Annotated in this window: 57 protein-coding genes and 1 tRNA gene (2 of these 58 only partly in view); 34 read left to right on the forward strand and 24 right to left on the reverse strand. The window is 33.5% G+C overall.

Features of this window, described 5'->3' with window-relative positions; all coding sequences use genetic code 11:
- The 4 genes from BKM63_RS18185 to BKM63_RS18200 form a co-directional block, all read left to right on the forward strand.
- Positions 1-787, forward strand: partial view of a substrate-binding domain-containing protein gene (locus BKM63_RS18185; RefSeq protein WP_071637978.1) — the 3' portion only. The gene continues 65 nt to the left of window position 1, outside the view; the window shows 787 of its 852 coding nt (coding positions 66-852); its start codon lies beyond the left edge, outside the window; it ends in the stop codon at positions 785-787.
- An 18-nt stretch (positions 788-805) separates the two neighbouring features.
- Positions 806-1,738 (forward strand): transglutaminase, encoded by a 933-nt coding sequence (locus BKM63_RS18190; RefSeq protein WP_071637979.1) that lies wholly within the window; start codon positions 806-808, stop codon positions 1,736-1,738.
- A 140-nt stretch (positions 1,739-1,878) separates the two neighbouring features.
- Positions 1,879-2,247: a hypothetical protein gene (locus BKM63_RS18195; protein ID WP_071637980.1), complete on the forward strand. Its 369-nt coding sequence runs from the start codon at positions 1,879-1,881 to the stop codon at positions 2,245-2,247.
- A gap of 97 nt (positions 2,248-2,344) precedes the next feature.
- Positions 2,345-3,400: a linear amide C-N hydrolase gene (locus tag BKM63_RS18200; protein ID WP_071637981.1), complete on the forward strand. Its 1,056-nt coding sequence runs from the start codon at positions 2,345-2,347 to the stop codon at positions 3,398-3,400.
- A 46-nt stretch (positions 3,401-3,446) separates the two neighbouring features.
- Here the strand turns inward: BKM63_RS18200 and BKM63_RS18205 are convergent, their stop codons facing one another.
- Positions 3,447-3,797, reverse strand: coding sequence for a DUF2200 domain-containing protein (locus tag BKM63_RS18205; protein ID WP_071637982.1), 351 nt, complete (start codon positions 3,795-3,797; stop codon positions 3,447-3,449).
- 223 nt (positions 3,798-4,020) lie between these two features.
- Here BKM63_RS18205 and BKM63_RS18210 point away from each other — a divergent pair, with 223 nt between their 5' ends.
- Genes BKM63_RS18210 through BKM63_RS18220 form a run of 3 tightly spaced genes read left to right on the forward strand, consistent with a single transcriptional unit; the run spans position 4,021 to position 5,195 of the window.
- A complete protein-coding gene (locus tag BKM63_RS18210; RefSeq protein ID WP_071637983.1) occupies positions 4,021-4,344 on the forward strand; it encodes an ArsR/SmtB family transcription factor in 324 nt (107 codons plus the stop codon).
- Positions 4,345-4,349: 5 nt separating this feature from the next.
- On the forward strand, positions 4,350-4,817 hold the full coding sequence (locus BKM63_RS18215; protein WP_071637984.1) for an SRPBCC domain-containing protein: 468 nt from the start codon (positions 4,350-4,352) through the stop codon (positions 4,815-4,817).
- A gap of 6 nt (positions 4,818-4,823) precedes the next feature.
- Positions 4,824-5,195 (forward strand): DoxX family protein, encoded by a 372-nt coding sequence (locus BKM63_RS18220; RefSeq protein WP_071637985.1) that lies wholly within the window; start codon positions 4,824-4,826, stop codon positions 5,193-5,195.
- Between the two features lie 82 nt (positions 5,196-5,277).
- Here BKM63_RS18220 and BKM63_RS18225 read toward each other — a convergent pair whose 3' ends face one another.
- Positions 5,278-6,450, reverse strand: coding sequence for an FAD-dependent oxidoreductase (locus BKM63_RS18225; protein WP_071637986.1), 1,173 nt, complete (start codon positions 6,448-6,450; stop codon positions 5,278-5,280).
- Positions 6,451-6,534: 84 nt separating this feature from the next.
- On the opposite strand from BKM63_RS18225, the gene BKM63_RS18230 reads away from it, so the two are divergent.
- The 8 genes from BKM63_RS18230 to BKM63_RS18265 all read left to right on the forward strand — a co-directional run bounded on the left by BKM63_RS18230 (position 6,535) and on the right by BKM63_RS18265 (position 14,102).
- Positions 6,535-7,497 (forward strand): helix-turn-helix transcriptional regulator, encoded by a 963-nt coding sequence (locus BKM63_RS18230; protein WP_071637987.1) that lies wholly within the window; start codon positions 6,535-6,537, stop codon positions 7,495-7,497.
- Between the two features lie 130 nt (positions 7,498-7,627).
- Positions 7,628-8,920, forward strand: coding sequence for a hypothetical protein (locus tag BKM63_RS18235; protein ID WP_123907093.1), 1,293 nt, complete (start codon positions 7,628-7,630; stop codon positions 8,918-8,920).
- A 41-nt stretch (positions 8,921-8,961) separates the two neighbouring features.
- A complete protein-coding gene (locus BKM63_RS18240) occupies positions 8,962-9,726 on the forward strand; it encodes a helix-turn-helix domain-containing protein (RefSeq protein ID WP_071637988.1) in 765 nt (254 codons plus the stop codon).
- Between the two features lie 61 nt (positions 9,727-9,787).
- The gene (locus BKM63_RS18245) at positions 9,788-10,906 is read left to right on the forward strand and encodes an FAD-dependent oxidoreductase (protein WP_071637989.1); all 1,119 of its coding nucleotides are present in this window, start codon (positions 9,788-9,790) and stop codon (positions 10,904-10,906) included.
- 76 nt (positions 10,907-10,982) lie between these two features.
- On the forward strand, positions 10,983-11,381 hold the full coding sequence (locus BKM63_RS18250) for a VOC family protein (RefSeq protein ID WP_071637990.1): 399 nt from the start codon (positions 10,983-10,985) through the stop codon (positions 11,379-11,381).
- A gap of 131 nt (positions 11,382-11,512) precedes the next feature.
- Complete coding sequence (locus BKM63_RS18255) at positions 11,513-12,112, forward strand: DUF6624 domain-containing protein (RefSeq protein ID WP_071637991.1); 600 nt, start codon at positions 11,513-11,515, stop codon at positions 12,110-12,112.
- Between the two features lie 30 nt (positions 12,113-12,142).
- Positions 12,143-12,901 (forward strand): helix-turn-helix domain-containing protein, encoded by a 759-nt coding sequence (locus tag BKM63_RS18260; protein ID WP_071637992.1) that lies wholly within the window; start codon positions 12,143-12,145, stop codon positions 12,899-12,901.
- Between the two features lie 31 nt (positions 12,902-12,932).
- Complete coding sequence (locus tag BKM63_RS18265) at positions 12,933-14,102, forward strand: FAD-dependent oxidoreductase (RefSeq protein ID WP_071637993.1); 1,170 nt, start codon at positions 12,933-12,935, stop codon at positions 14,100-14,102.
- A 42-nt stretch (positions 14,103-14,144) separates the two neighbouring features.
- Here the strand turns inward: BKM63_RS18265 and BKM63_RS18270 are convergent, their stop codons facing one another.
- The 3 genes from BKM63_RS18270 to BKM63_RS18280 all read right to left on the reverse strand — a co-directional run bounded on the left by BKM63_RS18270 (position 14,145) and on the right by BKM63_RS18280 (position 16,306).
- A complete protein-coding gene (locus BKM63_RS18270; protein ID WP_071637994.1) occupies positions 14,145-15,110 on the reverse strand; it encodes a ketopantoate reductase family protein in 966 nt (321 codons plus the stop codon).
- A gap of 173 nt (positions 15,111-15,283) precedes the next feature.
- Complete coding sequence (locus BKM63_RS18275) at positions 15,284-15,679, reverse strand: VOC family protein (RefSeq protein WP_071637995.1); 396 nt, start codon at positions 15,677-15,679, stop codon at positions 15,284-15,286.
- A gap of 96 nt (positions 15,680-15,775) precedes the next feature.
- Positions 15,776-16,306, reverse strand: a complete 531-nt coding sequence (locus tag BKM63_RS18280) for an NAD(P)H-dependent oxidoreductase (RefSeq protein ID WP_071637996.1) — start codon at positions 16,304-16,306, stop codon at positions 15,776-15,778.
- Positions 16,307-16,405: 99 nt separating this feature from the next.
- On the opposite strand from BKM63_RS18280, the gene BKM63_RS18285 reads away from it, so the two are divergent.
- Entirely contained in the window at positions 16,406-16,777 is a 372-nt protein-coding gene (locus tag BKM63_RS18285) for a winged helix-turn-helix transcriptional regulator (RefSeq protein WP_071637997.1), read from the forward strand.
- A 26-nt stretch (positions 16,778-16,803) separates the two neighbouring features.
- Here the strand turns inward: BKM63_RS18285 and BKM63_RS18290 are convergent, their stop codons facing one another.
- On the reverse strand, positions 16,804-17,598 hold the full coding sequence (locus tag BKM63_RS18290) for a hypothetical protein (RefSeq protein WP_071637998.1): 795 nt from the start codon (positions 17,596-17,598) through the stop codon (positions 16,804-16,806).
- A 204-nt stretch (positions 17,599-17,802) separates the two neighbouring features.
- On the opposite strand from BKM63_RS18290, the gene BKM63_RS18295 reads away from it, so the two are divergent.
- Complete coding sequence (locus tag BKM63_RS18295) at positions 17,803-19,554, forward strand: hypothetical protein (RefSeq protein WP_071637999.1); 1,752 nt, start codon at positions 17,803-17,805, stop codon at positions 19,552-19,554.
- Positions 19,555-19,629: 75 nt separating this feature from the next.
- Here BKM63_RS18295 and BKM63_RS18300 read toward each other — a convergent pair.
- Positions 19,630-19,707, reverse strand: a tRNA-Val gene (locus BKM63_RS18300).
- A 266-nt stretch (positions 19,708-19,973) separates the two neighbouring features.
- On the opposite strand from BKM63_RS18300, the gene BKM63_RS18305 reads away from it, so the two are divergent.
- A complete protein-coding gene (locus BKM63_RS18305) occupies positions 19,974-21,758 on the forward strand; it encodes an ABC transporter ATP-binding protein (RefSeq protein ID WP_071638000.1) in 1,785 nt (594 codons plus the stop codon).
- Positions 21,759-21,871: 113 nt separating this feature from the next.
- Here the strand turns inward: BKM63_RS18305 and BKM63_RS18310 are convergent, their stop codons facing one another.
- A complete protein-coding gene (locus BKM63_RS18310) occupies positions 21,872-23,041 on the reverse strand; it encodes a proline dehydrogenase family protein (protein WP_071638001.1) in 1,170 nt (389 codons plus the stop codon).
- Between the two features lie 275 nt (positions 23,042-23,316).
- Between BKM63_RS18310 and aroB the strand changes: the two genes are divergently transcribed.
- The 5 genes from aroB to recQ all read left to right on the forward strand — a co-directional run bounded on the left by aroB (position 23,317) and on the right by recQ (position 29,844).
- On the forward strand, positions 23,317-24,384 hold the full coding sequence (gene aroB, locus BKM63_RS18315) for a 3-dehydroquinate synthase (RefSeq protein WP_071638002.1): 1,068 nt from the start codon (positions 23,317-23,319) through the stop codon (positions 24,382-24,384).
- Positions 24,385-24,690: 306 nt separating this feature from the next.
- Positions 24,691-26,094, forward strand: a complete 1,404-nt coding sequence (locus tag BKM63_RS18325; protein WP_071638003.1) for an arginine decarboxylase — start codon at positions 24,691-24,693, stop codon at positions 26,092-26,094.
- Between the two features lie 108 nt (positions 26,095-26,202).
- On the forward strand, positions 26,203-27,171 hold the full coding sequence (locus tag BKM63_RS18330; RefSeq protein ID WP_071638004.1) for a deoxyhypusine synthase family protein: 969 nt from the start codon (positions 26,203-26,205) through the stop codon (positions 27,169-27,171).
- Positions 27,172-27,180: 9 nt separating this feature from the next.
- Positions 27,181-27,588 carry a DNA primase gene (locus BKM63_RS18335; RefSeq protein ID WP_071638005.1) on the forward strand — a complete coding sequence of 136 codons (408 nt, stop codon included), beginning with the start codon at positions 27,181-27,183 and terminating at the stop codon, positions 27,586-27,588.
- Positions 27,589-27,726: 138 nt separating this feature from the next.
- Positions 27,727-29,844 (forward strand): DNA helicase RecQ, encoded by a 2,118-nt coding sequence (recQ, locus tag BKM63_RS18340; RefSeq protein WP_071638006.1) that lies wholly within the window; start codon positions 27,727-27,729, stop codon positions 29,842-29,844.
- A gap of 114 nt (positions 29,845-29,958) precedes the next feature.
- Here recQ and BKM63_RS18345 read toward each other — a convergent pair whose 3' ends face one another.
- The 4 genes from BKM63_RS18345 to BKM63_RS18360 all read right to left on the reverse strand — a co-directional run bounded on the left by BKM63_RS18345 (position 29,959) and on the right by BKM63_RS18360 (position 34,896).
- Positions 29,959-30,474: a DinB family protein gene (locus tag BKM63_RS18345; RefSeq protein ID WP_071638007.1), complete on the reverse strand. Its 516-nt coding sequence runs from the start codon at positions 30,472-30,474 to the stop codon at positions 29,959-29,961.
- A gap of 32 nt (positions 30,475-30,506) precedes the next feature.
- Positions 30,507-33,092 (reverse strand): phosphoenolpyruvate carboxylase, encoded by a 2,586-nt coding sequence (locus BKM63_RS18350; protein WP_071638008.1) that lies wholly within the window; start codon positions 33,090-33,092, stop codon positions 30,507-30,509.
- 92 nt (positions 33,093-33,184) lie between these two features.
- The gene (locus tag BKM63_RS18355; RefSeq protein WP_008468989.1) at positions 33,185-33,664 is read right to left on the reverse strand and encodes an Lrp/AsnC family transcriptional regulator; all 480 of its coding nucleotides are present in this window, start codon (positions 33,662-33,664) and stop codon (positions 33,185-33,187) included.
- Positions 33,665-33,741: 77 nt separating this feature from the next.
- Entirely contained in the window at positions 33,742-34,896 is a 1,155-nt protein-coding gene (locus tag BKM63_RS18360) for a M14 family metallopeptidase (protein WP_071638009.1), read from the reverse strand.
- Between the two features lie 312 nt (positions 34,897-35,208).
- Between BKM63_RS18360 and BKM63_RS18365 the strand changes: the two genes are divergently transcribed.
- Positions 35,209-35,661 carry a helix-turn-helix domain-containing protein gene (locus BKM63_RS18365; protein ID WP_071638010.1) on the forward strand — a complete coding sequence of 151 codons (453 nt, stop codon included), beginning with the start codon at positions 35,209-35,211 and terminating at the stop codon, positions 35,659-35,661.
- Between the two features lie 82 nt (positions 35,662-35,743).
- On the opposite strand, the gene BKM63_RS18370 is transcribed toward BKM63_RS18365, so the two are convergent.
- Positions 35,744-36,295: a 1-acyl-sn-glycerol-3-phosphate acyltransferase gene (locus BKM63_RS18370; protein ID WP_071638169.1), complete on the reverse strand. Its 552-nt coding sequence runs from the start codon at positions 36,293-36,295 to the stop codon at positions 35,744-35,746.
- Between the two features lie 66 nt (positions 36,296-36,361).
- Between BKM63_RS18370 and BKM63_RS18375 the strand changes: the two genes are divergently transcribed.
- From BKM63_RS18375 to BKM63_RS18400, 6 genes are all read left to right on the forward strand, one after another.
- Entirely contained in the window at positions 36,362-37,033 is a 672-nt protein-coding gene (locus tag BKM63_RS18375) for a spermidine synthase (RefSeq protein WP_071638011.1), read from the forward strand.
- 4 nt (positions 37,034-37,037) lie between these two features.
- Positions 37,038-37,715 (forward strand): peptidoglycan DD-metalloendopeptidase family protein, encoded by a 678-nt coding sequence (locus tag BKM63_RS18380; protein ID WP_071638012.1) that lies wholly within the window; start codon positions 37,038-37,040, stop codon positions 37,713-37,715.
- Between the two features lie 6 nt (positions 37,716-37,721).
- Entirely contained in the window at positions 37,722-38,201 is a 480-nt protein-coding gene (locus tag BKM63_RS18385; RefSeq protein ID WP_071638170.1) for a hypothetical protein, read from the forward strand.
- Between the two features lie 11 nt (positions 38,202-38,212).
- Positions 38,213-38,737: a hypothetical protein gene (locus tag BKM63_RS18390; RefSeq protein ID WP_071638013.1), complete on the forward strand. Its 525-nt coding sequence runs from the start codon at positions 38,213-38,215 to the stop codon at positions 38,735-38,737.
- Positions 38,738-38,791: 54 nt separating this feature from the next.
- Positions 38,792-39,262 carry a nuclear transport factor 2 family protein gene (locus BKM63_RS18395; protein ID WP_071638014.1) on the forward strand — a complete coding sequence of 157 codons (471 nt, stop codon included), beginning with the start codon at positions 38,792-38,794 and terminating at the stop codon, positions 39,260-39,262.
- 129 nt (positions 39,263-39,391) lie between these two features.
- Positions 39,392-41,134, forward strand: coding sequence for an APC family permease (locus tag BKM63_RS18400; RefSeq protein WP_071638015.1), 1,743 nt, complete (start codon positions 39,392-39,394; stop codon positions 41,132-41,134).
- 328 nt (positions 41,135-41,462) lie between these two features.
- On the opposite strand, the gene BKM63_RS18405 is transcribed toward BKM63_RS18400, so the two are convergent.
- Positions 41,463-42,950 carry an aminotransferase class V-fold PLP-dependent enzyme gene (locus BKM63_RS18405; protein ID WP_071638016.1) on the reverse strand — a complete coding sequence of 496 codons (1,488 nt, stop codon included), beginning with the start codon at positions 42,948-42,950 and terminating at the stop codon, positions 41,463-41,465.
- Between the two features lie 181 nt (positions 42,951-43,131).
- Here BKM63_RS18405 and msrA point away from each other — a divergent pair, with 181 nt between their 5' ends.
- The gene (msrA, locus tag BKM63_RS18410) at positions 43,132-43,665 is read left to right on the forward strand and encodes a peptide-methionine (S)-S-oxide reductase MsrA (protein ID WP_071638017.1); all 534 of its coding nucleotides are present in this window, start codon (positions 43,132-43,134) and stop codon (positions 43,663-43,665) included.
- Positions 43,666-43,778: 113 nt separating this feature from the next.
- Positions 43,779-45,347, forward strand: a complete 1,569-nt coding sequence (locus BKM63_RS18415; protein ID WP_071638018.1) for a protein adenylyltransferase SelO — start codon at positions 43,779-43,781, stop codon at positions 45,345-45,347.
- Positions 45,348-45,610: 263 nt separating this feature from the next.
- On the opposite strand, the gene BKM63_RS18420 is transcribed toward BKM63_RS18415, so the two are convergent.
- Positions 45,611-46,582 carry a YpdA family putative bacillithiol disulfide reductase gene (locus tag BKM63_RS18420; RefSeq protein WP_071638019.1) on the reverse strand — a complete coding sequence of 324 codons (972 nt, stop codon included), beginning with the start codon at positions 46,580-46,582 and terminating at the stop codon, positions 45,611-45,613.
- A gap of 4 nt (positions 46,583-46,586) precedes the next feature.
- Positions 46,587-47,063, reverse strand: coding sequence for a CYTH domain-containing protein (locus BKM63_RS18425; protein WP_071638020.1), 477 nt, complete (start codon positions 47,061-47,063; stop codon positions 46,587-46,589).
- A gap of 195 nt (positions 47,064-47,258) precedes the next feature.
- Between BKM63_RS18425 and BKM63_RS18430 the strand changes: the two genes are divergently transcribed.
- Positions 47,259-48,170: an OmpA family protein gene (locus BKM63_RS18430; RefSeq protein ID WP_071638021.1), complete on the forward strand. Its 912-nt coding sequence runs from the start codon at positions 47,259-47,261 to the stop codon at positions 48,168-48,170.
- Between the two features lie 16 nt (positions 48,171-48,186).
- Positions 48,187-48,747 carry a hypothetical protein gene (locus tag BKM63_RS18435; RefSeq protein ID WP_071638022.1) on the forward strand — a complete coding sequence of 187 codons (561 nt, stop codon included), beginning with the start codon at positions 48,187-48,189 and terminating at the stop codon, positions 48,745-48,747.
- A gap of 119 nt (positions 48,748-48,866) precedes the next feature.
- On the opposite strand, the gene BKM63_RS18440 is transcribed toward BKM63_RS18435, so the two are convergent.
- From BKM63_RS18440 to menD, 8 genes are all read right to left on the reverse strand, one after another.
- A complete protein-coding gene (locus tag BKM63_RS18440; protein ID WP_071638023.1) occupies positions 48,867-49,907 on the reverse strand; it encodes an o-succinylbenzoate synthase in 1,041 nt (346 codons plus the stop codon).
- A 70-nt stretch (positions 49,908-49,977) separates the two neighbouring features.
- The gene (locus tag BKM63_RS18445; protein WP_071638024.1) at positions 49,978-51,180 is read right to left on the reverse strand and encodes a tetratricopeptide repeat protein; all 1,203 of its coding nucleotides are present in this window, start codon (positions 51,178-51,180) and stop codon (positions 49,978-49,980) included.
- Positions 51,181-51,388: 208 nt separating this feature from the next.
- Positions 51,389-52,066 carry a metal-dependent hydrolase gene (locus tag BKM63_RS18450; RefSeq protein WP_071638025.1) on the reverse strand — a complete coding sequence of 226 codons (678 nt, stop codon included), beginning with the start codon at positions 52,064-52,066 and terminating at the stop codon, positions 51,389-51,391.
- Between the two features lie 28 nt (positions 52,067-52,094).
- Positions 52,095-53,057: a 1,4-dihydroxy-2-naphthoate octaprenyltransferase gene (gene menA, locus BKM63_RS18455; protein ID WP_071638171.1), complete on the reverse strand. Its 963-nt coding sequence runs from the start codon at positions 53,055-53,057 to the stop codon at positions 52,095-52,097.
- A gap of 100 nt (positions 53,058-53,157) precedes the next feature.
- The gene (locus BKM63_RS18460) at positions 53,158-53,991 is read right to left on the reverse strand and encodes a 1,4-dihydroxy-2-naphthoyl-CoA synthase (RefSeq protein ID WP_071638026.1); all 834 of its coding nucleotides are present in this window, start codon (positions 53,989-53,991) and stop codon (positions 53,158-53,160) included.
- Between the two features lie 728 nt (positions 53,992-54,719).
- On the reverse strand, positions 54,720-55,574 hold the full coding sequence (locus tag BKM63_RS18465) for a CvfB family protein (protein WP_071638027.1): 855 nt from the start codon (positions 55,572-55,574) through the stop codon (positions 54,720-54,722).
- A 140-nt stretch (positions 55,575-55,714) separates the two neighbouring features.
- Positions 55,715-56,059: a DUF2853 family protein gene (locus BKM63_RS18470; RefSeq protein WP_071638028.1), complete on the reverse strand. Its 345-nt coding sequence runs from the start codon at positions 56,057-56,059 to the stop codon at positions 55,715-55,717.
- Between the two features lie 94 nt (positions 56,060-56,153).
- Positions 56,154-57,671, reverse strand: the 3' portion of a protein-coding gene (gene menD / locus BKM63_RS18475; protein ID WP_071638029.1) for a 2-succinyl-5-enolpyruvyl-6-hydroxy-3-cyclohexene-1-carboxylic-acid synthase. 147 nt of this gene lie beyond the right edge of the window; the window shows 1,518 of its 1,665 coding nt (coding positions 148-1,665); its start codon lies beyond the right edge, outside the window; it ends in the stop codon at positions 56,154-56,156.

Below are 57,671 nucleotides of genomic sequence, written 5' to 3' on the forward strand. Positions count from 1 at the left end.
AAATGGCGAATTTGAAGCGGAAAATATTGATTTACAATGGAAAAATGTTCCTGAGGGTACCGGAAAAATGTGTCAGATGCTTCGCGACGGCGAAACTGATATGGCGGTAATTTTAACTGAAGGAATTGTAAAAGATATTGTAGCAGGAAATCCAAGTAAAATTGTGCAGATTTATGTGCAGTCTCCTTTAATTTGGGGTATTCACGTGGCGGCAAAATCAGATTTTCAGACTATTAAAGATTTAGAAAACAAAAAGGCAGCGATTTCCAGAATTGGTTCCGGTTCTCAGTTAATGGCTTATGTAAATGCAAATGAACAGGGCTGGAACAGTGATAATTTACAATTTGAAATTATAAATACAATTGACGGTGCGGTTGAAGCATTAACAAACGGAACTGCAGATTATTTTATGTGGGAGCGTTTTATGACAAAACCTCTTGTAGATCAAGGAGTTTTCAGACGTGTTGGTGACTGCCCTACTCCATGGCCGTCGTTTGTGATTACGGTTCGCGATGAATTCTTAAAAAAGAACCCAAAAGTGGTCGAAAAAGTTTTGGAAGTAATCAATAAAACAACGCACGATTTTGCGCAGATTCCTGATATTGATAAGACTTTGGCTGAATTATTTAATCAAAAAGCTGAAGACATTCAGGAATGGCTTAAATTGACGCAGTGGTCACAAAAACATTTAACCGAAAAAGCATTTATCAAAATTCAGAATCAATTATTTGATCTGGGAATTATTGATAAAAAAAGTACTTTTGTTGAAACCGTAAAAGCGCTGTAAAAACTGCTTTTGATACTTATGATAAATTTTCCAAAAATTGACCTTCCTCAGTTAAAATCCAAATTACAGGTGAAATCACCTTGGGATAGGATTATTATTTCGGTGTTGAGTCTTTTGATTACGATTCCGATATTTATCATTCTGCATCAAAATCTTATCGATTTAGAGTGGTCGTTCAATCTTGATCGTGTTTTTATTTTCATATTTGTTTTTACTGCTATTTTCTTTCTTTTAATGTATCTGCGAACCATTATTATTTTATGTGTCGCAGTATATTTATTGGTTTTGTTTTACGGATCGGTTATTGGAAATTATGGTTTCAGTGAGATTTCGGAAGATTATAATTCAATGATTTATACCATGTCTGATAATCCGTATCCGCAGGATATAATTGTAGCAAAACTGCTTCCGTTTCCTAATAAATCAAAAATTTTAAATGCGATAGAATATCAAAATCCGAAAGTGCGGAATTTTGCTATTATGGCCACAACAAAGCATTTTAAAGGGATAAAAGGCTATTCTGATTACAGAACTATTATACAATGCTTTGCCGTATTTAAAGAAATAAACGGCCGTTGGAATTATGTTAACGACCCAAAGGAAGGCGATTATATTGCTACTGCCAGTGAATCGCTGCAATATTTCTCCGGAGACTGCGACGATCATTCGATATTAATGGCCGCTGCGATTCGTTCTATTGGAGGTACTCCCCGACTGATTCATACCAAAGGTCATATTTATCCGGAAATTTTAATAGGTTCTTTAATCGATTTGGAAAAAGTTAATTATCTGATTAAAAATGTGCTTTTTCAGAAAGAAAGCTACGGTAAAAAACTGCACTATCATATTGATGAACGCGGCCAGGTCTGGATGAATCTGGATTATACTGCAACCTATCCGGGCGGACCATTTATGTACGAAGAAATTCTGGGAGCTTTGACCTTAAATTGATCTTTTTTTACTGACAAAACTTCTGTCTAATCCTTAAAATATTAGTAATCAGATAATTTAATTCTGCTTTTTGTTAATTAAATGTTAGGAGTAATACTTTTTTTTGTAACTTTTCCTATCTAATTTTTAATCGCAAAATCATGAAAAAATCTAAATTATTTATCTTCGGAATTGCAATGGCGGCAGTATTATTGATTTCATGCTCTAAGGGTAGAAGTAAATTAGTAAACTCCTGGAAAATTACTGCCGTAGAAGCTAAAATGCCTCTCTCGGATTCTTTAAAATCCGTTATTTTAAGTGATGGAACTCTTACATTTACAAATGATGGTCATGTTACCGGATTTTTAACAAGTGAGATAACAAACGGTACTTATGCATTGACAAAAGGTGGAAAAAGTTTAGTAATTAAAGATGAAGTTGGTACCCCATACCCATGCGAAAGTACTATTACAGACGATGAGTTGATATTGGACAGTAAAGAAATGAAAATTACACTCAAAAAAATATAACCTGAAAAAACATTGAAAAAGCCACTTTTATTAAGTGGTTTTTTTATATTTAATTTCTTAAATTATCCAGACTTAAATAATTAATAATCAAAAAACTATGAAATTTAAAAATAGATTATCAGCGTTATTGGTTTTAGTATGTGTATTGATCTTTACCGAAAAAACTTTTTCATGTACCCGAATTGTTTACGAAGGTTTAAATGGAACAATTTTGACAGCCCGCTCAATGGACTGGAAAGGTGAAATTCCGGCCAATTTGTGGCTTTTTCCCAGAGGAATTGAGCGATTTGGCGAAGTAGGAACCAGCTCGATCAAATGGAAATCAAAATACGGAAGCGTTATAACCAGTTCCTGGGACATTGCCTCGTCTGACGGAATGAACGAAAAAGGCTTAGCAGGCAATTTACTTTGGCTGGTAGAATCTACTTATCCTCCTTTTGAAAAAAATGGAAAAACCAAAGGACTTGCGGTTTCGCTATGGCTGCAATATGTTCTGGACAATTTTTCGACAGTTTCTGAAGCAGTAACGGCATTAGAAAAGAAAGATTTTGTTATAACTTCTTCTCACATTCCGGGTACTAATATTTTTGCAACGGTACATTTATCAATTTCTGATGCCTCTGGAGATAATGCTATTTTTGAATATATAAACGGAAACTTAGTTATTCATCATGACAGGAAATATGTTGCCATGACCAACTCTCCTATTTTTGAGCAGCAACTGGCTATAAATACGTACTGGAAAGGAATTCCCGGAACGATTATGATGCCGGGAACTAATCGTGCGGCAGATCGATTTGTAAGAGCCTCATATTATATCGATGCAATTCCTAAAACTGATAATATTAGAACGGCGCTTGCCAGTGTTTTTGGTGTTATTAGAAATTGCTCTGTTCCGCTTGGGATTTCATCTGAAACTGAGCCTAATATATCTTCTACAAGATGGAGAACTGTTGCAGATCATAAAAATCTTGTTTATTATTTTGATAATGTGCTGAATCCAAATGTAGTCTGGGTAGAATTTAGTAAACTTGATTTTAGCGAAAAAGGAAAAATTAAGAAACTAAGTCTGGCTAATAATGAAAATTATTCAGGTGAATCATCTATGAATTTTAAACCGGCGCCATCGTTTATATTTGCCGGATTAGATTAAATATAAATTTAAAAACCCTCTAACAGAAATTCTTTAGAGGGTTGCTCTATTCACGTAATATCTTTTCCATCTTTTTTCCCTTGGCCAGCTCATCGACCAGTTTATCCATATAGCGAATCTTTTGCATAAGCGGATCTTCAATTTCTTCAATTCGGTATCCGCAGATCATTCCCGTAATTTTTGAAGCGTTTGGATTTATTTTCGGAGCTTCGGCAAAAAAAGTTTCCAAATCTGCCTTCTTTTCAATCTGATTTCTAAATTGTGTTTCACTATAGCCGGTTAACCACAAAATAACGTTATCTACTTCTTCTGCAGTTCTTCCCTTCTTTTCAGCTTTTTGAATGTATAATGGATATACACTCGAAAATAGGATTTTATATACTCTTGTGTTATTCATTTTTTTTGATTTAAAATTATGAAAAAATTGAATAAATCAGGCAAAATTATAGTTCTGTAAGTGTTTTGTTTATCTACGATATTTTTTTTAACAGATCAAAACCCCTTATGATAGGTTGTAAAACGTGGTATTTTTTAGAAAAACTCAAAAAAAAATAAAAAATCTTAAAAAAATATTGCGCAGTCAAATAACTGCATTATATTTGCAGTCAAATAACTGCACAATGGAAATACGTAGAGATGTTTTTCAGGCAATTGCCGACCCAACCCGCAGAGCGATTTTAAGCTTAGTGGCATTACAAGCTATGACACCCGGTACAATAGCTGAAAATTTTGAGTCATCAAGACAAACCATTTCAAAACACATTAAGATATTAACTGAATGTGAATTATTAGAACAACAGCAAAATGGAAGAGAAATTTACTATCATATAAATGCTAAGAAGATTAAAGAAGTAGCAGATTTTATTGAGCCTTTCCGCAAAATGTGGGATGATCGTTTTAATAAACTGGAAGATATTATGAAAAACTATAAACCAAAAAACTAAATGTTATGGAAAAGAAAACAAAAATTAGTGCCGAAAACGGTCAGCAGGAAATTCTAATTACAAGAGAATTTGATCTTCCGTTGGAATTACTGTTTAAAGCTTACGCCGAAGCAGAAATTGTAGAACAATGGATGGGAACAAAAGTTTTAAAATTAGAAAACAAAAAATTCGGCGGCTGGAAATTTGAAACCAGAGATCCTAACGGAAATGTAGTGTTTAGTGCCAATGGCGTTATTCATGATTTTGTTCCAGAAAAGAGAATTATCAGAACATTTGAAATGGAAAATGCCAATTTTGCTCCTCAATTGGAATTTATCGAATTTGAAAAATTGACAGAAGAAACAAGCAAATTAACCATTCAGACTATCTACAAATCGGTTGAGCATAGAGATTATCAATTGAAACTTCCATTTGCGCAAGGTCTTAATATGGCGCACAATCGTTTACAGGAAATCGTTAACCAACTTAAATAAATTATTATGAGCAAGAGCAATAGAATTATATACTGGATTGCTACACTTTGGCTGGCATTGGGAATGACTGCAACAGGAATTGTACAACTGTTAAAAATGAAAGAAGAAGCCGTTATGATGGCGCATTTAGGTTATCCGATTTATTTTTTAACCATTCTTGGTATCTGGAAAATTCTTGGTGTAATTGCCGTTTTAATTCCGAAATTTCCATTATTAAAAGAATGGGCTTATGCTGGTTTCTTTTTTGCAATGAGCGGTGCTATTTTTTCTCATTTTGCAAGCGGAGATTCAGGCACTGAATATTTTGGTCCGGCTTTATTATTAGTTTTAACTGTAACATCCTGGTATTTCAGACCCTCTGAAAGAAAGTGTATTTAGTTTTCAGTTTGCAGTTTCAGTATTATAATTTTTGCACTGAAAACTAAAAACTGAAACTGCAAACCGAGATTGAAAACTGAGACTAAAAACCCTTCACGGCTTCGTTAAAAAAGTCTAATAAAAGCTGTAAATTATTTTCATCGTGCATTGCTTCTGTCTGCTGTAATGTTATTTCAGTAATTTCAGAAGCTCTGGCACACATTTTTTTCTCAAAGAAACCAATTGCATTTTTCAGGTCTGTAAACAAATTAGAGGTTAATACTTCATACAGCTCTAAGGCATCTGCCAGGGCCTGATTTGCCCCTTCTCCTGCGTACGGTGGCATGCGATGTGCTGCATCACCAATCATAGTAAGATTTGGAAGAGGATTCCAATACTGATCTAATGGAAAATGATACATTGGACGGGGCATTATCCAAATTTCATCATTATTAAAAATTTCCTGCCATTCAGGACTCCAGTCACTAAATTCCTTTTTAAACCATTCTCCTACTTCAATTTTGTTCTTAAAATCAATTCCTGATTTTGCCAGCCAGTCATAAGTTGTTTTTATTCCAATTAAAACCGAAAGTGTTCCATCGGCTTTTGCACTGAATAAAAGGGTTTTTCCGTTCTCTAAGGCAAATACTTTCCCGCCGTTTACCAGCTGCCAAAGTCTAGGCGCATTATTTTCGGCATTATAAACATTAATTTCAATTGCCGTAATGCCAGAGAAAACAGGTTGAATATTGGTAATATATTTTCTAACACGTGAATTTGCGCCGTCAGAGGCGATCACAATATCGGCATAAGCACTCGAACCATTTTCAAAAAAAACTTCCCAGCCCTGCCCTGAAGGCTTCATTTCTGTGAATTTAGAATTCCAAATAATATTATCTTCCTTAAGAGACGCAATCAATAAATCACGTAAAGGACCGCGGTCAATTTCGGGACGAAAATGCTCATTCTCAAAATCTTCTTCCGGCTTTTCTTGATGATCATCGTATACAATGGTCATATTTCGATTTATTATTTTCATTTTATCGGCACCAGGTCGATAGTATTTTTTAAATTCATCCATTAATCCCGCTTCAATCATGGCTTTTAAGCCCGTATCTGCATGCAGATCAAGTGTAGAACCTTGCTGGCGGATATCTTTGTTCTCGTCTCTTTCATAAACTTTTACATCTGCTCCTTTTTGCTGTAATAATCTGGCAAGAGTTAAACCTCCTGGGCCTCCGCCGATAATGGCAATTCTTTTATTATCTAATAACATATTTTTCTTTCTTTTAATTTCATTACAAAATTATCTGTATATTTAGGGATAAAATACCTTATTTTGATATTAAAATAGTCGTAAATGAAAATTGAAGTAGTTGATGAAAATGGTTCTGGAATATTGCACAAATTTGCTGATGCAATTGGGGCTTCGGTTCGCGGACGTTTTATTGATATTCCCGAAAGATTGGGTGAAGGTTTTATGACCGGATTCAATTGGGGAAGTGATTTAAGAATGATGATCCGGAATTATTATCTGAAAGAAGAAATTGTACTCGAACGCAAAAATGAACTGCCGGACGGACTAGGAAATGTGATTTTCTTTTTGAACGGTATTTTTGATTCTTCTGTATATCAAGACAAACAATTATTGCCGGAACAATCCAACGTTTTTATAGCAATGCAGGCTGTTTCTTCTGTAGTAGCCATGCCTCAGAATACATTTTTTAGAAGCGTAACCATTGCAGCTTCGCGAGAATATCTGCAGGAAAGATTTGGCGGGTTGCATCACCCAATTGTTACAACAATACTGGACGGAAAAGAAAATTTTGCATTTGAAATTGGAATTACGCCAGCTATGATTACAACTGCCAGTGAAATGCTGTATCAATCTGTTCCCGAAAGTTTAGAAAAGCATTATAATAAACTAAAATGTGAAGAATTGTTATGCCATATTTTTGCTATGTTGCTGCAACGCGAAGAAATGCCAGCAAGCGGTATTCATATTAAGGATATAAAGGCTGTCTATGCCATTAAATTTCATTTGCAGTCTAATTTGGATAAGGCCCCGGATATTGCTTCATTGGCTAAAGAAGCCGGGATGAGTGAGCCAAAACTTCGAAAATTATTCAAACAGACTTTTGGCAAAGGTGTTTTTGAATATTACCAGTTTATGCGAATGCAGGAAGCGGCCAGATTATTAAAAGAAAATCACCTCTCAGTTTCGGAAGTCGGTTACCAGCTCGGATTTACGAATCTTAGTCATTTTTCGAGGGTTTTTGAACAGCATATTGGATTAAAGCCAAAGAAGTATTCGCTAACATAATCAATGTTTTATGTGTTAAAATAATGAATTTGGTTTTCAAAATAATTATATATTAGCTGCATCAAAATTAAAGAAAGAATCTTGTTAATTTAAACTCCTGATCTAAAGAATTATTAAAGAGAAAATAAAAATGATGACAAAAAACTTGATCAAAATCTTTATTTTTTTCTTTTTCATAACTGCCTCTATTCAATTAAAGGCTCAGGAATCAGACAATTCTTCAGGCCAGTTTTTAATAAATGTAGAACTTCGGCCAAGAGTAGAATATACTTCGAACTATTTTCTCCCTCCAAACGATTCAATTGATCCTTATTTTTATACCACACAGAGAAACAGAATTTCAATGTCGTATACCAGGGAAAAATGGCTGATAAAATCAGACGTGCAGGAAATTCATGTATGGGAAGAACAAAATCTGAAATCTAAAGTTGGAAGTATTAACTTTTATCAGTTGTTTTTTGAAGCCAAAATTAAATCATTCCACATTCGTTTAGGAAGACAAAGTATTTTATTAGATAACGGAAGGCTTTTTTCTGATGCTCCGTGGGCACAGCAAGGCAGAGCACATGAAGGTATCCGATTAATGAACTATGGGAAGCATTTTGCAAACGACTTTTTCTTTTTGTTTACCCGAAAATATGGAAACGAATTCGATCCAGTCTATTCTCCCGTAGCAGCAAATCGATATAAATACTTAGTTGTAAATAATTTCAGTTACAATTTTGATAATGGTTTTTCATTTAATTCATTGAATGCTGTTGATTTATTTGAAGATGCAAACTCCGCAACTGCCTATGTCCGTGCCACTACAGGAGGAAGAATTGAGCTCAAAAGAAAGCAATGGTATTACACCTTAAATTCTTATTTGCAATTTGGCCGTACGCCTCAGGGCAAAAGATTATCTGCCTATTATTTACAGCCCGAAATCCGATTGTCATTAAAAAGTTCGGTCTGGCGTTTAGGTGCAGAAATAATCAGCGGAAACAGTTCTCAACTACCTTTAAAAGAGTCTGAAAGTTTTGATGTACTGTATGGCGTTACCTGGAAGTTTAATGGGAATATGAATGTCTTTACCCGTTTTCCAACGGATGTTGGCGGGAAAGGTTTGATAAATCCGTATTTATTTATTACGGTTCCTTTAAATAGCAAACTTTCTGTCCGCTCTGATTTTCATCTGTTTTACAACCAGTTTCCCTTAAAAAATTCTGCTGGTCAAAATGCAAAAAAATACCTGGGTTTTGAGAGTGATCTTTCTCTAAAATATCTGCCTATAAAGCAGTTAGAAATTAATTATGCTTTATCCTGCTATAGTTCTTCAGATACGATGCAGTATCTTCCTAAAATTCAAAATGAAAATAAACTCGCCTTTTGGAGCTATTTAATGATTTCTTATTCTTTTAACGCCTTAAAAACAAAGCATTAAAGAAGTAAATAGTACTTTTGAATTAAATTTTTGATTAACTAATGAGCTTAATAATTCAGTCTGCTTTACCGGATTCTTTGATTTCGCATTTTGTACACAGTTTTTGGATGCTTGAAAACAAAAACGGAAAAGATATTCCGTCAACCATCTTACCAAATGGAATGGTTGATCTGGCTGTTATGAAAATGAATTCTGATGTCTGGCAAAAATCAATTAGAGGTTTAGACACAATTCCCAGCCAGGTTATGATTCCGGCCAATGCAAAGATGTTTTCGATAGGATTTAAATTATTGGCGGTAGAATATTTATTTGGCGATTCGATTAAAGATGTCTTAAACGGCGGAAAAAATATTTCAGATGAAATATGGCAGTTTGAAGAAAGCGATTTAGGCAGTCTTGAAAATTTTAGCCGTAAATCAACTCAAATAATAAAAGGCATTTTAATAGATAATATGGACAGTCGGAAAAAGAAATTGTTCGAACTTATTTATGCTTCAGAAGGATCTGTAATGGTAAAGGAACTATCTGAAAATGTGTTTTGGAGCAGTCGTCAAATTAACCGTTACTTTAATCAGCAATTTGGTATTTCGCTTAAAGCTTATTGCAATATTCTTCGTTTTGGATCTTCGTTTAAAACAATCAGCGAAGGAAATCTTTTTCCGGAACAAAACTTCACAGACCAGAATCATTTTATCAAAGAGATTAAAAAATACTCCGGCGTGACGCCAAAAGAATTAAGTAAAAATACCGGCAATCGTTTTATGGATATTGTAGCAATTAAAAAATCAAATTCAAAAAACGGCTGATTTTTACTATTTCATCTAATGCTTCTTTTTCAACTTTGTAGCCTAATTAATACGACAAATTATGTTACTAGAGAATAAAAAAATAGCCATTATTGGCGCAGGCCCTGTTGGTTTAACTATGGCAAGATTGCTGCAGCAAAACGGAGCTGATGTAACCGTTTACGAAAGAGACAAAGACTCAAAAGCGAGAATTTGGGGCGCTACATTAGACTTGCACAAAGGTTCGGGACAGGATGCCATGCAAAAAGCCGGATTACTGGAAGACTATTATAATCTGGCGATCCCAATGGGAAGAACGATTGCAGACCAGCACGGAAATATCATATTTATAAAGAAAACATCTCAGGGAGAAGAATTTAACAATCCTGAAATAAACAGAAACGACTTAAGAACCTTATTAATCAATAGTTTAAAAGACAATACGGTTATTTGGGACAGTAAATTAACACAACTCGAAGAGCAAAACGGTAAATGGCTTTTGCATTTTGAAAATAACAAAACGGCTGTAATCGATTTTGTTATTGGGGCTAACGGTGGTATGACTAAAGTTAGAAAATACATTACCAATGCCGAAGTTGAGTTTACGGGAACATTTATCATTCAGGGCGAAGTTTTAGAACCTGAACTTAAATGCCCGGATTTCTATCAGCTTTGTAATGAGAATATCCTGATGACGACTGAAAATGGTAACTTATTGGTTGCGAACCCCAAAAACAACAAAGCTTTAAGTTATAATGTAATGTTTAAAACGCCGGAAAATTTAGAATTAGATTTTAAAAACACTGATAATGTGATAGAATTTCTTTTGGATAAACTTTTTGAGTGGGATGAAGTTTACAAAGAATTGTTCCGTTCTACTTCCTTTTTTAAGGGTTTGCCAACAAAGAAAATACCACTCGATAAACCGTGGGAAAACAGACGCCCCTTGCCTATTACGCTTATTGGCGATGCCGCCCATTTAATGCCTCCTTTTGCCGGCCAAGGTGCAAATATTGGACTTCTGGATGCTTTGATTTTATCTGAAAACCTGGTAAAAGGGAATTTTAAAACCATTGAGGACGCAATCGAAAATTATGAACAAAGAATGTTGGTTTATGCAAAAAAAGCCCAGTTTGATACGCAGGAAAATGAGAATGAAATGTTTAAAACTGATTTTTCATTTATGAAATTTATGGATTAAAAATTTTAGTGATAAAAATAGTTTTATATTAGACGAAACAAACTATTGACAGCTTCTTAACTAAAAAACTAAGATCATGGAAAAATCTAAAAATCAACCAAAAGTAACAGGAATTGGAGGTGTTTTCTTTTTTCTTGAAAACCCACAGGAGACTAAAGACTGGTACGCTAAAAATTTAGGGCTTGAAATCAACGACTGGGGTTCGGCAAGTTTTGAATCCAGAAATATCGACAAACCAGAGCAGGTAGAATCTACGCAGTGGTGTCCTTTTAAGAAGGGAGATGAATATTTTGCTCCGTCGAAAAAAGAGTTTATGATTAATTACCGGGTACAGAATATCGAAGGACTTTTAGAAAAACTTAAAGAAAACGGTGTTACGATTCTGGATGATATTGAAACCTACAGCTACGGAAAATTTGTACACATAATGGATACCGAAGGCAATAAAATTGAGCTTTGGGAACCGATTTGTTAGATTTTTAGAAGATAAAAAGCATCTTGATACAATTCCGGCGGACTGTAAAGCATATTTATACTCTTCAGGATGGATGGATTAAAAATATGGATATGTGAGTTGTTTCAAAATAACGGATTAACTTTCTTAAAATGAATTATAAAAGTATTGCCAAAAGAATAATTGACCTTAAAAATGCTGATTTAGAATTAAGAGATCTACTTATTCAAAATAAACAACTTGGTGACGGTTATAACAAAGAAATGGCAGAATTGCATGATACAAATGCAAAAATATTAAATGATATAATAGATACAATTGGTTATCCCACTATTGAAAAAGTTGGCGCAGAGGCCTGCAATGCTGCCTGGCTGGTAATACAACATTCGATTGGTCAGCCTGCCTTTATGAAAAAATGCAGAGAATTATTAGAAAATGCGGCTAATGAAAACAAAGCTGATGCAGTAAATTTAGCTTACCTCACTGATCGTATTGCTGTTTTTGAAGAAAAGCCGCAGTCGTATGGAACCCAATTTGATTGGGACGATAATGGGGAATTAAGCCCGAATGAATATGATAATTTGATTAAAGTAAATGAGAGAAGAAAGCTTATTGGGCTGAATACTCTTGAAGAACAAACAGAAAGCATTAGAAAACGCGCAGCAGATGAAAATCAATCGCCTGCAAAAGATCATAAAAAACGGATGCAGGAAATGAATGAATGGAGAAAAAAAGTCGGCTGGGTGAAATAATGTAACTTGCTTCTACAAGAAACTAAAACGATGACAAACGACGAAATTCAATACAAAAAAAATCTGCCGGACAAAGCAATTGCTGATTTTGTAGAATGTTTTTGGATGGTTGAAAATACGACAGGAATAGAAAAAGAAGTTGTTGTAATGCCTGATGCTAATTTTGATTTGGTATTTTCTAAAGATGGAAATGAACCGTTTCAGATTTATCTCCTGGGACTGGGGACTTTGTATGATAAAAGAAAAATAGACATCGATACTAAGATGTTTTTTATCAGTTTCAAACTCATTGCGGCCGAATATTTGTTTCATCAATCTATCGCCCATCTTTTAAATGAATTTCAATTACTTCCTGATGACTTTTGGGGTTTTAAAGAATCAGATATTAATGATTTTGATGCTTTTTGCATTAAAGCTTCTCAAATTATAAAACAATTTATTCCTAATACAATTGACCCTCGCAAACAAAAACTATTTGAGTTGATCTATGCTTCAAATGGGGAAATGACAATCAAAGAGTTCTCTGAAAAAACATTTTGGACAAGCAGGCAGATAAACCGTTATTTTACCAGATATTTTGGAATTTCATTAAAAGTCTATTGTGGTTTTTTACGGTTTCGGGTTTCTTTCGAGCAGATTAAAAAAGGGAAGCTTTTTCCTGAATTAAATTTTTCTGATCAGGCTCATTTTAGCAGAGAAGTGAAAAAACTATCCGGTGTAAATCCGCGCGAATTGCACCAAAATAAAAACGACCGATTTATTCAAGTTTCCGCCATAAACGACAAGTAATTTTGTGCTGTAAATATTAAATACAGCAATTATGTTATTACAAAATAAAAAAACAGCCATTATAGGCGGCGGACCTGTAGGCTTAACAACAGCAAGACTTTTACAGCAAAAAGGCATAGATGTAACCGTTTACGAATGGGATAAAAATGCCAGTTCAAGAATTTCCGGTGGTACACTTGACATTCATAAAGGCAGCGGACAGCTCGCTTTGGAAGAAGCTGGTTTATTAGAAATCTACTATCAGTATGCAAGACCAACAGGAGAAAGAAGCCTTGACATTAATGCTGAAATTCTGGAGGAAAATATGCCAGCAGAAGAAACCAAATTTGATCGCCCTGAAATTGATCGAAATGATTTGAGAAAAATAGTATTAGACAGCTTGAATAAAGATACCGTGGTTTGGGACAGCAAACTGACTAAAATTGAAAAGACCGGCAATCAATATCGCTTACAATTTAAAAATGGAAATTCGGCTTTTGCTGATTTTGTAATTATTGCCAATGGCGGAAAAAGCAAAGCCAGAAATTTGGTTACTTCTATTAAGCCTCAATACACAGGAACCTACATTATACAAGGTGAAGTTTTAAATCCTGAGATTAATTGTCCTTTGTTTAAGAAACTATCGGGAGAAGAAAATACAATGGCACTTGCAGAAAGAAAAATGCTTTTTTGCCAGGTTAAATCGAATGGCGCCCTCAATTACTATTTGTCTTTCAAAACAGAGGAAAACTGGATTGAGAAAGAAGAAATGGATTTTTCAAATAAACAAAAAGTACTTCATTATTTAGACAAACTATTTGTAAACTGGAATCCTGTATACAAGGAATTATTTCATGCTACCGATAATTTTGTTGGTTTGCCCATGCGCAGAATGTTTTTAGATGAACCCTGGAAAACGCAGAGCGATATCACACTAGTAGGTGATGCAGCTCATGTTATGCCCCCATTTGCGGGGATTGGTGTAAATATTGGGCTGCTGGATGCGTTGTATCTAACTAAAAATCTAACTGAAGGAGATTTTCCTGATCTCTTATCGGCGGTTAAAGATTACGAGCGAAAAATGATAATTTACGCAGGAGAAGCACAAGAACAGACACACTTGGCTGAAGAAAGCATACATTCTGATAAAAGTTTTGAAGAAAACAGAAAAGCCAAAGAAGAATGGGATAAAAAAATTCTGGAACCAAAGAAAATAAAATAATCAAAACAAAAGCTCCATTAATCGTAATGGAGCTTTGTTAAATTAGTTTCTGGATATTTCTGACTTAATCTTAACCAATTCACCAAGCAGGGAATTAAGCGGAACATTTATACTGCCTTTTAAAACGGCTGCTTTGGCAATCGCTAAATTCATTGTTTCAATTTCTGTTTCTCTTTTATTTAAGATGTCTTGGTAGGTTGAAATTTTTTGCCCGTCAGACATTTTACTTATTGAAAGTATATTTTCTAATACAACTTCCATAGTTAAGCCAATACCATACGCTTCTGCCGCTATTAGACATTCTGCAATTACTTTTTTGGCAATTTCTAATGCTTCTTTATTGCGATGAAAAATTCCGTTATCTGTTTCCAGTAAAGGACATATCGAATTAAAAACACAATTGCTTATTACTTTTTTCCAAATAAGAGTTTGTATATCATGTTCTATTCGAAATGAAAAAACATCCGTATCAAGTATATTTACAATAGTTTCCTGAACTTTGTCCGAACCTTTGATAATACCTATTGGTGATGGTGCTACTAACTTAAATCGTACTTTATTGTCTTCTAATGATTCACTGGTAGCCAATAAAACGCATCTGTACAGTTCATTAAAGCCTTTGTCAATAAAACTGTTTTCAATATGCAGCCCGTTTTGCAGAAATACTATTGGGGAATTTCCGGTTTTATTTTGCAATTTATCCGCCAGTACCGCATTTCCAAAAGATTTGTTGGTGAGCAGTATTATTCCATTCAGACTTTCATAATTAGACAGGGAGTCAATCAGGACTTCGGCTTCTAAAATTTCATCTGCAATTAGAACCTTAATATTTTCAGTACTTGCTGGTTGATTGTCAATACTTCCGCGAATAATTACTGCATTTCTTCCATTCAAAACTAAAGATACTGCCAAAGCTTTTGCAATTACCCCGTTACCAATAATAAATATTGGATAATCGTAGAAGTTGCTTTCGGTAGTATTAGTCAGATCTGTTTGTTTTGGTTCCATTTTATTGTAAATTTTCTTTTTTAATTTTTTTCACATAGTGGTGTCTTTAAAATACAAGCGTTCCATAGATCACGACTAAGCATACTAAAGCAAACATAACTAATTCAAAATAAAAATTAGAGATACAAAAATGGATAAATTACAGGTACAGATAAAGCGAGAAAGCTATTGAATTACATTCCGGGCCAATATAAAAAATTGAATTTATGACCATCAGGATCAGCAAATCCAAAGGTATAGCCTGCTTCAAAATTCTCAGGTTCAGAAAAAATAGTGCCGCCTGCTACTTTTACTTTTTCCAGCCACTGATCTACCTCTTCTCTGCTCGCTGCAGATAACGAAAAAATAATTTCGTTTTCGGTTTTAGCATCAGCTGATGGACCTTTTAGCGCCCATTCAAATCTTTTGGGCACGAAAAAATTAATAATAAAATTATTTTCTGCAAAAGAGATGCTTACTAGTTCTTCTGTTTCTTTTCCGTTCTGTTTAAAACCCAACTCATTATAAAATTGAATTGTTCTTTGCAAATCATGCGAAACCAAGTTTGCCCATATCATTTTAGTTTTCATAAACTGTAGTTTTAAAATTGATTATAACTAAGTTAACGATTTAATTTTGAACTTCTTGTGAACACTATTTTTATGTTTTTTTTCGACTTATAAAGATTACAGCGAATTTAAAAAGTTTAGATAGAGCGGGATACTCTTTTGGATCCATTCATCAGAGGAATTCTGTTCTATTCCGTAATAAGCAAAAAGAGGTTTATAATTTGATTTTATGTACTCAAAAGTAACTTCAAAAGGACGGGTTAATTCTTCCAGAGTATACTTATATTTCCCGGATTCTTGATAGTCGCTTTCGTCTATTCCTACCGAAATGACCAATGCAACTTTCTTTCCCGACATCTTGTAATTGCTTTTGCTTCCGTAAGCCCAGCCGTAAGTTAAAACCTGATCAAGCCATTTTTTAAATAAAGGCGGAGAGTTAAACCAATAAAACGGAAACTGAAAAACAATTTTATCATGTTCTTCCAGTAATTTTTGTTCTGCCTGAATGTCAATTTTTTCATCGGGATATAATTTGTGTAATTCGTGAATTGTAAAATTTTCAGGATATTGATTAAGTTCTTCGATCCATCTTTTATTAATTACAGACTCCTCAATGTTGGGATGTATTACAATTACTAATGTTTTCATCTTCTGTAAATTTTATATTATTTGAGTGCGAAGATAATTTGAATACATTAATTTTGTAGGTTAGCAGCTAATTGTATGGTACTATAAAAAAGGTAAGTAATGTCTAAAATAAAGGAAACTTCGACCAATTTTGCTAATAAACAAGCCTTGTCAAATGAGTGTTTAGAAGTTTATGCATCGAATATTATGGGCGGTCAATGGTCTTTGGCTATTTGCTGTTATTTAATAAATGGAAAATTACGTTTTGGAGAATTAAAAAAATGTATGCCAGCTATAACAGAACGAATGCTTACGCTGCAGCTTCGGAAATTGGAAGAAAACAAAATAATCAGCCGTAAAGTATATGCCGAAGTACCGCCAAGAGTGGAATATGAACTAACCGAAATTGGCTATGAGTTAAAAAATATTATTGAGGAGCTTGAAAAATGGGGAAAGAAACACAGGGAATTAAATAACCGGATTTCGATTTAGAGTAAATAAGCCTAAAAAGACTGCTGTTAGTTACCGTTTTTCTCGTAGTTGTCGAGTACTTCTTTGCTTATATATTCTTCGACTTTATTTTTTGATAACAACCCAATTAATCGATGATCTGAATCTAATACGGGAAGTTTTTTATCTTCAGGAGTTTCAATCTTTTTGGTGTTACCTAGTAGTTTTCGATAAGCATCCAGTAAACTGTCACTTTTACTAACAAATGCAGTTATAGCTCCAGGAAAATTTGAATCAAGAATTCCCTCATCAATTTGATTAATAAAACCTTTTATTGTAATAAAATTTAGATCAAAATTACTTTTAAAATGACTGATTGGAATTAAAAACTGAAATTTATATTCGGCATCAATTATTTCCACATATTTTAGATTGTGTAAGCGTCGAAAATATTCTTTAACAAACGTTTCCTCGTAATATCCTTTACGATTGAAAATAAAACGAATCCCTGAAATATTCCTCACCTCTGCTTCACTTAACTTCTCAAGATCACTGATAGCTTTTTTATCTATTTTGTGTGTATCTACAATTGTGTTTTCTGTAATTGAAGAAATCAAATTATCTGGTAATTCTTTATTTAATGACGCTTCTATCTCAAGACCTAAACCTTTAAAATTCTTAATATATCCACCCAAAAAAAGCCCAATTATAATAGGTATTCCTGAAACAAAAATCCATTTTTCTTCTAATTCCAGTCCTGAGAAATCAAGATATTTTAATGTTATAAAAATCACTAAAAATAAAATCGATATCAGAGAAAATACGCCAAGTATTTTATGTCTTTTGTTTATTTTTATTTCCATCTTAATCTTGATTAAAATTGTAGATAACTTACTATTAAATAAACAAGTAAGTTTTGCAATATTACATTAAAAATCAATACTATAATTGTGGTTTCCCGTAAATTGCGATTTATTTTTTAAGAATTGCAGAAGTTTACTTTTTTAATTGGATGTTCTGTTTTTTTGATTTAATATTGATTTTTATAACTACTTAAAATCATCATTTTGCAAAAAGTCTACAAAGGGTTTCTTGTTATTTTAATCAATGTCGTTTTTATCAATTTCTCTTTCGGGCAAAAGCAATCAAAGAATGCTTATAATCAAACTGATTTTGATAAAAACAAAATATTCAATGAAGTATATAGTTTCTGGGATAAAAATCAAAGTAATTGGTTTAGTGTTTCAAAAGATTCGATAACATCACCTTGCTTTGTAGATGCGAGAAAATATAAAGGTATTAATAATTATGGAGTAACTTTTCGCAGTAAAACATATAGAAATTTTCATTTTATAGAAAACCTATCCATGTGTTTTTTAAAAGTTGAAATCTCGAAATGTACTTATAATGCAAATAACAATATCGTAGATATTGAAGGCTTTGTGAGTGGAAATAATGATTGGGGAAGCAATGTATTTATTAAAACTAAAAAAGAGAAAAAATATATTGAGATCTTTTTGGGCGAAAAGACAGATACATCGAGAATTTGTTATTTGGGACGAACTGTAAATAAAGATTCTGTAGATGTAAAAATCAATAACAAAGAAACGAATGAGTTTACTGCCCTCGATACATTTCCGGCATTTTATTTTAAAAAATACGCTTATTCTAAAATATTAATGGCAGAAAAACAGCCTTTTAAAATAAGCGGTAAGGTTAGTAAAAATACGCTGCTTGCCTTTGGTTCAAGTTATTCTGAAATATTTGATATAGGCGCCATGATTTATAACCCTGAAAAAAATAATCGCAGCAAAATAATAAAAAGGGAAAACTACGATTGTGTTCCGTTAATTACATCGAATAAATTAGTAGCTGATATTAAAAAAGAAGAAGCAGAAAAAAAAGAAATTACGTATTACACTTATACCAAAAATGCCGAAAACTATATTCTGAGCAGGCAGTTTGGTAAGGCAAAGGACGAATACAATCTTTTAGCACAAAAGTATCCGGTTCTTTTTGCAAGAGATATTCATAATGCAGTGCGCTGTGCGATTTTATCAAGAGATTTAAAAGCAGCTTTTTCGTGGAGTGAAAAATTGGCTTATAAAGGCATTGATCTCCCATATTTTAATGCTAAGATTTTTAACGGTCTGCGAAAAAATGTAGAATGGAAAAACTTTAGCATTAAATATGACTCGATATCTAAAGCAGCAAAAGCAAAGTGGAATCTACCCTTAAAAAAAGAATTAGATAACTTGCTTAATGAAGATCAGGCTGAGTATGGGCTGGAAAAACGAAAAAGCCAGAAAGTTTTATATGAAACTACAGAAAGGGTAACCGATAAATTGATTGATTTACTCAAAAGAGAAGGATTTCCGTCTGAGGAAAAAATAGGCAGTCTCGTAATTAAAGATACGGTATTAATATCTTTTCCTGATTTTAATGTTTTAATCCTGCATGCGATACAAAAAGAACCAAAAAATCTTAAAGCTTTAAACGAACTATTGGATAAAAGCGGCAATAATTTGGAGTACGATCAAAAAAGAAACTTTAATAATACCATTGGATATGGTTCTTGTTTTCGAATTTATAAAGGCAATTTATACAACTCCAAAGCATGTTCTCAAAATAACAGCTTAGAGGTTAGAAAAATAAGTTTTAAATTTAATAACCCTAATGGTTTTATTATGGATTATGGTAATTATGTGATTGAGGCAAATGATTCTAAAGATCCAAAAGCAGTGGACGACTATTATAGAGACAATTATATTTTAGTTATGAAACTAACAGACGACTGGGAGTTTTATGAAAAATATTAGTGCTGGTAAATCTGATATATAGAATGTTATAAAGCAAAAAACTCCAATATCAAATGACTTTGGAGTTTTTTAATTTGGTGGGCGATGAGGGGTTCGAACCCCCGACCCCCTCGGTGTAAACGAGGTGCTCTGAACCAGCTGAGCTAATCGCCCTATTTTACTAGGTTGCTATCATTTCGTGATTGCGAGTGCAAATATACAGCTAGATTTTGTATTTGCAAGCATATTTAGAAAAAAGATTAAATATTTTTTTATCTTTTTATTTACTCTTCTATTTTTCAGCTTCTTAAAAAACGAAGAAAAAGCATTCTTTTCTTATAATTTAGTTAAAAAACAAAATCCGGATCTCTAATTCTTCATATTGCTTTGTATTGATTTGCCAGAGTCATACATTTGCATACCTAAAATAGTATACTCTAATGGCAAGATTTAAAGAAAATGATTTACCAAAATCAAAAATAACTGCTACTTCACTTAACAAAGCAAAAACAATATTTACATACGCAGGAAACCATAAATGGAAATTTTTCATCGGATTAATTTTTCTGCTTCTTACAGGCGCCACTGCCCTCGCCTTTCCTAAATTAATGGGAATGCTGGTAGACTGCGTTAAGAATAAAAATAATGACGAAGCAAATCAGATCGCTTTAGGATTAATTGTAATTCTGTTTCTGCAGTCGTTTTTCTCTTTTTTCAGATTGTCATTATTTGTCAATTTTACCGAAAACACACTGGCAAACCTTCGTTTGGCATTGTACACTAATTTGGTAAAACTGCCAATGACATTCTTTTCTCAAAAAAGAGTCGGCGAATTAAACAGCCGTATCAGTGCCGATATTACACAGATTCAGGATACTTTAACCACAACAATTGCAGAGTTTTTGCGACAGTTTATCCTAATTATAGGAGGTGTGATTTTATTGGCTACCGAAAGTTTAAAGTTAACTTTATTGATGCTTTCAGTAGTGCCGTTAGTTGCAATTGCTGCTGTTGTATTTGGAAGATTTATTAGAAAATATTCTAAAAAAGTACAAGATCAGGTTGCCGAAAGTCAGGTAATTGTGGAAGAAACTATGCAGGGAATCAGCATTGTAAAAGCTTTTGCTAACGAATGGTACGAAATTGCACGTTATAAAGGCAAAATAAGCGATGTGGTAAAACTGGCTATTAAAGGAGGTCAATATCGTGGTTATTTCGCTTCGTTTATCATTTTCTGTTTATTCGGAGCTATTGTTGCCGTAGTTTGGTTTGGTGTACGTTTGAGTATTGCCGGCGAAATGAGCGTTGGACAATTAATTTCATTTGTTTTATATTCAACATTCGTTGGAGCTTCTTTTGGCGGCATTGCCGAATTATATGCGCAAATTCAAAAAGCAATTGGTGCGACTGAAAGAGTTTTTGAATTATTAGACGAAAATCCGGAGAAAATCAATTCTGATTCAAACAGAAAGCAGGAAAAGATAAAAGGAAACGTTACGTTCAATAATGTTGCTTTCAGCTACCCAACACGCCAGGAAATTCAAGTGTTGAAAAACGTAAATTTTACTGCAGAATTTGGTCAAAAAATTGCCATTGTTGGGCCAAGCGGCGCCGGTAAATCTACTATTTCTTCGTTGTTGCTGCGATTCTACGATATTACTTCGGGAGAAATTACGGTTGACGGAAAAAATATTTACGACTACGATTTAGAAGATCTTCGCGGTAATATGAGTATTGTACCGCAGGATGTTATTCTTTTTGGAGGAACTATCAGAGAGAATATTGCCTATGGAAAACCATATGCTTCTGATGAAGAAATAATCTTAGCTGCAAAACAAGCAAACGCTTTTAATTTCATTGAAGGTTTTCCGGAAAAGTTCGAAACGTTGGTTGGCGAGCGCGGTGTTAAACTCTCAGGCGGACAGCGTCAGCGTATTGCAATTGCCAGGGCTTTACTTAAAAACCCAAGTATATTAATCTTAGACGAAGCTACTTCATCTTTAGACAGCGAAAGCGAAAAACTGGTGCAGGAAGCATTAGAAGTATTAATGGAAGGAAGAACAAGCATTATCATCGCTCACCGACTTTCGACTATTAGAAATGCTGATAAAATTTTAGTTCTGGATAACGGACAAATTTCTGAAGAAGGAACACATCAGGAATTGATAAATCTTGAAAACGGAATATACAAAAATCTTAGCAACTTGCAGTTTAGCAACTCTTAACATAAAAATCCAATTTTTAATACCGATGCTTCGGGTTTGTTCGATTTAATATTAATAAAAAAGCTCCAATTTTAATTGGAGCTTTTTTATATATTGTAAACTGAGACTGAAAACTACTTTCCTTTTCTACGTTTACGTTCAGCTTTAATCATCGATAGCTCTCGGCTTGTCTGCCCTGCTACAGAAGTATTTTCTTCAGCACGGCGAATAAGGTAAGGCATAACGTCTTTTACAGGTCCAAACGGAAGATATTTAGCTACATTATATCCATTTTCGGCTAAGTTATAACTAATATTATCGCTCATTCCGTATAATTGCCCAAACCAGATTCTATGGTCATTTTTGGCAATACCTTTCGCTGCCATCATTTCCATCAGTTTGTATGAACTTAATTCGTTATGAGTTCCTGCAAAAATTGACATTGTTTCTAAATGGTCCAGCATATAATTTACAGCTGCATCATAATTATCATCTGTAGCTTGTTTAGAAACACAAATTGGCGAAACATATCCTTTTTCTTCGGCACGTTTGTTTTCTTTCTCCATATAAGCGCCTCGAACCAGTTTCATTCCAATAAAGAAACCTTCTTTTTTAGCGATGTCATGAAGATTTTTTAAGTAATCCAAACGATCCCAACGGTACATTTGTAAGGTGTTAAACACAATAGCTTTTTCTTTATTGTATTTACGCATCATATCTGTAACCAGATCATCTGCTGCATCCTGCATCCAGCTTTCTTCACCATCAATTAATAATGCCACATCTTTTTTGTGCGCTTCGCTGCAAACCTGATCAAAACGAGCCACTACTCTATCCCATTCTGCTTGTTCAGCCGGGTTTAAAGTTTGTTTTTCTCCTAATTTCTCATACAATTCAAAACGTCCTAAACCAGTTGGTTTAAATACTGCAAACGGAATCGCTAAGCGTTCTTTTGCAAATTCAATAGTTTTTAAGGTCATTTCTAAAGCAGCGTCAAATTGTGCTTCTTCTTCTTTTCCTTCAACTGAATAATCTAATACAGATGAAACGCCTTTGGTAAACATTTTATCTACTACAGTTAAACAGTCATTTTCATTTACACCACCGCAAAAATGATCAAAAACAGTTGCACGAATTAATCCTTCAACCGGAAGATGTGCTTTGATAGCAAAATTAGTAACCGCTGTACCAATTCGTACCAAAGGTTCGCTGTCAATCATTTTAAAAAGAAAATAAGCCCTGTCAAGTTCGGTATCACTTTTAAGTGAAAAAGCAACTTGAGTGTTATCGAATATTTTTTCCATTAAGTTTAGTTTTTGTGCAAAGATATAGAGTGTTTTGAATATTATTTACTAAATGATATCATATTTTTTCAAATCGTTAATAAGTTTGTAGAAAATACTAAATTGAGAAGAAAAAAAATACTCTTTGGTAAATAGACCCTTTCAAAAAACAAAAAACCGCCGCCTTTCCTTACTTCTTAATTAGAATCATTCGTTTTAAAACAAATAAGGTTTAAAGTTTGAATATTATTTGTTGAAAAATCCCTTATTTTGCGGTTTCAATTAACCCAGGAATTATGCAATCTATTCAAGCAAACAATTACCTCGTACATTTTAATGAGAATGCTTACGAAGCTTTAAATAAACATTTAAAAGAAAATAAATATTCTAATTTATTTATTATTGTTGATACTGAGACAAATGAGCATTGTCTTCCTAAACTTCTTCCTGTACTTGAAACAGATTTAAATATCGAAATTATTGAATTTGAAGCAGGAGAAGCTAATAAAAACATAGAAACCTGTATTCAGATCTGGCATGTATTAACGGAGCTTGGCGCTGATAGAAAATCACTTGTAATTAATCTTGGCGGCGGTGTTGTAACAGATTTAGGCGGATTCGTAGCTTCTACTTTTAAAAGAGGTGTCGATTTCATTAATATACCTACGACTCTATTATCTATGGTTGATGCTTCTGTGGGAGGAAAAACCGGCGTTGATTTAGGAAATTTAAAAAACCAGATTGGTGTTATTAATGTACCGCAGATGGTTTTAATAGATACACAATATCTTGAAACTTTACCACAAAGCGAAATGCGTTCCGGATTGGCAGAAATGCTAAAACATGGTTTAATTTATGATGCTGCGTACTGGAAAGAATTTTTAGACCTGCAGGCTATCGATTACAATGCGCTCGATCAGTTAATTTATCGCTCAGTAGAAATTAAAAACGAGATTGTAATTCAGGATCCTACAGAGAAAAACATTCGTAAAGCGTTGAATTTTGGACATACGTTAGGTCACGCTATCGAAAGTTATTTTTTAGAAAGTGAAGAAAAAACAACCTTATTACACGGTGAAGCAATTGCTGTAGGAATGATTTTAGAGAGCTACATCTCGCTGCATAAAAATTTAATTACTCCTACAGAATATTCTGAGATTAAAACCGCAATTCAAGCCATTTACGATCAGATAGAATTTGAAGAAAAAGACATCGATCCTATACTTGAATTGCTTGTTCATGACAAAAAAAATGAATACGGTTTAATTCAATTTGCATTAATCGAAGGAATCGGAAAAATAAAAATTAACCAATCCGTTGAAAATAAATTGATTCTAGAAGCGTTTCAAGATTATAAATCTTAAATATTTTTTAATAAAAAGCATTGCTTTTGGTATATATTATTTTTTACATTTGCCACGATGAAAACAAACAATAAACAAAGACAATTCAGCTCTTACAGAAACCGTCTCAACAGTTCTTTACTTAGAATGTTGAACCGTTTTTACAATAGTAAAAGCCCGTTTTGTTTTGATGTTTTCCAATGCTCAAAAGCAGAACACGAAAAACTGCAGATTATATTTGCCAATATTAGAGTTTGAATATTAGATTTAGCATAAAATCACTAAATTTAATACACAAAATAACAAACTTAAAATATTGACATATAAATGAATACAAAATATTCTGACCTAATTAATCAAACATATTACTTTCCACAAGAGGAGTTCAAACTAAATAAAGACAACCTTCAGTTTCATAACATTGATTTAATGAAATTGGTTGAACAATATGGTACGCCATTAAAATTTACATATCTGCCTCAAATTTCTGAAAACATTAATAAGGCTAAAGCCTGGTTCAGAAAATCAATGGAAAAGAATAAGTACGAAGCAAAATATTACTATTGTTATTGTACAAAAAGCTCTCATTTTGAATATATTATGAATGAAGCTTTTAAAAATAACATTCATATTGAAACATCATCTGCGTTTGATGTCAATATTGTTGAAAACTTATTGGAAAATGGTAAAATCAACAAAAGTACGTACGTAATATGTAATGGTTTCAAAAGAGATGAATACATCAGCAATATTGCGAGATTAATCAATAATGGACATAAAAATACTATTCCGATTATTGATAATTATGAAGAACTTGATTTGCTTCAGGGAGAAATCAAAGGAAAATTCAAAATTGGAATTCGTATTGCAGCTGAAGAAGAACCTAAATTTGAGTTTTATACGTCAAGATTAGGAATTGGTTATAAAAACATCGTTTCGTTTTATAAAAAACAAATTCAGGAGAATGATAAATTAGAGCTTAAAATGCTTCACTTCTTTATCAATACCGGAATCAACGATACATCATATTACTGGAATGAGCTTGTAAAATGTATTAAAGTATATATTGCTCTTAAAAAGGAATGCCCTACTCTAGATGGTTTGAACATTGGCGGTGGTTTCCCAATTAAGAACTCGCTTGCTTTTGAATATGATTATCAATATATGATTGACGAAATTATCAATCAGATTAAAATAGCTTGTGATGAAGCTGAAGTTGATGTCCCGAATATTTTTACTGAATTTGGTTCATTTACAGTAGGTGAAAGCGGCGGTGCAATCTATCAGATTTTGTATCAAAAGCAGCAAAATGACAGAGAGAAATGGAACATGATTGATTCTTCTTTCATTACTACACTGCCAGATACATGGGCTATTAACAAACGTTTTATTATGCTGGCAATTAATCGCTGGAATGATACTTACGAACGGGTTTTATTGGGAGGTTTAACTTGTGATAGTGATGATTATTACAATTCAGAACAAAATATGAACGCGATTTATCTTCCTAAATACAACAAAGAAAAACCGCTTTATATTGGTTTCTTTAATACTGGTGCATATCAGGAAACTATTGGAGGATACGGAGGTTTACACCACTGCCTGATTCCGCAGCCTAAACATATTTTAATAGATCGCGACGAAAATGGTATTCTGGCAACAGAAGTTTTCTCAGAACAACAGACTTCTGACGATGTTTTAAAGATTTTAGGATACAAGAAAAAATTGTAAAAAAAGAACTGCAAATTAAAAGTTAATATCTAGAAATTTATTAATTTGCATATATAGTAAAAAGGTTAAAAACTTTTAATTCAAAAAAAACAAAAAAACAAAAACAAAATGAAAGGACCAATCAGTCAGTTTATTGAAAAACATTATTTGCACTTTAATTCTGCTTCATTAGTAGATGCAGCCAAAGAATATGAGCAACAATTAGCAAACGGTGCTAAAATGTTAGTAAGTATGGCTGGAGCTATGAGTACAGCTGAAATAGGTAAAATTTTCGCTGAAATAATTAGACAAGATAAAGTACAAATTATTTCATGTACTGGAGCCAATCTAGAAGAAGACATCATGAATTTAGTAGCTCACTCTCACTACGAAAGAGTTCCTAACTACCGTGATTTGACACCAGAAGACGAATGGGCTTTACTTGAAAGAGGATTAAACCGTGTTACTGATACTTGTATCCCAGAACATGAGGCTTTTAGACGTTTGCAAAAACACATCTATAAAATCTGGAAAGATGCCGATGATAAAGGAGAGCGTTATTTCCCGCATGAATTCATGTACAAAATGCTTTTATCAGGTGTTTTGGAAGAATATTATGAAATTGACTTAAAAGACAGCTGGATGTATGCTGCTGCTGAGAAAAACCTGCCAATTATTGTTCCGGGATGGGAAGACAGCACAATGGGTAATATTTTTGCTTCTTATGTAATTAAAGGTGAATTGAAAGCTTCAACAATGAAATCAGGTATCGAATACATGACTTTCCTTGCTGACTGGTATTCAAAAAACAGCCAAAATGGTATTGGATTCTTCCAAATTGGTGGTGGTATTGCCGGAGATTTCCCAATCTGCGTTGTGCCAATGTTATACCAGGATATGGAAATGCATGACGTTCCTTTTTGGAGCTATTTCTGCCAAATTTCAGATTCAACTACTAGTTACGGTTCTTATTCAGGAGCAGTTCCAAATGAGAAAATCACGTGGGGTAAATTAGATATCAAAACCCCTAAATTTATTATAGAGTCGGATGCTACAATCGTTGCACCGTTAATTTTTGCATATTTATTAGATTTATAGGATATTTTTATGAAAAGAGTTATAGTAGACTACGCCAAACTGACAAATGAAATTTTAAACCTTTTGGTTGAAAAATTTCCTGATGGTTATGATGATTCGGATGTTATCCGTTTTAGAAACGCTAAAAACGAATTAGTAGAAGCTGTTGAAGTTCGTACTGAAGACACTATTTATTTAGTAAAAATCAGTACTAAACTGGCTGACAGAATCGAAAATTATGATGAAGATGACGATATCGATCTTGATGTAGATACAATCGAACCAGTTAAAGGTCTTGATCTTGATGATGATGCAGATGATGACGATGAAGATGATAACCTGGATAAACCAGATGTTGATGGCGGAGATGATGACGATGACGAAAGAGATCCAGACGACATAGCTGACGATGACGAAGATGAAGATGACGAAGATTAAATCATTTCTTTTAAAATAAAGACAAAGGAACTCTATTTGAGTTCCTTTTTTTATTACTCACATCATATAATAAATCATAGGAAAATTACTATATTTAAAGCTTTGTAAATTATTTAAACAGCATAAGCTATTCGCCGTATGAATTCAGAATTATTACACGCCAAACTGAAAGAAAATTTCGGATTTGAAAAATTCAGACCCAATCAGGAAACGATTATTACTACTATTTTATCTGGTCAGGATACTCTTGCTATTATGCCCACAGGTGGTGGAAAATCAATCTGTTTTCAGTTGCCGGCATTAATATTACCCGGAATAACGATTGTCATTTCACCTTTAATAGCCTTGATGAAAGACCAGGTTGACAGTTTGAAAACAAACGGAATTTCGGCTTGTTATATCAATAGCAGTCAATCATCTGAAGAACAACAGTTCTATATTGATAATTTAAAATCGAATAAATTCAAACTCGTTTATATTGCTCCCGAAAGTTTGTCTTATCTGGATAATATTTTTAGTGAATTGACAATCAGTTTAATTGCGATTGATGAAGCACATTGTATTTCTTCCTGGGGACATGATTTTAGACCTGCTTATACAAATTTGGGATATTTAAAAAACCGCTTCCCTTCTACTCCCGTTCTGGCTTTGACCGCAACTGCAGATAAAGCAACCCGTACAGATATTACGAAACAATTAAATTTAAAGAATCCTAAAACCTTTGTAGCTTCTTTTGACCGTAAAAATTTAAGCTTAGAAGTAAGACCGGCATTAGATCGTGTAAAACAAATTATTGATTTCATTGAAAATAAACCAAACGAATCCGGTATTATTTATTGCCTGAGTCGTAAAACAACCGAAGAACTTGCTGAAAAATTATCAAAAAGCGGTATTTTGGCAAAAGCCTATCATGCCGGTTTAGACAATACTACACGCGCAAAAACTCAGGATCAATTTATAAATGATGATTGTCAGGTGGTTTGCGCTACGATTGCTTTCGGGATGGGAATTGACAAATCGAATGTTCGTTGGGTAATTCACTATAATCTGCCAAAAAATATTGAAGGCTATTATCAGGAAATTGGGCGTGCAGGACGAGACGGGCTGCCGGCCGAAACCATTTTATTTGAAAGTTATGCGGATGTGATTCAGCTTCAAAAATTTGCTTCTGACGGATTGAATGCTGATGTTCAGCTGGCAAAATTAGAACGCATGAAGCAATATGCCGATGCATTGAGCTGCAGACGAAAAATTTTACTTTCCTATTTTGGTGAACTTGTAGATGAGAATTGCGGAAACTGCGATATTTGCAAAAAACCGCCAACATTTTTCGATGGCACGATTCTCGCGCAAAAAGCGTTGTCGGCTATTAAGAGATTACAAGAATCTGAGCCTTTAGCTGTAATTGTTGATTTTTTAAGAGGCTCGAAAAACGCGTATATCTACGAAAAAAATTATCAAACGCTAAAAACGTACGGAATTGGCGCTGACATTTCCTGGTACGATTGGAATCAATATCTCATTCAGCTGATTAATTTGGGATATTGTGAAATTGCTTTTCATCAGCATAATAAAATTTTACTAACTCCTTTTGCTAAAAAAGTACTTTTTGAAGGAGAAAAGGTTAAACTAACTACCGTTGTCAAAAAAGTAATTGATAAAAACGAAATTAAACAAGAAAAAGCCAAAGCAGCTAAAAATTCTCTGTTTGAAACACTTCGTAAATTACGCTACGAAATTGCTCAGGAAGAAGAAGTTCCGGCTTATGTGATTTTCAGCGACGCTTCATTAAGGCAGATGGAAATTTTAAGACCAATGACAGATGAAGATTTCCTTGCTGTAGAAGGTGTTGGAAAAGCAAAATTAGAAAAATACGGACAAGATTTTATCAATGCTATTATTGAATTTCATAGAAATAAATCTGTAAAGAAAGAAAAAAAAGAAAACACTTATAAGAAGACTTTAGAATTATTTCAAAACGGATTTTCTGTTGAAGAAATTGCCGGAAAACGAAATTTGGGAGAAACTACTATCATTTCTCATTTGGCTAAATTATATGTTGATGGTCACGATATAGATCTAAGCCAGTTTGTGTCTGAAGATGAAATCGCAAAAATTGAAAAAGCTCAAATAGAATTAGCGAGACCAGAGGCATTACGCCCATATTACGAATATTTCGAAGAGAAAATGTCGTACGACAAAATTCGTTTTGGCTTAGCATCTATTGAAAGAAAATATAACAAATCTGTTTTATAAATCATTACTTTTTTTATCATTTCAATCCCGAATCTTCGGGATCGACATGATAAACATTTTAAACAAAAAAATCCTGTGAGAGCTTCACAGGATTTTTTTTATAACTTTTAAGTTTTACAAATATCTCTCCTCAAAAACTTTTTGATGATGTTTTTGATGCCCAATTAAAACAAAGCCCAAAGCACGAACCGAAATTTGATTTCGTGAAGCTGTGCCTATTCTTTTAAGTTGTTCTTCAGATAAACTTTTGTAAAACAATAAACTTGAGTGTCTTAGTGCTGAAAACTCAGTTAATAAATCCTGAATACTTCTGCTATTCGAATTTGTATTATCTGCATAATCATTTTCTTCAAAACTTGGCAAAGGTGTTTGATCGTTTCTTGAAAATCGTAAGGCACGATAAACAAAAATTCGCTCAGAATCCATTATATGCTGTATAATATCTTTAATCGTCCACTTGCCTTCGGCATAACTATAATCAAATTTATCCATTGGAATGTTTTGAACAAACCGGATAAACTCATGAAGAGAGATTTCCAGCTCTTCAATTAATTTTCCGTCTCCGGCTTGTTTGATATAAGTTCCAAAATGACCTGAATATTCATTTTCTAATAACTGGTTTGCGTGCATTTTAAATTAAATTTAAAGTTTTAAAATCAGTTTTAAGCTGAATTTCTACTTGCATTTGTATTTCCAAAAAGAGATCTGGTTACGATTTTTTCATAAACCTTAATTAGTTCTTCATTTGGCGTGTTCTCTTTATTCAGTTCGTTAATTTTTAATAAAGCATATTGCTGTATCGTTAACAAAGGCAATACAATACGCTCTCTTACCTGAATTGAAGCTATACCATCAGGATAATTTTCCATCAAGGTTTTATGACCTGCAATTTTTAATAAAAGACGTTTTGTTTCAGAGAATTCATCGTAGATAATCTGCCAAAATTCACCAAACTCAGGGTCTTTTCTCATGTAAGCTGTTAATGGCAAAAATGATTTCGCCAACGACATCATACTATTTTCTAATAATGTTTTAAAGAATAAAGAATTATGATATAAATCTTGTACTTTGTCCCACTGACCATTTTCTTCGAAATATTTTAAAGCGCTTCCTACTCCAAAGAATCCAGGCACATTTTGTTTCAGCTGACTCCATGATCCCACAAACGGGATAGCTCTTAAATCTGCAAAATCCAATGACTCTGATTTGCTTCTTTTTGAAGGACGGCTTCCTATATTTGTTTTAGAATAATATTTCAGCGTACTCATCTTCTCTAAGTAAGGAATGAATTTAGGATGATTTTTAAAACTTAGATATTTGTCATATCCTAATTCCGCTAATTGAGTTAAAATTTGTGTTTCTTCGCTGCTCAACTCGTTTTTTCCTTTGCTGAAAACCTGATTAGTAACACCGGCACTTAATAAATTCTCAATATTATAACGACAAGAATCTAGAGTTCCAAAATTAGAACTAATAGTTTGTCCCTGAACGGTAATTTGAATTTCGTTATTTTCGATTTTTGGTCCTAGCGATGCATAGAATTTATGTGTTTTTCCACCACCGCGAGCTGGAGGTCCGCCTCTTCCATCAAAGAAAATAGCTTTAATTCCGTATTTTCTGGAAATTTCCGTTAACGAAATTTTAGCCTGATAAATACTCCAGTTAGCCATTAAATACCCTCCATCTTTTGTTCCGTCAGAGAATCCAAGCATAATAGTCTGCTTATTTCCTCTAGCTTGCAAATGTTTAGAATATTCAGGATTAGTATACAATTGCTCCATAATAGCGTGAGCGTTTTGTAAATCATCAACAGATTCAAAAAGCGGAATAATATCAACTGTAGGATCTTCCCAATTATTCAAACGAATCATGGCAAAAGTCTCCATAACGTTTAACGCACTTTCGTTATTACTGATTATGTAACGATTTGCTCCTTCTTCTCCGTTATTTTCCTGAATAGTTTTAATTGCCTGAACGGATTCTAAAGTAGATCTTGTGATTTCGTCTTCAAAATCAGCCGGATTTAAATTGCCTTTTACTTTTGATAAAACATCAATTTTTTGATCTTCTGTCAATTCGTAATAGTTTTTTGGGAATATATCAGAACCTGAATTCAGGTAATAATTTACAACATCTTTGAAAACGACATTATGAATCTTGCTGTTTTGACGAATATCTAAAGTTGCAAAATGGAAACCAAATAAGTTGATTTTTACTAAAAATGCTTCTAATTCATCCAGATATAAAGACTGATGCTTCTCAATAATTATCGTTCTAATTTTGTCTAACTGCGTTAATAATTCTTCTAAAGTAATGAAAATTTCACCTTTAGAATAAAACACAGAACGGTAAAGTTTATGTTCAAGTTCAGCGACTAAAGTATCTACGCCTGAGAATGTTAACTTACGTTTTAGATTTCTCATTTCAACGTAGTAACATTTCAAAATTGAAGTACGCAAACGATCTGCAACCTTAAGAGTAATTTCTGTAGTAACAAACGGATTCCCGTCACGGTCGCCTCCCGGCCAGAATCCAAGCTTGATTAATTGGTTTTGAATGGCACTTCCTTCCAAAATATTTTTCTGAAGATAATGTACAATTTCTCCCGCTGTAGCGTAAAAAACATTTTCAAGGTACCAAATCAAACTAACGGCTTCGTCGTAAGGATTTGGTTTTTCGTTTTGTATAAACGGAGTTTTCCCCAGCTGCGCCAGTAATTGTTTAATTTGTAATAAATCATTTTGACGAATCGCTTCTGTCAAATCGTTTATAATTCCTAAAACCGGACCTGGATAAAATTGTGTTGGGTGTGCTGTTAAAACAGTACGAACATTAAAGCTTTCTAAAAATTCAATTAATTCGTCATCTTTCTCTTTAGCATCGGATTTCTCTTTGATATCGCGCAAAGAACCGCGCCCTTCCATATTGTTAACTTCAGGAAAAGCTGCGTCTTCAATGGCATCAAATAATACAATTTGACGCTCTATATATTGAATAAATCGAAACATAAGATCGATTTTCTCTGTTTCTGATGCATTGTTTAGGAATTTATTAGAAAAGAAATCAAAAATTTCTTTTGGAGTTTCCTGTTTTTTAAAGCCCGTTTCGCAAGTTTCTGTAAATAATGGAAGTAAAACCCCTGTATTATCTATAGAGTCAAATGGTAATGTTATGAAAACACTATTGTAAATGTGGTATTTAGAGAGAACGTCTTTGTTAAAACGCTCTATTTTAGGCAACGTGTACATAATTGTGTTATAGTTGGTTGGTTAATTAGTCATAAAAAAACCCCAAGAATAAACTTGAGGTTATATTTTAATATAGCATTCAAGAGGAATTCTTACATATTTTTGAAAATAGTATGCATCAAACGCTTCTTATCATTAATACTTTCCTCTAATGAAATCATAGTTTCAGTTCTGTAAACACCATCGATATCATCAATCATGAAAATAACTTCTTTTGCATGCTTAGTATCTTTTGCTCTAATTTTACAAAAGATATTAAATTTTCCTGTCGTTACAGAAGCTACTGTTACGAATGGAATTTGATTGATACGCTCTAGTACAAATTTAGTTTGTGATGTATTGTTCAGGAAAACCCCAACATAAGCAATAAATGAATAACCTAATTTATCGTAATCTAAGGCTAATGAAGACCCCATGATGATACCGGCATCCTCCATCTTTTTTACTCTAACGTGTACTGTACCAGCAGAAATCAATAGTTTTTTTGCAATGTCAGTAAACGGAACTCTCGTATTGTCTATTAACATATCTAAAATCTGGTGATCTACTTCATCTAAACGAAATTTACTCATAATTCTTTAATTAATATTACTAATTGCTATTACAAAGTATAAAAATATATATAAAAAATAACAAATTCACATAAAAATTAACTTTTTATCAACCCGTTAACAAATTTGATATTTTTATTTAAATAAAAATCTGCTTTTTGGTTCATTTTCGGAATATTAGAATAATCATCAGAATAAACGGCTTCTTTTCCATCGTATTCATAATGACCAAAATAATTTTCCAATTCGCCTGCTTCTACTATATAAGCATTAAAATGAATCTTATTTTCAATCAATTCTTCTTTGTATTGAGCGACAAAATTCGTAATAATTTCGATACCATCATAATTTATTTTGATATTTTTATACATAAAATCATAAAAAACGACTTTATTTTGTGAAATATTCAAATAATCGGAATTTCTATTGACAACTAAATCGTTTTCGCTTATAAGCTCAAAGCTTGAAATTAGTGAGAAAAATATGTATTTTCTGGTGATTTCTCTTTCGTAGTCATTAGGGAAATGTCCGGCTTCAAATAATATAGTAGGCACGCCTAAAAACTGAAAAGTATCTCCTATACAGTTTATATTGAATGAATCATCAAATCTGCCTACCTGACCAGGAATGTATTTTTGCAGCACATCGTTAATTCCGGCAATTAAATTGATTGCTTTTTGTCTGTTTTCGTTTACTTCTCTTTCTTCGTTATAAGAAGGTGCTAAAAAAGAAACAGTTGCAGGCTTTCCTGTGTCGCCTGCGCCAAAAATAGTACGCTGATCATGGAGATTAAAGCAATAATGAGGTTTAAAAGACTCAAAAACTTCTCTTAACACATTACTTTCCGGCTGTGTCAGGTTTTGAGAATCACGATTTAAGTCGATTTTATTGGCATTTTCGCGTGTATAAAGTCTTGCGCCATCCGGATTTAAGATAGGAATACAATAAAAAGTAAAGGCAGCCAGCATTTTTTCAGCAAATTCGGATTTACTGTTTAATACATTAATAAAGTCAAAAAGTGCTTTAGTAGTTGTACTTTCATTTCCGTGCATTTGTGACCATAAGTAAATGCGTGTTTTTCCTGTTCCAATTTGGTAACTATATATAGGTTCTCCTAAAACAGATGTTCCGATAATCTTAACTTGGTTATTAGTATTAAGCTTGTCTAATAAAGGCTGAATATGATCTAAAGTCAGGTAGCGTCCTTGTATAGATTGTTCTTTGTATTGGTCAAATAATTCTTCTAAATTCATTGTGTTTTGATTAGTTTACAAAAGTAAACATCTTTATTTTTACAATTGTAAACATTGAAAATAAAGAGAAATTTAGAAATGTAAACAGGATTAAAGCTTTATTTCTAAGTTTTAAAGTAAATGGGATTAACAATTGTTATTACTTTAATTGTAAAATAATAAATTATTCTATTTCAATTAGTTAAGTATTTTTATATAAAGTAAAAGTTACACCTAATATGTCTTAATTGAGTGATTTACAACTGTAAAATTGCATTATCAATTCTTTTTAGTTACATTTGTAAACAAGGCTGATTTAAAATATAATTTACAATGGTAAACATAGATGATTTTGTAAAACGCTTAGAGATTATACTCGATTATTACGGTTTGAATGCTTCTTCTTTTGCAGATAAAATTGGTGTGCAGCGATCAAGCATGTCTCACCTGCTCTCCGGAAGAAACAAACCAAGTCTGGATTTTGTAATGAAAATTTTAGATGTTTTTCCGGAAATAGATCTATATTGGATTTTAAATGGAAAAGGAAATTTTCCTAATGTAGAAGATGAAGTTATTCCTATTCTTAAAAATTCGGACTCTCCTATTCCATCAAATGAAAATTATTCCGGTGGAGATTTATTTTCTCAATTAAATTATAAAGAAGAAAAACCACCAGTCAAAAATTTGGAAGAAATCAAAAAAACAAATTTGAGTTTTGAAGAAGACGAAATCGAGAAAATTGTATTCTTTTACAAAAACGGAACTTTTAAGGTGTATATACCCTAATTCGAAATTTTCGCGTATTTGAAAATTTTTAAAATTATTTTTCTTTAAGCGATTCTCACGAATCCAAAAAAAGATCGAAAATTTAGACTTGAATTCCGTTTTCCGGAATTTTACCTAAAACACCTTTATAATGTTGTTTTAAAATTTCCCAGTCGGCTTCATAATTTCCTGTCGGAAAAAATGGTCTTCCAAAACTTACTTCTTTTTTGCCCCAGTCAAAAGCTACAGGAACAATTGGTACATTCGCTTTAAGTGCGATATAATAAAAACCGGTTTTAATTTCCTTTACTCCTTTTCTGGTTCCTTCAGGAGCAACCGCCAGACGAAAAACTTCTTTACGATCAAAAATCGCAGCGATGGAATCCACCTTATTTAATCCGCCGGTGCGATCGATAGGTTCACCGCCAACATTTCTAAAATAATATCCAAACGGAAATTTAAATAATTCTTTCTTTCCTACCCAGTTCATCTGCAAACCTGAAATACCTCGGGTAAAAAGGCCAATATAAAAATCATGATTGCTTGTATGCGGCATAACCATTAAAATACATTTTTTTACTGCAGCATTTTCCATTCCCACTATTTTCCAGCCCATTAGCTTAAAAAAGATGAATTTGTATAGTTGTCTCTTCATTAAAATTTGATATTTCTTGCAAAATAAAAGATTTAAAATGGTATTTTTGAGTAAAAGCATTACAAAATGATTCAAAAACTGTTCAGTTATCTTTATCCAATTAAAATATTCAAAAAGAAATCGGCCAGAAGTAAAGTGATCGAAGTTACGTGGGCAAATGGCGAATTGGTTTTAGATTCTGAAAACACCAATTACTCTTACGGAAGTTTGCAGCGTATATTAAGGTACGGGCTTCGAAATATTGGCTACGATAAAGTCGTGAATATGGAACATGTTCTGGTTTTGGGAGTTGCCGGCGGCAGTGTAATAAAAACCCTTGTTGACGAAATAGAATATAAAGGTAAAATAACAGGTGTCGAAATTGATCTTGACATGATTCAGATTGCGAACCAATATTTTAATTTAAATGAGATCAAGCAGCTCGAAATTATTATAGATGATGCATTTGAATTTGTTTTAAAAACAAAAGATCGATATGATTTAATAATTATTGATATTTTTGAAGATACCAATATGCCAAACTTTTTGTTTGAAAAGTTTTTCAGCGAACGAGTTTGTTTTCTTCTAAAAGACCGTGGCTTCATTTTATTTAATACCATGATTTTAGATGAAGCGCATAATGTTAGAAACAGAAAATACATATCTGAAATAAATCCGGAATTATTTACTTCAAAAATGCTGCCCCGCATAGAAGTTCATAATGAATTAATACTAATCGAAAAGCAGTTAAAAATTTAAATCTATGAAATCCCTTGTATCTATTCTAAAAGCCTTACCACCTACTAAAATTATCGACGCCTCTATTGATTCCTCAAAATATATTCCTTTAGATTTATCTGTAACCAATACAGAATTAGTTGAAAGTAAACCGGAAACTTCTGCCGATTTTGAACGGTTTATTTTTGGTTATTTAACAGATAATAATGCCGAAGTTGCTTATGGCGGTTATATTGAAGGCCGTACCATATATAAAAGGAGTGCCATTTTTAAAAATGATGCTGTTCCGGAACGAAACATTCACATTGGTCTAGATCTTTGGACAAAAGCCGGAACTCCGGTTTTGGCGCCGCTCGACGGAAAAGTACACAGTTTTAAAAACAATGAAGGTTTAGGCGATTACGGCCCCACTATAATTTTAGAACACGAAGCCGAAAATGAAATATTTTATACTTTATACGGACATTTATCGTTAGAAAGTATAGAAAACCTTACTGTTGGGACAATTTTCAAGAAAGGACAACAAATTGCTGCCTTAGGAAATTCAAATGTTAACGGTGATTATGCACCACATGTTCACTTTCAGATTATAAAAAACCTCGAAGACAAATGGGGCGATTATCCGGGTGTATGCAGCACTAATGATTTGAATTTTTATATAGAAAATTGTCCCAACCCTAACTTATTATTAAAAATAACTTAAATGATTATGAAGAAAGCGGGATTGATTATATGTTTGTTGTTATTATTGATTGGATGTAAATCGAAAACTGTAAGCCGAGATACTGAAGATTTAAAAATTAAGAAAGTTTCTAGCGCCGATATTAGTTCTGAACAGCAAAGAAAGGCTTATGAATTAGGTAAAAGAGTTTTAGAAACCTGTAATACATCAAAATTTAAACCTTTTAATGAAACCGAAGTAACTCAGTCTGTTAGAGAAAACACGACAGAAGAGCGATTGACTAAAACCTGTACAAGATTTAGACAATACTACGGAAGTTTTATTGATTTAAAATTAGATGGCGTTTACAAAACCAAACAAGAAGTGATTTACCGCTATCATGCTCTATACAGTAAAAAAGTGGCAAACAAAGAACTTCGCGTTTTTGTAAATGAAGATAATTTAATATCAGCCATTAAATCAATGGATTGGGATGAAAAGTTTGATGCAAAAATAGCCGAACAATAAAGTAAAATTATATGAAATTAAAATTGCCTCTCCTTTTATTACTGTTTATTTCAACCTTTGCTAATGCTCAGGAAACAATGAGTATAAAAGGTTCTCAGCCCTTTCCGGCAACACAGCATTATACTTTTATCTGCGAAAAATATGCCTTTACAGGAGAAGCAGATATACAGATTGCTAAAACAGATAAAGGAGGCATTTTAAAAATCACAATCGCAACTTCAAACGACAAGGCCAGAATTGCCGGCGGCCTTTATGTAGATTTGGCTAATGCAGATGTTATTGCCTGCGTTGACAAAAACGTAAAAGAATCTGCTGAAGGAAAAACAACAGCTTATTATTATTTTACTCCAGCTGAGTTTGCCAAACTGAAAAAAAATGATATTTACGCGGTTCGATTTATTATAAACGGAGGCTCGAATACTTTTGGAAATGAAACAGGATACTTTACCGCACATAACAAAAAGAATTATTTTTCAACGGCTTACGATAAATCTAAGAAAAGTTACGACACCGCAAAAGAAATTAGTGTTTTATAAATAAAACTTTTTATAAAATAAACCTTATATTTATATTCTAATTTCAATTTTCTTATGACTCCTAACGAAGTTTTAATCACTAAGTTCTACACTGCTTTTGCTAATTCTGATGCTAAAACAATGGCTGAATGTTATCATCCAAAGATTCATTTTGTAGATCCGGCATTTGGTTTACTAAAAGAAGAACAGGTTTCTAAAATGTGGGAAATGCTGCTTATTAAAAGTAAAGGAAATATTAAAATTGAATTTTCTGATGTAAAAGCAGATGAATCTACAGGTTCTGCAAAGTGGGTTGCAACTTATAATTTCAGCAAAACAAACCGCAGAGTAGTTAATAGAATTTATGCCGAATTTGTTTTCCAGGATGGGTTAATCATTAAGCATACAGATAATTTTGATGTTTGGAAGTGGTCAAAACAAGCGTTTGGACTAACCGGATATTTATTAGGATGGACAGGATTTTTCCACAAAAAAATTCAGGAACAGGCATTATTGTCTCTTAAGAAATATCAGGAATCAAAATAATTTGCGTAATTTCAAAATATAATACCGCATTAACTAAAAGTATATTTTAGTTTACAATTTATATATCTGCCATCTGTAAAGATTATAATTACTTGCTGCTGAGTTAATCGTGTTGTAATAATAAAAAACATGAAAGAAATAATACACAAAAAGTTAAATCAATTACAGGCAACAGCAATCTGCGGCAACGATATTAGCTCTTCTTGTCTCTATGTTTCTGCGCTTACCATTTTATATGCCGGGCAGTATGCCTGGATTTCTCTTTTAATTGTTGCAGTCGTTTTATTCTTGTTCAGAAAAATTTACGGAGAAGTTGTGGGTGCAATTCCGTTAAACGGAGGTGCTTACAATGTATTATTAAATACTTCTACCAAGCGTTTAGCTTCTCTGGCAGCCACCTTAACTGTTTTGTCATATATGGCAACCGCTGTTATTTCGGCATCAGAAGGAATGCATTACCTGCACGGAATTTTTGAAGGTTTGAATGTGACTATTGCTACCGTTGTAGTTTTAATATTATTTACTTTTCTGGCCATACTTGGAATCGGCGAATCAGCTTTTGTAGCCGTAATTATATTCATAACTCATATTGCAACTTTAAGTTTACTGGTTCTGGCTTCACTGTGGTTTATTTTAAATAACGGATTAGATGTTTTTCATATCAACTGGCAAACTCCTATTGCTTACGGAAATATCAAAACAGCACTTTTTCTGGGCTTCTCGGCAGCAATGCTTGGAATTTCAGGTTTTGAGAGTTCAGCCAATTTTGTCGAAGAACAACAGCCGGGTGTTTTTCCAAAAACCTTGCGTAATATGTGGGCACTGGTTAGTTTTTTCAATCCTGTTATTGCAATATTATTAATAAGTGTCATTCCGCTTACACAAGTCGGCGAAAACAAAGAATCCCTTTTGGCACACTTGGGAGCAACTACAGGTGGTTCCTGGTTGGCTTGGCTTATTTCTATTGATGCTGTTTTAGTTTTATGCGGAGCCGTATTGACTTCATTTGTTGGGGTTTCAGGATTATTAAACCGAATGACTTTAGACAGGATTCTGCCAAATTATTTCCTTAAACAAAACAAAAGAGGTTCACATTATAGAATCGTAATAAGTTTTCTAATTCTTTGCATTTCTGTACTGTTTGCTACAAACGGTCATTTAGAATCTTTGGCAGGAGTATATACTTTTTCGTTTCTGGCTGTAATGGCTTTATTTGGGATTGGAAATTTACTGCTCAAATTTAAACGAAGAAAATTACCAAGACCCGAGCGTGCACATGGTCTGGCTGTTTTTGCCGCCGTTGCTTTTATCATTGCAGCTTTCATTGGAAACATGAAATTAAATATTCATGCTTTTTATACCTTTTTGCAATATATGATTCCGGCACTTGTTTTTATCGGAATCATGCTCAATCGCGTTATACTCATAAAGGTATTAATTGAAATTTTAGAATATTTCTATCAGCCGCTCCGCAAAATGGTAATTCTCAGCAATAGATATTTACAAAATTTAAGTACCGAAATTAATTCTCAGGAATTTGTCTTTTTTACCAAAGGCGATAATATTGCTATTTTAAACAAAGTACTGCAATATGTGGAAGGTAACGAAACGACCAAAAAATTAAAAATTGTTTATGTAAAAAAGGACGAGCAAACGAACGAAGCTTTAATAAAAGATCTTGAAGTTCTGGACCGCGCATACGATAATATCGACATTGAATATCTTGAAATTCAAGGAGTTTTCGGCCCTGAAATTATAGACGAATTATCCCAAAAATGGAAAATTCCAAAAAATTTTATGTTTATTGGCTCACCCGGAAACAAATTTTCATACAGAGTGGCAGATCTTGGCGGTGTGCGTTTGATTATGTAAATTTTTCAGGAGCACCAACATCCGTTTTTTTAAGAAATTAAGTCCCGCTATCCGTTTCAATCTTTTACAGTGAACCCCACTGCAAAAGGATTTCCACTACTATCGGGGCTAAACCAGAAATATCATTTTCATAAAAACAACAGAATTGATTGTTTCAAAGACCCTTTGTCAAAGTTTAAAACTTTGACAAAGGTTTATGCGTAAAATAAACAAACCCTACAGTCCGAAAGCTTCGGGACTGTAGGGTTTGTTAAACTTTGTAATCTCTGATATTTTTATAGAATAAAACTTCGCGCACTTTGCGGCTGATCAAACCAGTAATAAAAATTTAAGATTTAAACCAGCTTTCTACTAATTCATCTTCAAATGAAGTAGCATTTTTATGCACAAATTCGTTGGTGTCTTTATTATAAGAATAATCTAAAGCCCAGCTATTATGATTTTTAGCTAAGTCTTTAATGCTTTCGCAGACAAAAGCAATTTCTTCATCGGTTGTAGTTGGATGAATAGACATTCTGATCCATCCCGGTTTTTTGATCAAATCGCCAATCGTGATTTCGTTAACCAATTTATTAGAAGTTTCCTGATCTACGTGCAATAAATAATGTCCGTAAGTTCCGGCACAGCTGCATCCGCCGCGAGTCTGAATCCCGAATTTATCATTCAATAATTTTACACCTAAATTAAAATGCAAATCTTCAATAAAAAACGAAATTACACCCAAACGGTTTTTATGCTGTCCGGCTAAAATTTTAATATTTTCTACGGGATCTAACTGACTAAAAACATAATCAACAATTTCATGCTCACGCTGCAAAATGTTTTCAATTCCCATTTCTTCTTTCAGCTCAATTGCCAAAGCCGTTTTAATAACCTGAAGAAAACCCGGAGTTCCTCCGTCTTCGCGATCTTCGATATTGTCAATATATTTGTGTTCACCCCAAGGATTTGTCCAGCTTACTGTTCCTCCTCCCGGGCAATCCGGAATCATATTATTATATAATTTCTTGTTGAAAATTAAAACTCCTGAAGTTCCGGGACCTCCAAGGAATTTATGCGGTGAAAAGAAAATAGCATCCAGATACGCTTCAGTATCTTTTGGGTGCATGTCAATTTCTACATAAGGACCAGAACAGGCAAAATCCACAAAACAAACTCCATTGTATTGGTGCATTAATTTAGCAGCGTCATGAAAAGGTGTTTTTATACCCGTAACATTCGAACAAGAAGTAATTGATGCAATTTTTATAGTTCTATCACTGTATTTTTGTAATAATAATTCCAAATTATCCAGACAAAAAAGACCTTTCTCGCAAGACGGAATAATTTCAACATCGGCAATAGTTTCTAGCCAAGACGTTTGGTTCGAATGATGCTCCATGTGAGAAATAAAAACAATTGGCTTTTTTTCTGCAGGAACAGTGGTGAAATTTTTAAGGTTTTCAGGAATTTTCAGTCCTAAAATACGCTGAAATTTATTGATAACGCCAGTCATTCCTGTTCCATCCGTAATCAAAACATCATCTTCATTTGCATTTGTATGACGTTTAATGATATGTCTGGCATGATGATACGCTTTTGTCATGGCAGTACCTGACACCGTAGTTTCGGTGTGTGTATTGGCAACAAAAGGCCCAAACTGATTCAAAAGTTTCTCCTCAATTGGTCTGTAAAGCCTTCCGCTGGCAGTCCAGTCTGTGTAAACAATATTTTTTTTGCCAAAAGCAGATGTAAATTCCTGATCTATGCCAACAATATTTTTTCTAAAATCCTGAAAATAAGTTTCAAGACTGATGGTACTATTTTTGCTATTCATTAGTGTGCCTGTGTTTGACTGCAAATATATTGCTTTTTTATATAATTGAGAATTTATCAATAATAAACTTCAAACATTGAATAAACTTTTGGTATCTTTAGTTAAAAAGGTATTTTTTAATTAAATTATCATAATATTCTATCGGATTAATAGGGCATGTAAACTTTAAACAATTACATTTATGGAAAATTTATCAACAGCTACTTTTGGTGGTGGATGTTTTTGGTGTGTAGAAGCTGTAATTCAGCGTTTAAAAGGTGTTGAAACAATAAAATCTGGCTATTCAGATGGTTTTATAAAGAATCCGGCATATCGTGAAGTATGCACGGGACGAACGGGACATGCAGAAGTTATTCAGGTTACGTTTAACCCTGACATAATTTCATATCATGACTTGATCACCGTATTTATGACAAGTCACGATCCTACAACTTTAAATCGTCAGGGTGGCGACAGCGGTACGCAGTATCGTTCTATCATTTTATACCACAATGAATCTCAAAAAGAAATAGCAGAACAAGTTTTTGCAGAAGTACAACCTGTTTATGCAGATCCAATTGTGACGCAGTTAAAACCTTTTGAAGTATTTTACGAAGCCGAAGATTATCATCAAAATTATTACAACAACAATCAGGAAGCCGGATATTGCCAGGTTGTTATTGACCCTAAAGTTCAGAAACTTAAAAAAATGTATGCTGATAAACTAATTGGCTAATTTTTTTTGCCGCTAATTGCATTGATTTTAATGATTTTTTTTTAAAATCTGAATAAATCAGAAAAAAGAAGTCCCTTTAATCGGTGTAATCTGTGGCCCAATAAAAAACTCTAATGAAAAATTTAAAAATAAATAATCGATTTACTGCCGAATTACCAGCAGATCCTGACTTAACGAATGAAATTCGCCAAGTTAAGAACACGGCGTTTTCGTATGTAAATCCAACAAAACCTTCAAATCCAAAACTAATTCATGCTTCTGAAGAAGTCGCGGAATTGGTAGGAATATCTAAAGATGAAATTCTTTCTGAGGAATTTTTGAATGTTTTTTCAGGAAAACAAATTCTTCCCAAAACACAGCCTTACGCAATGTGTTATGCCGGACATCAATTTGGAAATTGGGCAGGGCAATTGGGCGACGGTCGTGCAATCAATTTAACAGAAGTAGAAAATAATAACGAGTTTTTTACCCTTCAATTAAAAGGTGCCGGAAAAACGCCATACTCCAGAACAGCAGATGGTTTAGCTGTTTTGCGCTCTTCAATAAGGGAATATCTTTGTGCCGAAGCGATGTATCATCTTGGCGTTCCCACTACCCGATCACTTTCATTAATGCTTCCTGGTCACCAGATTTTGCGAGATGTTTTATACAATGGAAATCCAGCGTATGAAAAAGGTGCGATTGTTTGCCGTGTAGCGCCATCCTTTATTCGTTTTGGAAGTTTTGAAATGCTGGCAGCCAGAAACGAGCTTAAAAATTTGAAGCAGTTTGTAGAATACAACATTAAATATTATTTCCCGGAAATTAAAGGCGAACCAAAAGAACAATATTTGCAGTTCTTTAAAAAAGTCGCTGATACTACTCGTGAAATGATTTTGCATTGGCAGCGCGTGGGTTTTGTTCATGGCGTAATGAATACCGACAATATGTCTATTCACGGAATTACAATTGATTATGGGCCTTATGGCTGGCTGGAAAATTACGATCCAAACTGGACTCCAAACACTACAGATAGTCAAAATAGAAGATACCGATTTGGGAATCAGCCTCAAATTGCGCATTGGAATTTGTATCAGTTAGCTAATGCAATCTATCCTTTAATTAATGAAACAGAACAGTTGGAAAAAATCTTAGAATCGTTTATGGACGATTTTATTGTAGATTATAAACAAATGTTTTTAAGTAAATTAGGAATATTTACTTCAACTGAAACTGACAATGATTTAATTGACAATTTAGAAGCTGTTCTACAATTAACAGAAACCGATATGACGATCTTTTTTAGAAATCTAAGCTCAGTCAAAAAATCAGATTCTGTTGAAAAAGCGATTGAGAAGATTCAATTTGCATTTTATAAAACAGAAGAAGTTTCGGGAGAAATTTTAGAGGCCTGGCAAAAATGGTTTGCTGTTTATCTCAAAAGATTAAAAGCAGAAGAATTGTCAGATGAAGATCGTTCTCAAAAAATGAACAGGATCAACCCTAAATATGTACTTCGAAATTATATGGCACAATTAGCGATTGATGCTGCTGATAAAGAAGATTATTCGTTAATAAACGAATTTTATACCGTACTGCAAAAACCTTACGACGAGCAGTCTGAATACGAAAAATGGTTTGATAAACGACCAGATTGGGCACGCTCTAAAGTAGGCTGCTCGATGCTTTCATGCAGTTCATAGTTTTCGAAATTTTAATATTCTAAACCAACAAAAAAGAGGAATTTCTAATAAAAGAGATTCCTCTTTTTTATTGGCTTTAACTCTAAAATGTGTTTATGTTTTCTTTAATTCGGAGTAACAATATGAGTTTTAATCTGATTATCAATCGTTTAAATAATTATTAAATTTAACAAGAAAAAGGTCATACACATGGACTGGCAGGATGTACTTGATGGAGGAAAAGAATAAACCTAACTAAAAAGCTGGCTTAATGCCAGCTTTTTTTATTGTTTGGACGAAATATAATCTACAATTAAATTTGCATGAACCCGTGAGTTTTCTATAAACCATTTATGCGTCTGCATACCACCGCAGACAACGCCTGCTAAAAATAAACCTTCAACATTTGTTTCCATTGTTTCCGGATTATAGGCTGGAATTTTTAGATCATCATTTGAAAGTTGAATTCCAATATTTTCAAGGAATTTTAAGTCTGGTTTATATCCTGTTAAAGCCAGTACAAAATCATTTTCGATCGTAACCTTACCACCTGGAGTATCGATTTCAACTTCGTCACCGCGAATTTCAGTAATATTAGATTCAAAATAAGCTTTAATACTTCCTTCTGCAATTCTGTTTTCTATATCGGGTTTAACCCAATATTTTACTCTGTTGTTAATTTCATTTTTACGAATTACCATAGTAACATTTGCTCCTTTTCTCCAGCATTCCAAAGCAGCATCTACAGATGAATTATTAGCTCCAACAACCAAAATATTTCTAAAAGCATATTCGTGGGCTTCTTTATAATAATGACGAACTTTTGTCAGCTCCTCGCCTTTTACATTCATCAAAATTGGAATATCATAAAAACCGGTTGCTATAATAACGTTGCTGGCTTTATAGAGGGCTTTATCCGTAGAAACTACAAAAACAGCATTTTCTATTTTCTTAATTTCGGTTACTTTTTCAAATAAATTAATATTGAAATTAAAATAGCGATGAATATTTCGATAATATTCTAAAGCCTCCTGCCGACCTGGTTTTGGTGCTAAACAATTAAATGGAATATCCCCAATTTCCAATCTTTCGGCAGTTGAGAAAAAAGTCATGTACAAGGGATAATTGAAAATACTATTTACAATCGCACCTTTTTCGATAATCAAATAACGTAAGTTTTTCTTTTGAGCTTCGATTGCGCAGGCCAGTCCTATTGGGCCGCCACCCACAATAATTAAATCATATTGGTCTGTCATAAAATTATTCTTTTTTCCAATTTTTAAAAGGATTTTTGCTCAGATAAGCATTATAGTATCTTTCGTCATTTGTAACTTCTCGTCCCAGCCAGTCTGGTTTTTCAAAGCTTTCCGTTTCAGACTGCAGTTCTATTTCGGCCATAATTAACCCTTCGTTTTCGCCATAAAATTCATCCACTTCATAAACATGATTTCCTAACTTTATTTCGTAACGTGTCTTTTCAATTTTCCCTTTCTCACATAATTTCAAAAGCTCAGCGGCTTCATCAAGCGGAATTTGATTTTCCCATTCAAAACGGGTCATACCGCCTTGATGCCCAATTCCTTTTATAGTGAGAAATGCTTTATCGCCTTTAACTCTAACACGGACTGTTCTTTCAGGAATAGAACTCAGATAACCTTGTGCAATTTTATTTTTTGCAAATGCCTGTTCTTTAAAATCAGCTGATTTTACAAGAAATTTTCTTTCTATTTCGAGCATTTCTAGTTTAAATTTATTTTACTGCAAGTTACTTAATTTAATTCAGTCATGAAATTTGCTTTCTAAAAATCTAAGCCTTTTAATTGGTTTCATTTTAAACTTTTAGCGGTCTAAAATGCAACCAATTTGTCTGATTATTAACATGTTGCGTGTTTTTATTTTCATTAAATTTGATTGAATCTTAATTTTTTTACTATGTCTAAAAAAGCACTTTACCTGTTAGGCATTGCGATAACCATAATTTTAGGTACTTTTTTGTACCTAAAACTGTGCTGCAATTGCGGTGTGACCGAACCAAAGGCTGATACTGAAAAAGTACCGCCAACGGCAATTAAGAGTGATAATTTTGTCCCTTTTGTATTGAATGGTTCAGGATTTGAATATCAAACCAATGATAATTTGAAATTCTTAAAAAACAATTCGGCTTTAATTCAGCCGGTAAGCGATTCTATTGCCATAGGAATTGAAAATCTTAAAACTTTTTTAGCTTCAAATCCAAAACAGAAGGTGACTATAACAGGTTACGCAACTTCTGACGAAACGAATACTACTAAATTTGAAAATCTTGGTTTAGCAAGAGCAAATGACGTTAAAAACTTTTTTGTTTCTAAAGGGCTGGCTTCTTCTCAATTTGACACCAAAGGAGAAATTATCAATAGCTGGAAAACAAGTGCTGACACGCTTCTTGGCCCTGTTGAATATAAATTTGAAACGGCCGATACCACTTCTGCAGCCGCTGATGAATGGTCTGTATTAAAAGAAAAAATTAATGCAAATCCTTTAGTTCTTCATTTTAATACAAATAAATCGAGTTTAAATTTAAATGAAGAGGATAAGCAAAAAGTATCCGATATTCTTAAATATTTAGGAGCTGTAAAAGATGCCTCTGTCCTGATTGTGGGTCATAGTGATAATGTAGGAAATCGAGATGCAAACATCGTATTGGCAGAAAAAAGAGCTGAATTTTCTAAGAACTATTTAATTAAAAACGGTATTGAAGCCTCGCGAATCGCAACTGAATCAAAAGGTCCGGATGAACCTATTGGCGATAATAGTACTACCGAGGGAAAAGCCAGTAATAGAAGAACTGTAATTACAATCAAATAATTAAAAAATACTTATTATGAATATACCATGTATTTTAATACCGATTTTAGTGGGGCTAATCTGTGGAATTTTAGGTTACTTACTAGGAAAACTAAATTCAAAAGGAGATGATTCACTTGCTGCATCATTACAAGCAGATTTAGATGCCTGCAGAGCAAATACGAAGAATTTAAACGCCAAAATCTCTTCTCTGGAAGCAGATCTGACCGCAGCAAATCTAAAAGTTAAAGCCGCAGCATCAGCGCCTAAATCATTTGTATCAGAAGTTCCTGCAGTCGTATTCGATAGTGCTCTGGCAGCAACTGTATTGGGTAAGAAAATAAAACAAGACGATTTGAAAATCGTTGAAGGAATCGGACCAAAAATCGAAGCTTTATTTAACGAAGCGGGAATTAAAACCTGGCGTGATCTTTCAGAATCTTCTACCGAAAAACTACAATCTATTCTGGATGCAGGCGGAGAAAACTATTCTATTCATAACCCAAGTACATGGGCAAAACAAGCTTTGTTTGCTTATGAAGGTAAATGGAAAGAATTAAAAGAATGGCAGGAAAACCTGCTTGGCGGGAAAGAATGATTTTAAAAGGTTCAAAGATATAAAGCTGCAAAGGTTCAAAGTTTTTTACTTTGTCTCTTTGCGGCTTTTTCTTCGTTGCATTATTCCTTTGTCCGTTTGAACATTTGCGCGTTTGTCCCTTAAAAAAAACTCTTCGTATCCCAGTTTTGAGCTGAATCGTACCACAACTGTCCTTTTAAAACTTTTAGAGGGCAATCAAAATTATTGGTATAAAGTGCGCCAGTTCCTAAACCCTGAGGCATTTTTGAGTTTTGGAGAAATGTCCATTGCGCAATTGCATTTAAACCGATATTGGATTCTAAGGCCGAAGTAATCCACCAGCCGACATTGTACTTTTCTGCCAGTGTAATCCATTCCTTTGTTCCTCTAAAACCTCCAATAAAACTTGGTTTTAAAATGATATATTGCGGTTTTATTTCCTGCAGTAACTGTTCTTTTTCTTCAAATGAAAAAACACCAATTAGTTCCTCGTCCAATGCTGCCGGGAATGGTGTTATCCTGCATAAATCAGCCATCGCCTGGATATTTCCTTTTTTAATAGGCTGTTCGATACTATGCAGCTGAAATTTATTTAATTGATTAAGTTTATCTAAAGCTTCATTTAAGGCAAAAGCACCATTTGCATCAACACGAATTTCTATTTCTTCAATAGAAAAATGACTGCGGATGAAAGCTAATAATTCTAATTCTTTTTGAAAATCAATTGCTCCAATTTTAAGTTTAATGCACTTAAAACCATCAGCTAATTTTTCTTCTATCTGTTCTTTCATAAAAGCTGGTTCACCCATCCAAACCAGACCGTTTATTTCGATTGACTTAAGAGTATTGGTAAAATCTGAAGGGAAAAGTAAAAAGGGATTTTCACTTTTAAGGGATAAAAAAGCCATTTCTATTCCAAATTGAATCGAAGGAAATTCAAGTAGAGATTCCCAAAGTACCTTTTCTCCTAAATGAATGTTCTCGCAGACCCACTTTAACTTTTCTTCATAATCATCCCGATCATCTGCACTTAAACCACGCAGAAGGCCGCATTCGCCTATTCCTTTTTTACCATTTTCTTCAAGAATGATAAACCAGGTTTCTTTTTCGGTCATAATGCCGCGAGACGTTCCAGACGGGCGTTTAAACTCGAGCATGTATTTATGGTAAGCTGCTTTCATTTTTTTAGATGCTAAAATAGTAAGGCAAGATGCTAAGAAACTAAAAACTTAGTCTAAGCATCTTAGCAACTTAATTATATAGTTTTAAAACTTTTTCGAAGTCTTTTGAAGGTAAACCTGCTTTTTCAAAAACAGCAAAATCATATTTTGTTTTGTCTTTCCAGCTGATGCTGTCTGTAACGTTTTGATTTTGGTACTTTTTATAAATTGCTTTTGCATCACTGTAATTATCACTGACTAAGTAAACGTGGGCTAAGTTTAGCTTTATAAGCAATTCAGTATTGTCTAATTTTTCTCCTTCTTGCAGGAACTTCAATGCTTTTGCGTATTGTTTTGTCAAAAGATAGCAGTAACCAATTGAATTGTAATCTAATGCAGTCGCCTTTCCGTCGTTAATAATGGTGTTTAATTTCGGAATAGCTTCGTTGTATTTTTGCTGTTTTATTAAACCTGAAACCTGACTTCTTAAATCGCTATAAACGTTTTTGGAAATATCAGCATCTTTATAACAGGCATTTCCGAAATCTTTGTACACTTTCGTTTTTTCGACTGCAAGTAATTTTTGAAACTCCGAATAACGGTATTGTTTCATGATTTTCTCGAGAATACAAACGCAAAAATCGTCAGAATTAGCCATTTTTTGTGCCAGTGTAGATGTTTTGCAGAGACCGATTATTTCATTTTTGTTATCCTGATTCCAACCGCGATTAAGTTTAATATCAACCCATGGCACCACTTCTAAAACTACTTTTTGACTTAAAAACCAGTTTTTGCTTTCAAAACCAAACCAAATGTTGCTTGTATTTTGTTTTAAACATGAATTTTTGTCTAAAGAAATACGTTTTGCATCTTTACTTATAGGTTCTGCCTGAGAATAACACGCCATATCTACTTTTCCGTCGGTGATGTACTTTTTAGTGCTTTCGCTAGATGCAAAAAGCGAATATGTACATTGATCGTCTCCTGAAATATTAGACATTAAGAAAACAGCTCCGGCCGAGCCCTGCCCTATACCATAAGGATCCGGAATAGACTTTAGAAGCGAAACCAGACTATTGGCCATTTGCTGATTTTTGTCAAGAAGTGTAATTCTGTAAACAATTTCAGTCGTTCCTACTGGCAAATCTTCGGTTTTTACAAGAATTCTGTCTCCTGCAGAAATCAGAATTTCTTTTGTTGTGGCACGTTCTTTATCCCAATAACCGTCTTTTTGAGCAAAGGTGCTGTAACTTGAAGTGATTAAAAGAAGTAAGAATATCTTTTTAAAATTCATTATCTGAATATTTGCTATTTGTTTTTATTCCCATTTTTGAAATTCCTCGCCGCTCTGGATAACAAGTATAGCGAATAATCTATCGTGTAACCCTGATAGAAGCTATATCCTTGTTTCGAACACCGTCACAAAAGATATAGCGTCCCGGAAGCCTGGGGAGCGGGAAATAGCTCCTTGTCCCTCAACTTATTTCAGGATAAATATATTGTTACAATTCTATGGATTCTCCAATATTTAAGAGCATCAAATCTTTTCCTTTATCAAAGAATTTGCGAATTGATTCTTCGTGGTTAATTTCGATATAACCAAAAGTATCAAAATGATATCCCAGAATTTTATCACATTCTACAAAATCAGATGCGATGATAGCATCTTCAACATCCATTGTAAAGTTATTTCCAATTGGAAGAATGGCTAAATCTAGTTTTGTTCTAAGCGGAATCAATTTCATGTCCATTGTAAGAGCTGTGTCTCCTGCAATATAAATATTTTTATGTTCGCCTTCGATCACGAATCCGCCTGGATTTCCTCCGTAAGTGCCATCTGGAAAAGAACTTGAATGAATGGCATTTACATATTTCACTTTTCCGAAATCAAATTTCCAGCTGCCACCATGATTCATTGGATGTGCATTAAGCCCTTTTTTGGCATAATAGCTTGTAATCTCAGCATTTGAAACAATTACAGCATTGGTATTTTTTGCAATAGTTTCAACGTCCAGAACATGATCGCTGTGTGCGTGAGTTAATAAAATATAATCTGCTTTTAATGTGTTTATGTCAACAGATGCTGCTCTCGGATTTCCGGAAATAAATGGATCAACAATAATGTGTTTTCCTCCAACTTCGATACCTAAAGATGCGTGTCCGTAAAATGTAATTTTCATTTTTAAAAATTTTAAAGTTGAACTAAGTTTATCTTCCGCCCAGGAAAAGGTTAACAATAATGTCTGAAATTAAGGAAATCATACATACTGTTAGTAATATTGAAAGTAAAAATGTGCTAAGTGCCAGTTTTTTTAATTCAGGATCTAAAAGCTTAGGATTTTGGTTTTTAGATACTGTAATTAAATGCTTTGTTAAAGGTATGTAAGCCAATAAAAACAAATACTGATCGAAATTATAATCGCTTAAAATCGCAAAAATAATAACTAAAAGCATGGCCGTAATAATCAATGTAAAATGATATATTTTAGCTTTTGCACCTCCCATTTGCACTACGATCGTATTTTTTCCTGATTTTCTGTCTGATTCTTCGTCGCGCATGTTGTTTAGGTTTAAAACACCAACGCTCAATAAACCAATTGAAACTGCCGGAAGAATTAAAAGCGGATCTACTTCTTTAGAATACAAAAAGTTAACTCCTAAAGTGCTTACTAATCCAAAGAATATAAAAACAAATAAATCTCCAAATCCTTTATATCCATAGGCTGAATTTCCAACCGTATAACGAATTGCAGAAATAATAGCCGCAATTCCAAGTAACAGGAAAAAGATAGAATAGCCAAAATTGTCTTTCCCGAAGGCAAAATAAATCAGGATAATGGCTGATAATAGTGTTAATAACGATGTGATTATGATGGCCTTCTTCATTGCTTGAGGCGTGATAATACCACTTTGAATGGCACGCTGAGGGCCTACGCGATCTGCGTTATCTGTACCTTTTACTCCATCTCCGTAATCATTGGCAAAATTAGATAGAACCTGTAAGCCAAGCGTTGTTAAAAGTGCAAAACCAAAAATTTTCCAGCTGAATACTTCAGTTGGCGTATTAATAGTTTCTGTTGGGTTTGAAAGTGCATAAATACTTCCAACTATAATTCCGGAAACTGATAAAGGCAATGTGCGCAGTCTTGCGGCTTCAATCCAATGTTTCATTATTTGTTTTGTTTTTTTAGTTTCAGGTTTCAACTTTCAGGTTTCAACTTTCAGGTTTCTAATTTGAAACCTGAAACTTGAAACTATTTTTATAACTTCTTTACGGTAACCATTTATTTTCGCCGAAGTTTGGTTTTCTTTTTTCTAAAAAGGCATTTCTTCCTTCTTTGGCTTCTTCGGTCATATACGCTAAACGTGTGGCTTCTCCGGCAAAAACCTGCTGCCCTACCATTCCGTCGTCTGTTAAATTCATGGCGAATTTCAGCATTTTTATAGAAGTTGGAGATTTTTGAAGAATTTCCTGTGCCCATTCGTAAGCAGTTGCTTCTAACTCCTCATGCGGAATAACGGCATTTACCATTCCCATTTCGAACGCTTCCTGAGCAGAATAATTTCTTCCTAAAAAGAAAATTTCACGTGCTTTTTTCTGTCCCACCATTTTGGCAAGATAAGCAGATCCGTAACCGCCGTCAAAGCTGGTAACATCAGCATCTGTTTGTTTAAAAATAGCGTGTTCTTTACTTGCCAAAGTCATATCACAAACAACGTGCAGACTATGTCCGCCGCCAACTGCCCATCCTGGAACTACAGCAATAACCACTTTTGGCATAAAACGAATTAAGCGTTGTACTTCTAAAATATTTAAACGATGCTGTCCGTCTTCACCCACATATCCCTGGTGTCCGCGTGCGTTTTGATCGCCTCCGCTGCAAAATGAATAAACACCATCTTTAGTTGATGGCCCTTCTGCTGAAAGTAAAACTACTCCAATAGAAGTATCTTCTTGTGCATCGTAAAAAGCCTGGTATAATTCTGAAGTTGTTTTTGGTCTGAAAGCATTTCTAACATTAGGTCTGTTAAATGCAATTCTGGCAACTCCGTTGCATTTTTTATAGGTTATATCTTCAAATTCTCTGGCAGTAATCCAATCCATTTCTATTTGTTTTATTTTAAAAAATTATAGTGTAAAAATAAAGCATTTTTTACATTTTCACCTATTGATTTTTGTTTAAGTGACGGCTAATTTTTGTTTCAATGTTAACAATTAGGGTGCCCTCACAAAAAATAACACTTTTTAACATTAGTTTTAAAAAATAATGAGTAATTTTACACCCTAGAAATCAATGAGATACAAGTTATTTTGTTGATATAAGATTGATTTTCTTTCACTGATTTATTAACCTAAAAAATGATTTTTTTGAGAAAATTTAAAAAATTTGTCGCTCATTTTTTTATGGTTTTAATTCATAAGCCTACGAAGAATGAGCAAATGATTTATTCGTTTGTCAAGACTTCAAAGAGGAGATAGTAACACCTAAGGTTAAACGCTAGAATTATTTAGTAATTAGTATCAAATTGATTACGAAAAGAGGAAAAATGCTAACTAAAACTTCTATAAGTTATTTTATTAAACCAAATGGATTAGCCGTGAAATTAAATTTTTGCTTTTGAGATAAACGCATCAATTATTTAAAGACATACCATAGAGAAAGTAGTTTCAAAAATTCGTAAAGCTATTACTTTCAATATGAATTCGAATTATTTTATTTCTGTTTTTTTTTAATTACAATTTTTTTTAAAACTAGAATAAAAAGGGAAAGGCTGCTTGTAATGAGCAGCCTTTCTTGTATAAATGATTTTGAAATCCCAATATTTAAAAATTTACTCTTTAACCAGATAAATTCCATCTTCTTTAATCTCAATGAGTTTCTCTTTATATAAAGCTCCAACGGCTTTTTTAAAGGTCTTTTTACTCATTTTTAAAACCGTTTTAATGTCTTCGGGATGCGAATTGTCATTTAAGCGTAAAAAACCTCTGTTGGCTCTTAATTCATCTAAAATCTTTTCAGCATTAGGTTCAATGCTTTGATACCCCTGAATCTGCAATGCAACGTCTATTTTATTATCAGGACGAATGTTTTTAATATAACCGCGCATTCTGTCTCCGGTTCTTATAGCGTCATCATAAACTTCATCTTTATATAAAAGCCCTTTGTGCTGCTCGTTTATAATCACATTTATTCCCAATTCCGTAATGTGAGAAACTATCAAATCAACTTCTTCTCCTTTTTCAACTGTTAGCTGATCGTTATTTAAAAATTGGTTCAACTTACTTGAAGCCACCAAACGATTGGTTTTTTCATCTTTATAAAGATAAACAAGGTAACGTTTTCCTTTTTCCATCGGGCGGGCTTGTTCTTTAAAAGGCACCAGAATGTCTTTTTCCATTCCCCAATCCATGAAAGCCCCAACCTGATTGATGTAATTCACTCTTAAAAGCGCAAATTCATTCAATAAAATATAAGGTTCGAGCGTAGTGGCAACCGGACGCTGCTCGTGGTCCAAATAAACGAACACAACAAGCTCTTCGCCTATTTCAAATTCGTTTGGGACATATTTATTGGGTAATAAAACATCGTGAATCCCTTCCGGATCTTTTTCAGGATTTCCTAAAAACAGACCGACTTTGGTATCACGTAATATAGTAAGTGTATTGTATTTTCCTATTTCAAGCATATTCTTTAAGGTTCTAAGCTGATAAGCAACTAAGTTTCTAAGCCGCAAATGTACGAAGTTTGAAAATGGTAAACCGAAAAATATTGTAAAGATGATTTATAAAAGCAAAAAAGCGCCCTATTTTACGGCGCTTTTACTTTTTATTTATTATAGACACTTTCTTTTTTAAAGTGCACCGTTAATAAGTAATAAACAACGGCTCTGTATTTGTGTTTGTTTGCAGTGCCGTATTTTTCTAAAACTGCATGAATAGCTTCATCTAAAGCCGGACTGTCAGGTAAACCTAATTTTTTAATTAGAAAATTATTTTTAACGGTATGCAGCTCTGAATCTTGAGTTCCTGCTACTGTTGAGGCATCAGCATTGTAAATTGCTGGTCCACACCCTATTGTTACTTTTGTTAACAAATCCATATTTGGAGTTACGCCGCATTTATCTTTTAAATCTGCCGCATACTTCTTAATTAGTTCATCTCTTTTACTCATAATAAATTTAATATTGGTTACTATTTATGCAGCCAAATCTAAATAATATTCAGAGTTTAAACTAATTTTTAACACTATTTAACTTACTTTTTATTTACACCAATTCTTTAAAATATTGTTTTAAAATTACGTCATTTTCCAAAGTAGGTGTAAAAATCTCTAAGATTCCGGGTGCTTCGTTTGAACTGTACAGTAATTCAATATTTTTATCTAAAGTAGCTAAATCATTCGCCTTAAAATAATTACAATGATACATTTTCGCCAAATGTTCGGCTGTTAACTGATGTGAAGTTTCAAAGTAAGTATTAAAAACCGGTTTTTCTTCATGACCAGGCAAAATCCTAAAGATTCCTCCTCCTCCATTATTAATTACTATAATTTTGAAGTTTTTCGGAATATAAGCATTCCACAAAGCATTACTGTCATACAAGAAGCTGATATCACCCGTAATAAAAACGGCTTGCTTATCGCTTGCCACGGCCGCTCCTACTGCTGTTGATGTACTGCCGTCGATACCGCTTGTTCCGCGGTTACAATACACTTCGATTGAAGGATCAATCTCAATTAACTGAGCATAACGAATGGCTGAACTATTGCTGATTTGCAACTGAGTGTTTTTAGGAAGTGATCCTATTACTTTTTCAAATACTTTAAAATCAGAGAATGTAATTTTACGTAAATATTCTTCTTTTTTAATTTTTCTTAAATCGTAAATTTTATCAATTTTTGAGAAATATTTACTCGAAACAAATTCGGTTTTAGGAAGCAGTTCTTTGAAAAAATCGTCTGGTTCCATTACAATATGTTTACTTAAAGCATTAAATGTATCATAAGCACGTAAAGTATCTATATGCCAGTGATGTACAGGTTTGTATTTTCTTAAAAATGCCTTAATACGTTTAGATACTATCATCCCTCCAAAAGTGATTAAAACTTCCGGTTCCAATTCTTTAAAATCAGAATCGTCAAAAGGTGTAATTAAGCTGTCTATACTATTAATAAAACTTGGATGATGCAAATTTGAAGTAGTTTCGGTAAGTACTACAATTGATGGGTCTTTAGCGAAGTTTTCCAGAATTTCTTTATCTACAGAATTGGCTTCGTTTATCCCTCCAATAAGGATTAGTTTTCTTTTTGAAGTATTCCAAATGGAAACTATTTCGGCTTCGTCTTCTATAATTTTTGTTCCGAGATTTTCCTCTGAATTGGTGATTTTTGGTTCAACAGAAAGTTCTGAAACCGTTTCATACAAAGGCTCTTCAAAAGGTGCGTTGATATGAGCAGGCCCTTTTTGAAGAATAGCAGTTTCAATGGCTTTGTTGATTTTTAAATCGTTTTCTACTGACGCTTCTTCGGTTAAATTGGCATTAAAAACAGAATGGTTTAAAAAGACATTTTCCTGACGAATTGTTTGTCCGTCACCAATATCAATTTTACTCTGAGGACGATCTGCAGAAATGACTATTAGCGGAATCTGGCTGTAGAATGCTTCGGCTACAGCCGGATAATAATTTAATAATGCAGAACCTGACGTGCAAACCACTGCCGTTGGCTTTTGAGTCTGCTGAGCAATTCCCAATGCAAAAAATGCCGCGCAGCGCTCATCGGCAAT

Origin of the sequence: Flavobacterium johnsoniae (genome assembly GCF_001879205.1) — a bacterium.
GTDB lineage: Bacteria > Bacteroidota > Bacteroidia > Flavobacteriales > Flavobacteriaceae > Flavobacterium > Flavobacterium johnsoniae_A.

Bases quoted from the DNA above. Each gene is read 5' to 3' on its own strand.
- BKM63_RS18190 (WP_071637979.1), top strand. From the start codon at position 806: ATGATAAATTTTCCAAAAATTGACCTTCCTCAGTTAAAATCCAAATTA.
- BKM63_RS18195 (WP_071637980.1), top strand. From the start codon at position 1,879: ATGAAAAAATCTAAATTATTTATCTTCGGAATTGCAATGGCGGCAGTA.
- BKM63_RS18200 (WP_071637981.1), top strand. From the start codon at position 2,345: ATGAAATTTAAAAATAGATTATCAGCGTTATTGGTTTTAGTATGTGTA.
- BKM63_RS18205 (WP_071637982.1), bottom strand. From the start codon at position 3,797: ATGAATAACACAAGAGTATATAAAATCCTATTTTCGAGTGTATATCCA.
- BKM63_RS18210 (WP_071637983.1), top strand. From the start codon at position 4,021: ATGGAAATACGTAGAGATGTTTTTCAGGCAATTGCCGACCCAACCCGC.
- BKM63_RS18215 (WP_071637984.1), top strand. From the start codon at position 4,350: ATGGAAAAGAAAACAAAAATTAGTGCCGAAAACGGTCAGCAGGAAATT.
- BKM63_RS18220 (WP_071637985.1), top strand. From the start codon at position 4,824: ATGAGCAAGAGCAATAGAATTATATACTGGATTGCTACACTTTGGCTG.
- BKM63_RS18225 (WP_071637986.1), bottom strand. From the start codon at position 6,450: ATGTTATTAGATAATAAAAGAATTGCCATTATCGGCGGAGGCCCAGGA.
- BKM63_RS18230 (WP_071637987.1), top strand. From the start codon at position 6,535: ATGAAAATTGAAGTAGTTGATGAAAATGGTTCTGGAATATTGCACAAA.
- BKM63_RS18235 (WP_123907093.1), top strand. From the start codon at position 7,628: ATGATGACAAAAAACTTGATCAAAATCTTTATTTTTTTCTTTTTCATA.
- BKM63_RS18240 (WP_071637988.1), top strand. From the start codon at position 8,962: ATGAGCTTAATAATTCAGTCTGCTTTACCGGATTCTTTGATTTCGCAT.
- BKM63_RS18245 (WP_071637989.1), top strand. From the start codon at position 9,788: ATGTTACTAGAGAATAAAAAAATAGCCATTATTGGCGCAGGCCCTGTT.
- BKM63_RS18250 (WP_071637990.1), top strand. From the start codon at position 10,983: ATGGAAAAATCTAAAAATCAACCAAAAGTAACAGGAATTGGAGGTGTT.
- BKM63_RS18255 (WP_071637991.1), top strand. From the start codon at position 11,513: ATGAATTATAAAAGTATTGCCAAAAGAATAATTGACCTTAAAAATGCT.
- BKM63_RS18260 (WP_071637992.1), top strand. From the start codon at position 12,143: ATGACAAACGACGAAATTCAATACAAAAAAAATCTGCCGGACAAAGCA.
- BKM63_RS18265 (WP_071637993.1), top strand. From the start codon at position 12,933: ATGTTATTACAAAATAAAAAAACAGCCATTATAGGCGGCGGACCTGTA.
- BKM63_RS18270 (WP_071637994.1), bottom strand. From the start codon at position 15,110: ATGGAACCAAAACAAACAGATCTGACTAATACTACCGAAAGCAACTTC.
- BKM63_RS18275 (WP_071637995.1), bottom strand. From the start codon at position 15,679: ATGAAAACTAAAATGATATGGGCAAACTTGGTTTCGCATGATTTGCAA.
- BKM63_RS18280 (WP_071637996.1), bottom strand. From the start codon at position 16,306: ATGAAAACATTAGTAATTGTAATACATCCCAACATTGAGGAGTCTGTA.
- BKM63_RS18285 (WP_071637997.1), top strand. From the start codon at position 16,406: ATGTCTAAAATAAAGGAAACTTCGACCAATTTTGCTAATAAACAAGCC.
- BKM63_RS18290 (WP_071637998.1), bottom strand. From the start codon at position 17,598: ATGGAAATAAAAATAAACAAAAGACATAAAATACTTGGCGTATTTTCT.
- BKM63_RS18305 (WP_071638000.1), top strand. From the start codon at position 19,974: ATGGCAAGATTTAAAGAAAATGATTTACCAAAATCAAAAATAACTGCT.
- BKM63_RS18310 (WP_071638001.1), bottom strand. From the start codon at position 23,041: ATGGAAAAAATATTCGATAACACTCAAGTTGCTTTTTCACTTAAAAGT.
- aroB (WP_071638002.1), top strand. From the start codon at position 23,317: ATGCAATCTATTCAAGCAAACAATTACCTCGTACATTTTAATGAGAAT.
- BKM63_RS18325 (WP_071638003.1), top strand. From the start codon at position 24,691: ATGAATACAAAATATTCTGACCTAATTAATCAAACATATTACTTTCCA.
- BKM63_RS18330 (WP_071638004.1), top strand. From the start codon at position 26,203: ATGAAAGGACCAATCAGTCAGTTTATTGAAAAACATTATTTGCACTTT.
- BKM63_RS18335 (WP_071638005.1), top strand. From the start codon at position 27,181: ATGAAAAGAGTTATAGTAGACTACGCCAAACTGACAAATGAAATTTTA.
- recQ (WP_071638006.1), top strand. From the start codon at position 27,727: ATGAATTCAGAATTATTACACGCCAAACTGAAAGAAAATTTCGGATTT.
- BKM63_RS18345 (WP_071638007.1), bottom strand. From the start codon at position 30,474: ATGCACGCAAACCAGTTATTAGAAAATGAATATTCAGGTCATTTTGGA.
- BKM63_RS18350 (WP_071638008.1), bottom strand. From the start codon at position 33,092: ATGTACACGTTGCCTAAAATAGAGCGTTTTAACAAAGACGTTCTCTCT.
- BKM63_RS18355 (WP_008468989.1), bottom strand. From the start codon at position 33,664: ATGAGTAAATTTCGTTTAGATGAAGTAGATCACCAGATTTTAGATATG.
- BKM63_RS18360 (WP_071638009.1), bottom strand. From the start codon at position 34,896: ATGAATTTAGAAGAATTATTTGACCAATACAAAGAACAATCTATACAA.
- BKM63_RS18365 (WP_071638010.1), top strand. From the start codon at position 35,209: ATGGTAAACATAGATGATTTTGTAAAACGCTTAGAGATTATACTCGAT.
- BKM63_RS18370 (WP_071638169.1), bottom strand. From the start codon at position 36,295: ATGAAGAGACAACTATACAAATTCATCTTTTTTAAGCTAATGGGCTGG.
- BKM63_RS18375 (WP_071638011.1), top strand. From the start codon at position 36,362: ATGATTCAAAAACTGTTCAGTTATCTTTATCCAATTAAAATATTCAAA.
- BKM63_RS18380 (WP_071638012.1), top strand. From the start codon at position 37,038: ATGAAATCCCTTGTATCTATTCTAAAAGCCTTACCACCTACTAAAATT.
- BKM63_RS18385 (WP_071638170.1), top strand. From the start codon at position 37,722: ATGAAGAAAGCGGGATTGATTATATGTTTGTTGTTATTATTGATTGGA.
- BKM63_RS18390 (WP_071638013.1), top strand. From the start codon at position 38,213: ATGAAATTAAAATTGCCTCTCCTTTTATTACTGTTTATTTCAACCTTT.
- BKM63_RS18395 (WP_071638014.1), top strand. From the start codon at position 38,792: ATGACTCCTAACGAAGTTTTAATCACTAAGTTCTACACTGCTTTTGCT.
- BKM63_RS18400 (WP_071638015.1), top strand. From the start codon at position 39,392: ATGAAAGAAATAATACACAAAAAGTTAAATCAATTACAGGCAACAGCA.
- BKM63_RS18405 (WP_071638016.1), bottom strand. From the start codon at position 42,950: ATGAATAGCAAAAATAGTACCATCAGTCTTGAAACTTATTTTCAGGAT.
- msrA (WP_071638017.1), top strand. From the start codon at position 43,132: ATGGAAAATTTATCAACAGCTACTTTTGGTGGTGGATGTTTTTGGTGT.
- BKM63_RS18415 (WP_071638018.1), top strand. From the start codon at position 43,779: ATGAAAAATTTAAAAATAAATAATCGATTTACTGCCGAATTACCAGCA.
- BKM63_RS18420 (WP_071638019.1), bottom strand. From the start codon at position 46,582: ATGACAGACCAATATGATTTAATTATTGTGGGTGGCGGCCCAATAGGA.
- BKM63_RS18425 (WP_071638020.1), bottom strand. From the start codon at position 47,063: ATGCTCGAAATAGAAAGAAAATTTCTTGTAAAATCAGCTGATTTTAAA.
- BKM63_RS18430 (WP_071638021.1), top strand. From the start codon at position 47,259: ATGTCTAAAAAAGCACTTTACCTGTTAGGCATTGCGATAACCATAATT.
- BKM63_RS18435 (WP_071638022.1), top strand. From the start codon at position 48,187: ATGAATATACCATGTATTTTAATACCGATTTTAGTGGGGCTAATCTGT.
- BKM63_RS18440 (WP_071638023.1), bottom strand. From the start codon at position 49,907: ATGAAAGCAGCTTACCATAAATACATGCTCGAGTTTAAACGCCCGTCT.
- BKM63_RS18445 (WP_071638024.1), bottom strand. From the start codon at position 51,180: ATGAATTTTAAAAAGATATTCTTACTTCTTTTAATCACTTCAAGTTAC.
- BKM63_RS18450 (WP_071638025.1), bottom strand. From the start codon at position 52,066: ATGAAAATTACATTTTACGGACACGCATCTTTAGGTATCGAAGTTGGA.
- menA (WP_071638171.1), bottom strand. From the start codon at position 53,057: ATGAAACATTGGATTGAAGCCGCAAGACTGCGCACATTGCCTTTATCA.
- BKM63_RS18460 (WP_071638026.1), bottom strand. From the start codon at position 53,991: ATGGATTGGATTACTGCCAGAGAATTTGAAGATATAACCTATAAAAAA.
- BKM63_RS18465 (WP_071638027.1), bottom strand. From the start codon at position 55,574: ATGCTTGAAATAGGAAAATACAATACACTTACTATATTACGTGATACC.
- BKM63_RS18470 (WP_071638028.1), bottom strand. From the start codon at position 56,059: ATGAGTAAAAGAGATGAACTAATTAAGAAGTATGCGGCAGATTTAAAA.